This is a genomic window from Candidatus Thiothrix sulfatifontis, from assembly GCA_022828425.1.
GTDB lineage: Bacteria > Pseudomonadota > Gammaproteobacteria > Thiotrichales > Thiotrichaceae > Thiothrix > Thiothrix sulfatifontis.
In genome coordinates this window covers 3,618,929-3,676,599 of sequence record CP094685.1, presented here as the reverse complement: position 1 = coordinate 3,676,599, position 57,671 = coordinate 3,618,929, and the positions used below count along the sequence as shown (strand labels likewise).

At 52.1% G+C, this 57,671-nt stretch carries 53 protein-coding genes and 2 pseudogenes (2 of these 55 running past the window's edge); 21 read left to right on the top strand and 34 right to left on the bottom strand.

What is annotated here, in order from left to right:
- The 3 genes in view from L3K52_18385 to L3K52_18375 are tightly spaced (at most 13 nt apart) and all read left to right on the top strand, a layout consistent with a single transcriptional unit that may run on beyond the window.
- Positions 1-2,965 carry the 3' portion of a cellulose binding domain-containing protein gene (locus L3K52_18385; protein ID UOG92128.1) on the top strand. It extends 1,457 nt beyond the left edge of the window, so 2,965 of the gene's 4,422 nt are visible here — the last part of the coding sequence; its start codon lies beyond the left edge, outside the window; the stop codon is at positions 2,963-2,965.
- A 12-nt stretch (positions 2,966-2,977) separates the two neighbouring features.
- Positions 2,978-4,264, top strand: a complete 1,287-nt coding sequence (locus L3K52_18380) for a DUF1552 domain-containing protein (protein ID UOG92127.1) — start codon at positions 2,978-2,980, stop codon at positions 4,262-4,264.
- A 13-nt stretch (positions 4,265-4,277) separates the two neighbouring features.
- Complete coding sequence (locus L3K52_18375) at positions 4,278-5,576, top strand: NAD(P)/FAD-dependent oxidoreductase (GenBank protein UOG92126.1); 1,299 nt, start codon at positions 4,278-4,280, stop codon at positions 5,574-5,576.
- A 4-nt stretch (positions 5,577-5,580) separates the two neighbouring features.
- Here L3K52_18375 and L3K52_18370 read toward each other — a convergent pair whose 3' ends face one another.
- Genes L3K52_18370 through L3K52_18360 form a run of 3 tightly spaced genes read right to left on the bottom strand, consistent with a single transcriptional unit; the run spans position 5,581 to position 7,414 of the window.
- Positions 5,581-5,778, bottom strand: coding sequence for a CPXCG motif-containing cysteine-rich protein (locus L3K52_18370; GenBank protein ID UOG92125.1), 198 nt, complete (start codon positions 5,776-5,778; stop codon positions 5,581-5,583).
- Positions 5,779-5,783: 5 nt separating this feature from the next.
- Entirely contained in the window at positions 5,784-6,932 is a 1,149-nt protein-coding gene (hemW, locus tag L3K52_18365) for a radical SAM family heme chaperone HemW (GenBank protein ID UOG92124.1), read from the bottom strand.
- A gap of 29 nt (positions 6,933-6,961) precedes the next feature.
- Complete coding sequence (locus tag L3K52_18360) at positions 6,962-7,414, bottom strand: Uma2 family endonuclease (protein ID UOG92123.1); 453 nt, start codon at positions 7,412-7,414, stop codon at positions 6,962-6,964.
- A 115-nt stretch (positions 7,415-7,529) separates the two neighbouring features.
- Here L3K52_18360 and crcB point away from each other — a divergent pair, with 115 nt between their 5' ends.
- The 3 genes from crcB to recQ all read left to right on the top strand — a co-directional run bounded on the left by crcB (position 7,530) and on the right by recQ (position 11,188).
- Positions 7,530-7,910, top strand: a complete 381-nt coding sequence (crcB, locus tag L3K52_18355) for a fluoride efflux transporter CrcB (protein ID UOG92122.1) — start codon at positions 7,530-7,532, stop codon at positions 7,908-7,910.
- A gap of 77 nt (positions 7,911-7,987) precedes the next feature.
- On the top strand, positions 7,988-9,337 hold the full coding sequence (yjjJ, locus tag L3K52_18350; GenBank protein ID UOG92121.1) for a type II toxin-antitoxin system HipA family toxin YjjJ: 1,350 nt from the start codon (positions 7,988-7,990) through the stop codon (positions 9,335-9,337).
- Between the two features lie 9 nt (positions 9,338-9,346).
- Complete coding sequence (gene recQ, locus L3K52_18345; protein ID UOG92120.1) at positions 9,347-11,188, top strand: DNA helicase RecQ; 1,842 nt, start codon at positions 9,347-9,349, stop codon at positions 11,186-11,188.
- Here recQ and rsmA read toward each other — a convergent pair.
- The 3 genes from rsmA to L3K52_18330 are packed head-to-tail and all read right to left on the bottom strand — an operon-like array spanning position 11,133 to position 13,835.
- Positions 11,133-11,948, bottom strand: a complete 816-nt coding sequence (rsmA, locus tag L3K52_18340) for a 16S rRNA (adenine(1518)-N(6)/adenine(1519)-N(6))-dimethyltransferase RsmA (GenBank protein UOG92119.1) — start codon at positions 11,946-11,948, stop codon at positions 11,133-11,135. The genes recQ and rsmA overlap by 56 nt on opposite strands.
- A complete protein-coding gene (locus L3K52_18335; protein ID UOG92118.1) occupies positions 11,948-13,378 on the bottom strand; it encodes an OmpA family protein in 1,431 nt (476 codons plus the stop codon). The genes rsmA and L3K52_18335 overlap by 1 nt, the downstream gene beginning before the upstream one ends.
- A gap of 46 nt (positions 13,379-13,424) precedes the next feature.
- A complete protein-coding gene (locus tag L3K52_18330; protein UOG92117.1) occupies positions 13,425-13,835 on the bottom strand; it encodes a hypothetical protein in 411 nt (136 codons plus the stop codon).
- A gap of 301 nt (positions 13,836-14,136) precedes the next feature.
- Between L3K52_18330 and L3K52_18325 the strand changes: the two genes are divergently transcribed.
- Entirely contained in the window at positions 14,137-17,424 is a 3,288-nt protein-coding gene (locus tag L3K52_18325) for an Ig-like domain-containing protein (protein UOG92116.1), read from the top strand.
- Positions 17,425-17,480: 56 nt separating this feature from the next.
- On the opposite strand, the gene ubiB is transcribed toward L3K52_18325, so the two are convergent.
- The 5 genes from ubiB to L3K52_18300 all read right to left on the bottom strand — a co-directional run bounded on the left by ubiB (position 17,481) and on the right by L3K52_18300 (position 21,528).
- Positions 17,481-19,052, bottom strand: coding sequence for a ubiquinone biosynthesis regulatory protein kinase UbiB (gene ubiB, locus L3K52_18320; GenBank protein UOG92115.1), 1,572 nt, complete (start codon positions 19,050-19,052; stop codon positions 17,481-17,483).
- On the bottom strand, positions 19,049-20,197 hold the full coding sequence (locus tag L3K52_18315) for an ATP-binding protein (GenBank protein ID UOG92114.1): 1,149 nt from the start codon (positions 20,195-20,197) through the stop codon (positions 19,049-19,051). The genes ubiB and L3K52_18315 overlap by 4 nt, the downstream gene beginning before the upstream one ends.
- Before the next feature lie 69 nt (positions 20,198-20,266).
- On the bottom strand, positions 20,267-20,830 hold the full coding sequence (locus L3K52_18310) for a DUF2058 domain-containing protein (protein ID UOG92113.1): 564 nt from the start codon (positions 20,828-20,830) through the stop codon (positions 20,267-20,269).
- A 92-nt stretch (positions 20,831-20,922) separates the two neighbouring features.
- On the bottom strand, positions 20,923-21,186 hold the full coding sequence (locus L3K52_18305) for an RNA-binding protein (protein ID UOG92112.1): 264 nt from the start codon (positions 21,184-21,186) through the stop codon (positions 20,923-20,925).
- Positions 21,187-21,324: 138 nt separating this feature from the next.
- The gene (locus L3K52_18300) at positions 21,325-21,528 is read right to left on the bottom strand and encodes a cold-shock protein (protein ID UOG92111.1); all 204 of its coding nucleotides are present in this window, start codon (positions 21,526-21,528) and stop codon (positions 21,325-21,327) included.
- A 212-nt stretch (positions 21,529-21,740) separates the two neighbouring features.
- Between L3K52_18300 and L3K52_18295 the strand changes: the two genes are divergently transcribed.
- Positions 21,741-22,421 (top strand): cytochrome b/b6 domain-containing protein, encoded by a 681-nt coding sequence (locus L3K52_18295; protein ID UOG92110.1) that lies wholly within the window; start codon positions 21,741-21,743, stop codon positions 22,419-22,421.
- On the opposite strand, the gene L3K52_18290 is transcribed toward L3K52_18295, so the two are convergent.
- Positions 22,411-23,028, bottom strand: coding sequence for an SCP2 sterol-binding domain-containing protein (locus L3K52_18290; GenBank protein UOG92109.1), 618 nt, complete (start codon positions 23,026-23,028; stop codon positions 22,411-22,413). The genes L3K52_18295 and L3K52_18290 overlap by 11 nt on opposite strands.
- 104 nt (positions 23,029-23,132) lie before the next feature.
- On the opposite strand from L3K52_18290, the gene msrP reads away from it, so the two are divergent.
- Together msrP and L3K52_18280 are read left to right on the top strand one after the other, a co-directional pair.
- Positions 23,133-24,047: a protein-methionine-sulfoxide reductase catalytic subunit MsrP gene (msrP, locus tag L3K52_18285; protein ID UOG92108.1), complete on the top strand. Its 915-nt coding sequence runs from the start codon at positions 23,133-23,135 to the stop codon at positions 24,045-24,047.
- Positions 24,047-24,691: a sulfoxide reductase heme-binding subunit YedZ gene (locus L3K52_18280; protein ID UOG92107.1), complete on the top strand. Its 645-nt coding sequence runs from the start codon at positions 24,047-24,049 to the stop codon at positions 24,689-24,691. Before msrP ends, L3K52_18280 begins: the two co-directional genes overlap by 1 nt.
- On the opposite strand, the gene L3K52_18275 is transcribed toward L3K52_18280, so the two are convergent.
- The 4 genes from L3K52_18275 to L3K52_18260 are packed head-to-tail and all read right to left on the bottom strand — an operon-like array spanning position 24,666 to position 28,228.
- Positions 24,666-25,718 carry an HD domain-containing protein gene (locus L3K52_18275; protein UOG92106.1) on the bottom strand — a complete coding sequence of 351 codons (1,053 nt, stop codon included), beginning with the start codon at positions 25,716-25,718 and terminating at the stop codon, positions 24,666-24,668. The genes L3K52_18280 and L3K52_18275 overlap by 26 nt on opposite strands.
- The gene (locus tag L3K52_18270; protein UOG92105.1) at positions 25,711-26,214 is read right to left on the bottom strand and encodes a GTP-binding protein; all 504 of its coding nucleotides are present in this window, start codon (positions 26,212-26,214) and stop codon (positions 25,711-25,713) included. The genes L3K52_18275 and L3K52_18270 overlap by 8 nt, the downstream gene beginning before the upstream one ends.
- Positions 26,215-26,230: 16 nt before the next feature.
- Positions 26,231-27,706 (bottom strand): OmpA family protein, encoded by a 1,476-nt coding sequence (locus L3K52_18265; protein ID UOG92104.1) that lies wholly within the window; start codon positions 27,704-27,706, stop codon positions 26,231-26,233.
- A 3-nt stretch (positions 27,707-27,709) separates the two neighbouring features.
- Positions 27,710-28,228 carry a hypothetical protein gene (locus L3K52_18260; protein ID UOG92103.1) on the bottom strand — a complete coding sequence of 173 codons (519 nt, stop codon included), beginning with the start codon at positions 28,226-28,228 and terminating at the stop codon, positions 27,710-27,712.
- A gap of 242 nt (positions 28,229-28,470) precedes the next feature.
- Between L3K52_18260 and L3K52_18255 the strand changes: the two genes are divergently transcribed.
- Both L3K52_18255 and L3K52_18250 read left to right on the top strand, forming a co-directional pair.
- On the top strand, positions 28,471-29,247 hold the full coding sequence (locus tag L3K52_18255; GenBank protein ID UOG94037.1) for a CbbQ/NirQ/NorQ/GpvN family protein: 777 nt from the start codon (positions 28,471-28,473) through the stop codon (positions 29,245-29,247).
- 9 nt (positions 29,248-29,256) lie between these two features.
- Positions 29,257-31,428, top strand: a complete 2,172-nt coding sequence (locus L3K52_18250; protein ID UOG92102.1) for a nitric oxide reductase activation protein — start codon at positions 29,257-29,259, stop codon at positions 31,426-31,428.
- Between the two features lie 63 nt (positions 31,429-31,491).
- Here L3K52_18250 and mdoH read toward each other — a convergent pair whose 3' ends face one another.
- From mdoH to L3K52_18235, 3 genes are all read right to left on the bottom strand, one after another.
- Positions 31,492-33,522 carry a glucans biosynthesis glucosyltransferase MdoH gene (mdoH, locus tag L3K52_18245; protein UOG92101.1) on the bottom strand — a complete coding sequence of 677 codons (2,031 nt, stop codon included), beginning with the start codon at positions 33,520-33,522 and terminating at the stop codon, positions 31,492-31,494.
- Positions 33,519-33,890 carry a hypothetical protein gene (locus tag L3K52_18240; GenBank protein UOG92100.1) on the bottom strand — a complete coding sequence of 124 codons (372 nt, stop codon included), beginning with the start codon at positions 33,888-33,890 and terminating at the stop codon, positions 33,519-33,521. The genes mdoH and L3K52_18240 overlap by 4 nt, the downstream gene beginning before the upstream one ends.
- A 66-nt stretch (positions 33,891-33,956) precedes the next feature.
- A complete protein-coding gene (locus L3K52_18235) occupies positions 33,957-35,471 on the bottom strand; it encodes a glucan biosynthesis protein (GenBank protein UOG92099.1) in 1,515 nt (504 codons plus the stop codon).
- 202 nt (positions 35,472-35,673) lie between these two features.
- Between L3K52_18235 and L3K52_18230 the strand changes: the two genes are divergently transcribed.
- The gene (locus L3K52_18230; protein ID UOG92098.1) at positions 35,674-36,855 is read left to right on the top strand and encodes an OpgC domain-containing protein; all 1,182 of its coding nucleotides are present in this window, start codon (positions 35,674-35,676) and stop codon (positions 36,853-36,855) included.
- On the opposite strand, the gene ubiE is transcribed toward L3K52_18230, so the two are convergent.
- The gene (ubiE, locus tag L3K52_18225) at positions 36,801-37,553 is read right to left on the bottom strand and encodes a bifunctional demethylmenaquinone methyltransferase/2-methoxy-6-polyprenyl-1,4-benzoquinol methylase UbiE (protein ID UOG92097.1); all 753 of its coding nucleotides are present in this window, start codon (positions 37,551-37,553) and stop codon (positions 36,801-36,803) included. The two genes, L3K52_18230 and ubiE, sit on opposite strands and share 55 nt — an antisense overlap.
- 74 nt (positions 37,554-37,627) lie before the next feature.
- Here ubiE and L3K52_18220 point away from each other — a divergent pair, with 74 nt between their 5' ends.
- On the top strand, positions 37,628-37,999 hold the full coding sequence (locus tag L3K52_18220) for a hypothetical protein (protein UOG92096.1): 372 nt from the start codon (positions 37,628-37,630) through the stop codon (positions 37,997-37,999).
- A 4-nt stretch (positions 38,000-38,003) separates the two neighbouring features.
- Here L3K52_18220 and L3K52_18215 read toward each other — a convergent pair whose 3' ends face one another.
- The 4 genes from L3K52_18215 to L3K52_18200 form a co-directional block, all read right to left on the bottom strand.
- Positions 38,004-38,879 (bottom strand): A24 family peptidase, encoded by an 876-nt coding sequence (locus tag L3K52_18215; protein ID UOG92095.1) that lies wholly within the window; start codon positions 38,877-38,879, stop codon positions 38,004-38,006.
- Between the two features lie 14 nt (positions 38,880-38,893).
- Positions 38,894-40,144: a type II secretion system F family protein gene (locus tag L3K52_18210; protein ID UOG92094.1), complete on the bottom strand. Its 1,251-nt coding sequence runs from the start codon at positions 40,142-40,144 to the stop codon at positions 38,894-38,896.
- A 93-nt stretch (positions 40,145-40,237) separates the two neighbouring features.
- Entirely contained in the window at positions 40,238-41,959 is a 1,722-nt protein-coding gene (gene pilB / locus L3K52_18205) for a type IV-A pilus assembly ATPase PilB (protein UOG92093.1), read from the bottom strand.
- A 138-nt stretch (positions 41,960-42,097) separates the two neighbouring features.
- The gene (locus L3K52_18200) at positions 42,098-43,222 is read right to left on the bottom strand and encodes an AAA family ATPase (protein UOG92092.1); all 1,125 of its coding nucleotides are present in this window, start codon (positions 43,220-43,222) and stop codon (positions 42,098-42,100) included.
- A gap of 98 nt (positions 43,223-43,320) precedes the next feature.
- Between L3K52_18200 and L3K52_18195 the strand changes: the two genes are divergently transcribed.
- Positions 43,321-44,550, top strand: a complete 1,230-nt coding sequence (locus tag L3K52_18195) for a putative DNA binding domain-containing protein (GenBank protein UOG92091.1) — start codon at positions 43,321-43,323, stop codon at positions 44,548-44,550.
- 50 nt (positions 44,551-44,600) lie between these two features.
- Here the strand turns inward: L3K52_18195 and L3K52_18190 are convergent, their stop codons facing one another.
- The 5 genes and pseudogenes from L3K52_18190 to L3K52_18170 form a co-directional block, all read right to left on the bottom strand.
- Positions 44,601-44,978: a MarR family transcriptional regulator gene (locus L3K52_18190; protein UOG92090.1), complete on the bottom strand. Its 378-nt coding sequence runs from the start codon at positions 44,976-44,978 to the stop codon at positions 44,601-44,603.
- Between the two features lie 2 nt (positions 44,979-44,980).
- Positions 44,981-45,343, bottom strand: coding sequence for a DUF6516 family protein (locus L3K52_18185; protein ID UOG92089.1), 363 nt, complete (start codon positions 45,341-45,343; stop codon positions 44,981-44,983).
- A gap of 478 nt (positions 45,344-45,821) precedes the next feature.
- A complete protein-coding gene (locus tag L3K52_18180) occupies positions 45,822-46,106 on the bottom strand; it encodes a pilin (protein ID UOG94036.1) in 285 nt (94 codons plus the stop codon).
- Positions 46,107-46,154: 48 nt separating this feature from the next.
- Positions 46,155-46,268: pseudogene (locus L3K52_18175) on the bottom strand (prepilin-type N-terminal cleavage/methylation domain-containing protein).
- A 105-nt stretch (positions 46,269-46,373) separates the two neighbouring features.
- Positions 46,374-46,836: pseudogene (locus L3K52_18170) on the bottom strand (pilin).
- Between the two features lie 247 nt (positions 46,837-47,083).
- On the opposite strand from L3K52_18170, the gene L3K52_18165 reads away from it, so the two are divergent.
- Positions 47,084-47,380, top strand: coding sequence for a BrnT family toxin (locus tag L3K52_18165; GenBank protein ID UOG92088.1), 297 nt, complete (start codon positions 47,084-47,086; stop codon positions 47,378-47,380).
- Positions 47,381-47,560: 180 nt separating this feature from the next.
- Positions 47,561-47,665, top strand: coding sequence for a BrnA antitoxin family protein (locus tag L3K52_18160; protein ID UOG94035.1), 105 nt, complete (start codon positions 47,561-47,563; stop codon positions 47,663-47,665).
- Here the strand turns inward: L3K52_18160 and L3K52_18155 are convergent.
- Genes L3K52_18155 through L3K52_18145 form a run of 3 tightly spaced genes read right to left on the bottom strand, consistent with a single transcriptional unit; the run spans position 47,662 to position 51,401 of the window.
- Positions 47,662-48,240, bottom strand: coding sequence for a Uma2 family endonuclease (locus L3K52_18155; GenBank protein UOG92087.1), 579 nt, complete (start codon positions 48,238-48,240; stop codon positions 47,662-47,664). The two genes, L3K52_18160 and L3K52_18155, sit on opposite strands and share 4 nt — an antisense overlap.
- 58 nt (positions 48,241-48,298) lie before the next feature.
- Entirely contained in the window at positions 48,299-49,753 is a 1,455-nt protein-coding gene (locus tag L3K52_18150; protein ID UOG92086.1) for a sigma-54 dependent transcriptional regulator, read from the bottom strand.
- 19 nt (positions 49,754-49,772) lie between these two features.
- Positions 49,773-51,401 (bottom strand): ATP-binding protein, encoded by a 1,629-nt coding sequence (locus L3K52_18145; protein UOG92085.1) that lies wholly within the window; start codon positions 51,399-51,401, stop codon positions 49,773-49,775.
- A 262-nt stretch (positions 51,402-51,663) separates the two neighbouring features.
- Here L3K52_18145 and L3K52_18140 point away from each other — a divergent pair, with 262 nt between their 5' ends.
- The 4 genes from L3K52_18140 to L3K52_18125 are packed head-to-tail and all read left to right on the top strand — an operon-like array spanning position 51,664 to position 56,283.
- Complete coding sequence (locus L3K52_18140; protein ID UOG92084.1) at positions 51,664-53,310, top strand: NAD+ synthase; 1,647 nt, start codon at positions 51,664-51,666, stop codon at positions 53,308-53,310.
- A 2-nt stretch (positions 53,311-53,312) separates the two neighbouring features.
- Positions 53,313-53,651 (top strand): P-II family nitrogen regulator, encoded by a 339-nt coding sequence (locus L3K52_18135; GenBank protein ID UOG92083.1) that lies wholly within the window; start codon positions 53,313-53,315, stop codon positions 53,649-53,651.
- A gap of 59 nt (positions 53,652-53,710) precedes the next feature.
- The gene (locus tag L3K52_18130) at positions 53,711-55,225 is read left to right on the top strand and encodes a GNAT family N-acetyltransferase (GenBank protein UOG94034.1); all 1,515 of its coding nucleotides are present in this window, start codon (positions 53,711-53,713) and stop codon (positions 55,223-55,225) included.
- Between the two features lie 2 nt (positions 55,226-55,227).
- Entirely contained in the window at positions 55,228-56,283 is a 1,056-nt protein-coding gene (locus L3K52_18125) for an acyltransferase (GenBank protein ID UOG92082.1), read from the top strand.
- Here the strand turns inward: L3K52_18125 and L3K52_18120 are convergent.
- Positions 56,280-57,107 (bottom strand): undecaprenyl-diphosphate phosphatase, encoded by an 828-nt coding sequence (locus tag L3K52_18120; protein ID UOG92081.1) that lies wholly within the window; start codon positions 57,105-57,107, stop codon positions 56,280-56,282. The genes L3K52_18125 and L3K52_18120 overlap by 4 nt on opposite strands.
- A gap of 32 nt (positions 57,108-57,139) precedes the next feature.
- Positions 57,140-57,671, bottom strand: the end of a protein-coding gene (locus tag L3K52_18115) for an SAM-dependent methyltransferase (GenBank protein UOG92080.1). Its footprint extends 587 nt past the window's final position; only the last 532 of its 1,119 coding nucleotides appear in the window; its start codon lies off the right edge, out of view; the stop codon is at positions 57,140-57,142.

Below are 57,671 nucleotides of genomic sequence, written 5' to 3'. Positions count from 1 at the left end.
TCTGCACTGGACAGACAACAATACCGAAGAAGACAAAGTGGTGGTGGAACGGCGCGAAAGCGGCGGCAATTGGTCAATGTTGGCAACGCTGGCGGCTGACAGCACGGTTTACCAAGACAAGTCATTGGTGATCGGTAAGGTTTATGAGTACCGCATCAAGGCTGGCAATGCAACAGGGTTCTCCGCCTACAGCGCGGTCTCGGCTTTTTCCCGGCAAGACCGCACCAATATCCGTGCCGCGATGCTGGTGAATAACTGTGCTGCCTGTCACGGCTCTGACGGTAAAAGTGTCGGTCTTGGCATCCCCTCGATCAATGGTTTAGACCGCAGCTATTTTATCCGCACAATGCAGGCTTACCGCACCGGAACGCGGGCTTCCAGCGTCATGGGGCGCATCGCTAAAGGTTACACCGATACACAAATCGAACGCATGGCAGATTATTTCGGCAACATCCCGTTCGTAGCGGCGACGCAAGTCACCGACCAGACATTGGTTAATCGGGGTAAAGGCATCCATACCACGCATTGTATGTTCTGCCACAGTGCGGTAGACAACGGCATTGATCAGACCAAAGCCCGTCTGAATGGGCAATGGTCAACTTATCTTCATGCGACCTTGGAAGATTATTTCGCGGGTCGCAGCAGCAATGTGCCGGGTGAAATGGCCAGCCAAATGCAGCACCTGAAAACCTCGTATGGTGATGATGCGCTATTGGCATTGGCGCAGTATTACGCCGCCGATGCGCAGGCTAAAGCCGCTGGTGATAATGACAATGATGGCAATACGGGTGACGACGGTAATACGGGTGACGACGGTAATACGGGTGACACGGGTGATAATGGCAATACGGGTGACACAGGTGACAACGGTAACACGGGTGGTGGTTCATCCAGTTTACCTGTAGCCCCCAGTAACCTCGTTTCCAACACAGTGGACAACGCCAAGATAAGCATCGGCTGGAAAGACCAAAGCAATAACGAATCTGGTTTCCGCATGGAGCGCCGTCCGGCAGGTGGCGTTGACAGCGATTGGCGGGTGCTGGCAGATATTGGTGGTAACACCGAAAGCTTCACCGATGCCACCGCTGCCTTGGGCAACCGCTACGAATACCGGGTATTGGCAGTCAACGCAGCAGGTAGCACACCGAGTGAGGCGATCAGTGCTGAATTATTGACATTGCTGAAATACGGTGAGTTGCAATACCAGCGGCAGAGTTGCGCCAGTTGCCACGGCGTGGACGGTAAGGGCGGGTTTACGAAAGTATCCCTTACCCAGTTTACCCCGACCGATTTAACGCAGTTGAGTCATAACATCCGTGACACCATGCCGCCTGCGAACCCTGCCGTGTGCGTGGGTAACTGTGCGCTGGGCATTGCTCATTATATCACAGAGGTGTTAGCTCCGGCGGCAGTTGGCGAGAATGACAGTGAGCAGGCGTGTGAAGACTCCCCTCCTCCCGGTAAGCGCAGCCTGCGCTTACTGACCCGCCAAGAATACCAAAATACAGTCAATGACCTGCTCGGTTTGTCGCTCAGTTTGGTGCATGAGTTGCCGGAAGAAAACCGCGTGGAAGGCTTCGACAACAATGCCGAAAGCAATCTGGTTACTGGGTTGCGTATGGAAAGCTACTTAAACCAAGCGGAAAAATTGGCAGGGCAAGCGGTGCAGCAAAATTGGGGCAAGATTATGCCTTGCAATACGTATGATGCCACTTGTGCGCAACGCTTCATCAAGGAATTCGGTAAGCGTGCCTTCCGCCGCCCATTGACGACGGAAGAAGTTAGTGGTTTTTACGCCAACTTCACCTACTTCAACGAAGCCAACTTCAGGAATGCCGTGGAAGACATTGTGATGCGCATGTTGTCATCCGCTCACTTCCTGTACCGTTCGGAACTGGGTGAATTGCAGGCGGATGGTACTTACCAACTTACCCCGTATGAAGTGGCAGGCAGCTTGTCTTACCTGTTCTTGGGGTCGATGCCGGATACTGAGTTGTTCCTTGCCGCCGATAATAATCAGTTGGCGACGGCGCAGCAGCGTATTACCCAAGCATCGCGCCTACTCGCTTTGCCGCGTAGCCGCCAGCAAGTGGGTAATTTCGTGGGGCAGTGGTTGTTAAGTTCTAGCCCTTACTTACTGCCAGATAAAGACCCCAGTGTCTACCCGCAGTACACGTCGGCGGTACGGGAAGCGATGTCGCAAGAACTGATCACTTTCTTTAACCATGTGGCTTTCGATTCCACCCAGACTTTCAACGAGTTGCTGACGGCGGATTACGTGTTCGCGAACAAGGCATTGGCGGATTTCTACCATCTGAGTGGTCCAACGGGGACTGCTTTGGAAAAAACGCCAGTAACCGATGGCACCCGCACGGGTCTGTTAACCTTGGGAGCAGTATTAGCACGTTATGCCAACAGTGCGGAATCACACCCATTCAAGCGCGGTGCTTTCTTCTTTGAACGGATGTTGTGCCACGATTTGGCACCACCAGAAAATGCCGGGGTTGTCATACCGCCCAAGCAAGACCCGAACGCGACCACCCGTGAGCGTTTTGACTTCCACAGTAAGTCGATGCCATCTTGTTACAGTTGCCATCAGTATATTGATGGCCCGGGCTTCAGCTTTGAAACCTATGATGGCTCAGGTCAATTCCGCATGATGGAAAACAATAAAGTCATTGAAGTCAGCGGTTTTGTCCGTGGCATGGAAACTTATACTCCAGATGAGGAAATCAGCTTTAGCGATCTGATGACTCTGAGTCAATTGACCTCAACCAGTGATACAGCAGCGCAATGTGCGGCACGCCAATACTACCGTTACACCACGGGGCGTATAGAGACGTCCGCCGACGAATGTGCGCTGGATAGTTACCTCAAGACTTATGCCGATAGTGGCTATAACTTGCAAACCATGTTGTTGAGCATTGTCAACGCGCCCAGTTTTACGGTGCGCAGTGCGGAATAAGGGGAAATGTACATGAACACATCAGCACAGCGCCGCTCATTCTTAAAGCTCGTCGGGGCTGCCGGTCTGGGTGCGCTTACCTTGCCATTTGCCCGTACAGTGCTGGCAGAAGGCAGTCGCCCCCGTCGCGCCATCTTTGTGTTTTTCCCGGATGGCATGGTGTACGAAGATTGGCACGCACAGGGAACAGGCACGAACTTTACCCTGCCGGGCATGACCAAACCGCTAGATCGGGTGCGGGAACACTGCATCTTCCTCAACGGTGTGGATATGTACGGGCCTGGCAGCACCCATGAAGGCGGCATCACCAAGTTACTAACAGGTGGTCCCGGTGGTGGGCAATACTTGTTCGGTGGCAATCAGGTCTCGCTGGATTATTATCTGGGGCAACAGTTTAAGAATCAAACCATCCGCCCACACCTCAACTTGGGAATTGTGCCAATTTACCGTGATAAGCCTATTACCTACGACTTAACAGGCATACCTGTGATGCCGGAAATGAACCCGATGGCGGCGTTTTCCTCGCTGTTCGGGGCTGAAAATAACAATAATTATGTGAACCAGCGCCGTCAAAATACAGTGGGGGCACTGGCAACGGAATTGTCAGCCTTGCGTTCCCGTTTAGGAAATCACGAAAAGACCAAGTTGGATATGCACTTGGATTCTTTGCGCGAACTGGAGAAAAAGCTAGGTGCAGCCACCACAGGTGGATGCCCTGCATGGAACTTCAACCCGACCAACTTCAAGGTGACTCGTACCCAAATATGGTTACAACCGGAATACCTTGATGGCAACAACGTGAGTGTGGTGAGCGACCTGCAAATGGATATTGCCGTCCACGCTTTGGCTTGTGATCTTACCCGCGTCGTGACCTTGGTATGGAACAACTCGGTCAATGATTTGGTGATTAAGGAAGCCGGTGTTTACAAGACATGCCACCATGCCTCCCACGAAGGCGGGGCTGATTTCGTCAAGATCAAGGCATGGTACACCAACAAGCTGGCGCAACTGATTGAGCATTTGCGCAACACTCCAGACGGTAACGGTACATTATTGGACAACACCGCGATTTTTGTTGGCAGCGATTTGGCGCATGGAGCATGGCACAACCATGCCAGTATGCCGTTCATTTTGGCGGGCGGTGCAGCGGGCGGTTGGGTTGGTGGGCGCAGTCTGAAATTCAACAATGTGGCGCATAATAAGATTCTGGTTTCCATCGCCCAATTCATGGGCTTGAACATCAACAAGTTCGGGACAGAAGATACCACACCTGGCTCCTTGCCTGGCCTAATGGGATAAGAGGATGACAAGCATGAAACCTTTTGACCGCAGAACTTTCTTGAAAACCTTGATGGCAGGTGCAGCCATCGGTAGCGTGGGTTTCCCGATGGTGGGGAAAGCTGCCAGCCAGCGCATTGTAGTAATTGGCGGGGGAACCGGCGGGGCAACCGTCGCCAAATACCTGCGTCGCCTCGATAACACATTGGATGTGACCCTGATCGAAAAAAATGCGATTTACACGACTTGTTACATGAGCAATGAGGTGCTGAGCGGCGAGCGTACCTTGGAATCGTTGCAATTCAATTACGATGGCTTGAAAGCTCATGGGGTGAAAATCGTTATTGATGAAGTCACCGGAATTGATTACGCCGGGCAATTGGTGTTAACCAAAGGTGGCAGCTACCCGTATGACCGCTGCGTGGTATCGCCGGGGATTGACTTCCGTTACGATCAAATTGCTGGGTACAGTGAAGCAGCGATTGCAACCATTCCTCATGCGTGGAAAGCCGGGCCGCAAACGCTGGTGTTGCGTGACCAGTTACACGCGATGCCCAATGGCGGCACGGTGGTCATTGCTGCCCCGCCCAACCCCTATCGTTGCCCTCCTGCGCCGTATGAACGCGCCAGCCAGATTGCCTATTACCTGAAACAGCACAAGCCCAATTCCAAGGTGATTATCCTTGACCCGAAACCCAGCTTTACCAAACAAGCCCTGTTTGAACAGGCATGGACTGAACTTTACGGTTACGGCACGGACAATGCCTTGCTCGAATGGTGGTCTGGCGATACTAAAGCCGCTGGCGTGGTGGAAGTGGACGTGGCTTCCAGAACAGCGATCACGGAATTTGGTGAGAGGGTGCAAGCCAGTGTATTGAACCTGATTCCACCGCAAAAAGCAGGCAAGCTGGCCTTTGATACGGATCTGGTTGATGGCACGGGCTGGTGTCCGGTTAATAAGCTGACTTTTGAATCGACCCGTCATGCGAATGTGCATGTGATTGGCGATGCGTGTATGGCCGATTCTTTGCCTAAATCCGGTTTCGCAGCGAATTCCGAAGCCAAAGTTTGCGCGTCTGCCATTCACGCGCTGTTGAATGGGGGGGAACTGGAAAGCCCGTCATTCTCCAACGGTTGTTACAGTCTGGTTGGCAAGGATTACGCGATTTCAGTAGTTGGTGTGTATCGGCTGTCGGATGATGGCAAGTTGGTGGAGAACATTCCGGGCAGTGGTGGCGTGTCTTCCGCCACAGCGACTGCCCAAGACCGTTTGTTTGATGCCAGTTATGCGTATAGCTGGTATAACAATTTTACGCAGGATGTATTCCGCTAAGGATTTAACTGTTCCCCGGCTGCACGTCGATGCGGGTGATTTCACCGTCGGCGTCGATGTGGATGAATAACTGAATCGGGTTGCAGCATACTTGGCAATCTTCGTAATAATCCTGACTGCCTGCGGTGATGTCGATCTCAATGCCAAAATCCGAATGGCAGTAAGGGCAGGTGATGTCGGCATAGGTGATAGCCTGCGACATGGTAATTAATCCTCCAAAAACAATTGCATAACCGCATTCAAGAATTGCCAGCCGGTCGCTGTTGGGCGGATGTGGTCGCCGTTAAATTCCAGCAAACCGCGCTGCAATGCCTGCTCCAGCCCCGCCTTGAGGTGATCGGTCGCCAGCCCCGTGCGCTCGGTAAACAGGCTTAGGGGAAACCCTTCCCGCAACCGCAATGCATTCAGCATGAATTCAAAGCTTAAGTCCGCCGGGGTAAGCGTTTGCTCGCCGCTGCGTGATTTGCCCTGCATGGCTTGCTGCATGTAGTCGGCGGGTTGGCGGTGGTTGTGGTAGCGGGTAATCGTGCCGTGCGCGGGGTAGGTTATTTTCCCGTGTGCGCCTGCACCGATTGCTAGGTAATCACCGAATTCCCAGTAGTTTCTGTTGTGCCGACATTCAAAGCCCGGCCTGGCGTAGGCGGAAACTTCGTATTGAGTATACCATGACGATTTGATGAATTGTTGCCCCGCCTCCTGAATTTCCGCGACCGAATCATCGTCCGGCAAGGGCGGCGGTTGTTGGTAAAATAAGGTGTTGGGTTCGAGCGTCAGTTGATACCACGACAAATGCGTGGGTTGCAGGGCAATGGCTTGTTGTAAGTCGTCGAGTGCTTCTGCTACGGTTTGTTGAGGCAAGCCGAACATTAAATCCAGATTGAAATTGTCGAAACCGGCGGTACGCGCAATGTCGGCAGCGCGTAAGGCTTCGTCACGGTTGTGGACGCGCCCTAGGGCTTGCAAATGTTGGGCGTTGAAGCTTTGGATGCCGACCGAAAGGCGATTAATGCCAGCTTCCCGAAATCCACGGAATTTTTCTTGCTCAAATGTGCTGGGGTTGGCTTCCAGCGTGACTTCGATATTGGGGCGAAACGGGAGCAGGGCGCGAATGCCACATAATAATTCGTCGATACTTTCCGCTGAAAATAGGCTGGGTGTGCCGCCGCCGATGAAGATGGATTCGAGCTTGCGTCCCCAGATGTGGGGGAGTTCGTTGGCAAGGTTGGTGAGCAGGGCTTGGACGTAGGCTTTTTCGGGCAAGCCGCTGGGGGCGGCGTGGGAATTGAAGTCGCAGTACGGGCATTTGCGAATGCACCAGGGGATGTGGATGTAGAGGGATAGGGGGATGTGGGTCATAGGTTATCTTGTTTGGGACGTTGCGTAATCTAACTGTAAATATCGCTGACAGTGAGTGTAAAACCGGGCAAGAACGCAATATCCGGCAAACGCTCCTCACCCCGCAACAACACCGAGTCGGTCACAGAGGTGAACACTTGCAAGGTTTTGTTACGCGGGTTGGCGAACCACACTTGCAAGACACTGATAGAAAAATACTCTTCCAACTTTTCAGCCATATCGACCCACGAATCACGCGGTGACAAGACTTCCACAACCAGTTCCGGTGCAACATCCAGATACGATTTGGATTGCACTTGCTGTAAACGTTCGTGCGAAATGAACAGCACATCAGCCGCGCGGATGCTATCAGGGTTATGACGTATGAATATACCGACCTCGCCCGTCATGACTTTGCCCAGTTTGTGCTGGCGCAAAAAGCTTTTGAGGTGAAAGGCAATGTCGCTTTCAGTTTCGCCGTGTTCATGTGTCGCGGTAGACATGGTATCAACTCGCAGTAGTGGTGTGCTTTGATTGTAGCGGATACTGTCCGCTTTGACACGCCAACCCGAACCCCGCAGAATCTACCGCCAAGATTCATCACGAAAAGGTCGCCTTATGTGGAAAACTTTCCTCGCCATCGCCATTGGTGCAGCACTCGGCGCATGGTTACGCTGGTTGCTGGGCTTGAAGCTCAACACGTTGTTGCCGCATCTGGCGGTGGGTACGCTGACTGCGAATCTGTTGGGGGCGTATATCATCGGCTTGGCGATTGCGTTTTTCTCTAGCATGAATCTGTCACCGGAATGGAAGCTGCTGATCATCACCGGCTTTTGCGGCAGTTTAACGACGTTTTCGACGTTTTCGGCGGAGGTGGTGGTACTATTTGAGCATGGACGTTTGGGTTGGGCAGCGGGGGTGATCAGTGCGCATCTTGCTGGTTCATTGTTCATGACCTTGGCGGGTATGCTGACATGGCAGTGGTTCAAGTTCCATTGAAAATCCATTCACTTTTATGCAAAAAATTAGTGTTAGTTATTGAATTAATTTGATTTTAACTATGCTAGTATCCATTCATGAATCATGCAATATTACAGCTTTTACAGAATGCGCCGTTATCCGCGAGTGAATTGCTACGTCGTCTGAATATCAGTCAGTCCACTTTGTCACGGCGAGTGGTAGAAGCGGGTCATGCTGTATTGCGCTATGGTCAAGCGCGGAAGTCATCCTACGCATTGCGTCGCACAGTCGCTGGGCAAGCCGCCTTTCCTCTCTATCACATCAGCGAATCCGGGCAGGTGCAGTCACTCGGCAAAATCATTCCCGTTGAACCTCAAGGCTATGTGGTTAAGTGGCAAGCAGGTGCGGGGCTATTTACTAACAGTGATACCTATTTTGCAGGTCTACCCTGGTGGTTGGAGGATATGCGCCCACAAGGTTTCCTTGGTAGAGCGTTAGTTCACCAGCAAGCGCCGCGCCTCGGTTTGCCGCCCAATTTAGCTTTGTGGGGTGATGATCATGTGCTGATTGCACTGGCGGCTGTCGGGGAGGATGGCATCGGTAATCTGATCGTTGGGGATGCAGCATTATCCCGCTGGCTGGCGCATTCGGCAACGACTGTCCTATTTCGGGAAAAACGTTGCCAACACTACCCGCGATTAGCGCAACAAGCCTTAGGCGGTGAATTGGTCGGTTCGTCGGCGGGTGGTGAGCAACCTAAATTTCTGGCGACGCTTGCGACGGCTGAAACGGCTGCGCCTTTGCCCGTATTGGTTAAATTCACTGCTCCCGAAGACAATGCCGTGACACGCCGCTGGGGTAGCCTATTGCAAGCCGAACACTTGGCGTTGCAAACCCTCGCCGACGCAGGCTTGCCCGCTGTGGCTTCTGAGTGGCTAACCATTGGGCAACAATACTTTTTGGAGGTGCGTCGTTTCGACCGCATGGCTAACGGTGGACGGCGCGGGGTTGTGTCACTGGCGGCGCTGGATAATGCGTTCGTCGGGCAGGCGGATGCCAGTTGGTCTGTCATTGCGGCACAATTACTGCGTCAGGGTTATCTCAGTGCGGAAACGGAAGCGACTATCCAGCGTTTGTATGCCTTCGGTCGTTTGATCGGCAATAGCGATATGCACGGTGGTAATCTGTCCTTTTTCCATACTGGACAGAAACCCCTGACGTTAGCCCCGATCTATGACATGTTGCCGATGGCGTTTGCCCCGCGTGCTTCGGGATTGATTCCGCAAGCATGGTCGGAATGGCAGATGACAACACCGCCTGCGTTAGCGTATTGGCAGGAAATGTTGCCGTTGGCGCAGCGTTATTGGCAGCAAGTGGCGGATGCGCCGCAGCCTGATGCCAGTTTCACGCCCATCGCGGAACAAGGCTGGCAACACTTGAATGCTATTCGGCAGCGTTTGGGGTAGGATTCAACCATGCAACGTGCCTACCACATTCTCAACAATACCTACGGCTATGCCGATTTTCGCCTGAACCAGCGCGATATTATCGGCTCATTGCTGCAAGATCATGATGTCCTCGCGCTGATGCCTACGGGCGGCGGCAAATCGCTGTGTTACCAGATTCCGGCGTTGGTGCGCGATGGTGTGGGCATTATCGTGTCGCCGCTGATTGCCTTGATGCAGGATCAGGTCGATGCGCTGCTGCAACTCGGTATCCGCGCCGCTTACCTCAATTCCATGCTGAACTACGGTGCGGTGCAGCGGGTGGAACGCGAATTGCTGGCGGGTGAAATCGACCTGCTCTACGTTGCGCCCGAACGTTTGCTCAGCGAAAAAATGCTGCCTTTGCTGGAACGTTTGCACACCACCATCGGTATCAGCCTGTTCGCCATCGACGAAGCGCATTGTGTGTCGCAATGGGGGCATGATTTCCGCCCGGAATATCAGCAACTGTCGATGCTGGCGGAACGTTTCCCCGGTGTGCCGCGCATTGCGTTGACCGCTACCGCTGATCAACGTACCCGTCAGGAAATCATTGAGCAGTTGCGCTTGCAACGCGCTGATATTTACGTCAACAGTTTTGACCGCCCCAATATTCACTACACTATCCAGCAGGGGCAAAACGCACGGCAACAATTGTGGCAGTTTATCGACGCGAACCATTCGCAGGATGCGGGGATTGTGTACTGCCTGTCGCGCAAAAAGGTGGAAGACACTGCCGCATGGCTGGCACAACAGGGGCGCACCGCGTTGCCGTATCATGCGGGGATGGATGCGGATACGCGCCGTAACCATCAGCAACGTTTCCTGCGCGAAGACGGGGTAATCATTGTTGCTACCATCGCGTTCGGCATGGGGATTGACAAGCCGGATGTGCGTTTTGTGGCGCATTTGAGCTTGCCGAAAAGCATCGAAGCCTATTATCAGGAAACCGGGCGGGCGGGGCGCGACGGTTTGCCCGCGAATGCGTGGATGGCGTATGGCCTGCAAGATGTCATCACCTTGCGCCAGATGATGCTGGAATCCACCGCCAGCGAGCAGCAAAAGCGCATCGAACACCACAAGCTGCAAGCGATGTTGGGCTTGTGCGAAATGACCACCTGCCGTCGCCAAGCGTTGCTGAGCTATTTTGGTGAACCTACACCGCAACCGTGTGGGAATTGCGATAATTGCCGGAATACGCCGGAGGTGTGGGAGGCAGCGGTGGCGGCGCAAAAAGCCTTGTCGTGCGTGTATCGCACTGGGCAGCGTTTCGGGGTGAATTACATTATCGAGGTGTTGCTGGGCAAGGATGATGAGCGCATTCGCCAGTTTCGCCACGAGCAGCTTTCCACCTTTGGGATTGGGCGGGAACATTCGGAGGCGGAATGGCGCAATATTTTCCGCCAATTGATTGCGTTGGGGTATTTGACGGTGGATGTGGACGGGCATGGCGGCTTGCGCTTGACCGATAACGCCCGCCCGTTGTTGCGTGGGGAAATCGAGCTGCATTTGCGCAAGGAACAGAAGCGCGAACGGGTGCGGCGTGATCGAGTGCCGGGTGATCCTGTCGCTAAACCACGGTTTAACCGCGATACCATGCCCATTGAGGTGGAAGCCTTGTGGGAAGCCTTGCGTGCGCTGCGACTGCGCTTGGCACAGGAACAGGGTGTGCCGCCGTATGTCATTTTCCACGATTCCACCTTGCTGCAAATGGCGGATGAACGCCCGCAAACGCTGGAGGCGATGCGGGGTATTGCGGGGATTGGGGAGCGTAAACTTACGCAGTATGGGCAGGCGTTTTTGGATGTGGTGTTAGCAAATTCGCCAAATTAACGAAATCCTCTACCGCCAACGTTTCTGCGCGGCGGGTCGGGTCGATTCCCGCACGCTCAATTTGTTCCGCTGTCAGCAAGTCTTTGAGCGTATTGCGCAAGGTTTTGCGCCGCTGTGCAAAGGCTTGTTTCACTAGCTTTTCAAACTGTTCCGTATCGTTGGCAATAAAAGGCTGCGTTGCCCACGGTTTCAAATACACCACCGCCGAATCCACTTTAGGCGGCGGGGTAAACGCACCGGGGCCAATTTTCAGCAAATAATGCGGTTCGCAATAGTATTGCACCATCACCGACAGCCGCCCGTAATCGGAACTGTCCGGCTCGGCAGTCAGACGATCCACCACTTCCTTTTGCAGCATGAACAGCATGTCGCGGATGTGCGCCCGATGTTCCAGAAAGTGGAAAATCAGCGGTGTGGAAATGTTGTACGGCAAGTTGCCGATAATCCGCAGTGTGTCACCGTCGCCGCGCAACGCCGGAATATCCAGCTTGAGCGCGTCTTGGGCGTGGATGTGCAATTTACCTTCGGCTTGTGGCTGTTGTTGCCACCAGGCAATCACGTCGCGGTCGATTTCGACCACATCCAAACGCGGCAGCAATTCCAGCAGCGGGAAGGTGAGTGCGCCGGGGCCGGGGCCGATTTCGACGACGTGATCCGTGGGTTGCAAATTAACAGCGCGGAGCATGTTGTCGATCACGTTGCGGTCGTGCAAGAAGTGTTGCCCGAAACGTTTTTTGGCGTGTTGTTGGTATTGGCTCACTATTGTCCTAATATTTTCAGTTCGACGCGGCGGTTTTGCGCTTTGCCATCGGGCGTGGCGTTGTCCGCCAACGGGGTGCTGGAGCCGTAGCCTTTCGCACTGAGGAGTTCGGCTTTCGCGCCTTTTTCTACCAAGTATTTCATCACCGCTTCGGCACGGGATTGAGACAGTTTTTCATTGGCTGCCTTGTCGCCGCTGCTATCGGTGTGCCCGCCGACTTCGATTTTCAGATCGGGGTGTTTTTTCAGGGTAACGGCGGCGTCATCGAGAATTGGGAAGGAGGTGGTCGTTAATACCGCAGACCCTTTTTCAAAGGTGACGCCCTTAAGGTTGATGTTTTCGGTTTTGGCGCAACCGGCTGGGTTGACTGCTGTATCAGCGGCGGTATCGGTGCATAGATCGATGCCATCCGCAATGCCGTCTTTATCGCCATCAGCAGGTGCTGGTGGTATTGGTGCTGGCGTTGGTGCTGGCGGCGGTAAGTCGCAGCCGTTTTTATCAACGCTTGCCTTGGATGCACTGACCGGGCAGCGGTCTTTGCTATCCGCAATCCCGTCTTGATCAGCGTCTTTGAATGGTTCGCAGCCGCTGGCATCCACGGTAATGCCGAGAGCGCTGTCAAGGCATTTGTCGAGTTTGTCGGGAACACCGTCAGCGTCAATGTCTTTGGTTTCGTGTTCCAGCGCACTGACCAGTTGCCGCTTTTCGGTTTCTAGCGAGGTAAATTGTTGGCGCAATTGGGTGAGTTGTTGGGATGTTTCGTTAGCTGCTGCGACTTGTTGCGTCATGCCGGTGAGTTTGCCTGCTAATGCGTCTTTTTCGGCTTGGCAACTTTCCAGATCGGCTTTTTTGACACTATCGGCTGATTCGTTGTTGAGGGCAGTTAATTGGTTTTGAAGCTGGCTTTTGTCGCGGTTGGCGGCTTCGAGTTGCTTGCGCAGCTCGGCAATGCTGCGTTCTTGGGTGTATAAATCTTGCTGCGTTTTGTTTTGCAGGTCAGCGTATTCTTGGCGCAGATTGTTAAGGCTTTGGTTGAGTGCTTCCAATTGTTGGGTATTGGGCGCGGGAGTCGGTGCAGTTTGTGGCAGTGCCAGTTGCGGCGTATTAGCGGTATTGCCGGTCAAACTGCCATAACCCGCATTAGGCCACGTAAAGTTAGGAATTGATGGCATCACCATTGGCGGTGCTGCCGGTGGGTTGGGCATCGGGCTGGGCAAAAAATATTGCGAGTTGTTGTAGTTAAACGGCTGCGAGCCGCTTGGCGGGTAGGTATAACCTTGCGCATTGCTGGGGCTGGTCGCAGTGCCGCTATCTGTATCCATACTGACACCGGGGGGCAGCATACTGGCATCAGGAAATTGGGGAACGTCGGCATAAGCACTGAGTGACAGAGCCGCAAGCACCGTCAAGCGAGCAATAAATGTGTGCATGAACGCTTCTCTCTTAAAAATACTGGCTGCATTATGGCTTAAATGTTTACCTGCCACCAATGGCCAGATCACGGCGTGCGGCTGAAATGGTGATGGTGAAACCGGCAATCACATCCAAAAATGTCATCCCGGTCAAAATCAGGAAAACTGAATTGCCTGCCCAAGGGTAAATTAACCAAGCCGTCAGGTAAAAAATCAGCACAAACGTGGAGAGCAAATGATCGACGATAGTCGTTTCCGAGGTGCGAGTGGCTTTGAATAATTCAACGTACAGGCAAGCAACCCCTAACAACACCATGAAATCGCCCCATGTGGGTTTCCACAAAGCCTTGGAGGGCAGGCGCAAGTGGAATAACACATGATTTAAGCCGTCAGGAAACAAACTGGTTTTTACTGCCAGCCAATAGATGAGCAGTACAATCCCAAAAAATGGGACAATCTGTATTATTTTTAACATAATATTACGAATGCTCCCGCTTTATTTTTACTTAAAAAAACATTCATTCTTTAACCTTTATAAGCACTCGGTATGGGTGCGTGGTTGGTGACACTTCAGATAGCAAAGAGTATAAACGATGGACTTCCCAGCGTCAGGTATAAAACACAAAATCATGCCACGTCAGGCAATTGGCTAGGGATGCAGCATGACGCCACGTTCGTCGGAATATATTGTGGCGGGTTCGTCATACAGAATACTATGGCTGCGATCATGTGACCCAATAGCAATAATAAAGGCACGCAGGCAAAGAGATATAACGATGAACGACAAAAAAACATTTTTCACTCAATGGGCTATCCTGCCACTACTATTTTGTTCTGCCACTGTTCTCGCAGGAGACGGCGGTTACGACGGGTCGTATGGTCAGCTTCAGCCATCCCCTTACGATCCATTAACCTTAGAAGGCAGTGCAGCACCAGCAGGCAATCCCGCACCTGTGACGCCTGATGCGATGCGCCAAGCCGAAGATTTAGGCCAAGAGGCTGACGGATTTTTAGAAGATTCCACCGAAACGTCCAGTGCAAACACCGGCTACGTGGGCGGTAATACTCGCATCGGGGTCGGCATTGACACTGAGCTCAAAGGCAAAGTCGAAGCCAGTCAAGTGTTTGGCAATACCGAAAGCAGCGCGACAATCGGTCAAGGCTATTTGGGTGTCAACCCCGGTGCTGATGACGCTGCTGGTGAGGAAATGTTAACAGGTGCGGGCGCAAAACTCAGTCACCATTGGGCGTCCGGTGATGCGAATAACCCTTCGCGGGTTAATAAAGTGTTTGGTGCGTATGACCAAAATGAACTCAAGGATAAAAAGGCTACCGTTGGCTACGGTCAAGAAAATGCCAATTTGTTCTGGTCGGGTCATGTCAGCAAAGGGTTGTCGGATGGTCGTGTGACGACTACCCCTGGCGTGACTGAAAAAGCCTACGATTTGGGCGTGGGCGGTCGCGTGGGTACGTTTCTGCCGCAACAAAGTATGCGTGTGCAAGGCGGCTTGGATTACGAATGGGCTGAAGACACTGCCGCAAACGAAGAAAGTGCAAGTCAAACCACCGTTACCGGCGGCGTTGAAAAGTTTTTTCCCGATACCCCGCATAGCGTGGGCGCAGAATTAGAAGTTTTCCAAAAATCCGGCGGCACGATGACTGCTGACGATGCGGAAGCACGCGGCGGGGTTTCTTACCGCTATGACATCGGCAGTGAAGCCGGTGTCTGGCAACCAGACCAGCGCTACCGCCGAATTCGTACCGAGATTCCCGGCGAACAAGTCAAGCAGCCGCCCAAAATTGAGCGCAAACTGATCAAAAACACCATGGAGCTGGAGTCTGATACTTTCTTTAAGCTCGACAGCGCTAAATTGACCCCGGAAGCCCAAGAACGCATGAAAGCGGTTATCGGGCAAATTCGGGGTTCGGGTTACGATGGCAACATTCGCATTACCGGCAACACCTGTGACAAAGGCGCAGACACGTACAACCAAAAGTTGTCTGAAAACCGCGCTAATGCGGTGCGTGATTTCATGATCAAAAACGGTTTCAGCGCGAATGAGTTGCTGTCACAAGGTTTGGGCGAAAGTCAGCCGAAATACCCGAACACGGAAGCTGAGCGTCACAGAAACCGCCGCGTTGACATTGAATACGTCACTTACCAAAACGAATACAAAGACGAAGTGATTGAAGCCGGTGGTACTAGCACGACCGATCCTAAAGTTGTCTGGCGCAAAGAATTGATTCCTGAGCCGCCTCTGTGGGTGCGTCAAGCATTGCGCAATACTGCCGATCACAAGCAGACCGTGGATACCTATAAAACGGCTGGCGGTAATGGCAGCAATGGCGTGCTCACGCCAAGCTCACCTGTAGCGGTTAATGACAACGCGCTAACCACCAGCGGTACGCCAGTGATGATCAATGTGTTGGCGAACGATTCGGATCCGAATGGCGATGCATTGACTGTCACGAGCTTCAACCAAGGGGCAAACGGCGAGGTTAAAACCGAAGGTCAGAATTTAGTTTACACGCCGGTAGCAGGTTTCACGGGGACGGATACATTCACTTACGTTGTTAAAGACCCTGCGGGCAACCAAAGCACCGCAACGGTCACGGTAGTAGTTAATCCGAATGATGGCACCTCTAAGACGCCGGTGACGGTTGCTGACACTGCCTTCACCGCGTCTGGTGAGGCTGTCGGTATTAACGTATTGGCGAATGATCGTTCGCCAATAGAAGCGGTTTTGACGGTTGGCGATTACACAGTGCCTGCGAATGGCTCCATCACTCAAAATGGTAATGTGTTGACGTACATACCAAATCCGGGTTTTACGGGCACTGACACCTTTACTTATATTGCTGAAGACGCAGCGGGTAATGCTAGCGGTCAAACCACGGTCACAGTCACTGTCACACCGTCAGTACCCGTTGTCGACATGCAGGCAAACGCTGACGTGGCGGAAACCACCCAAGGCACGCCGGTTGCTATCGACGTGTTGATCAATGATAAAAATGTGAACGGCATTGCCAGTTTCAATCAGGCGGGGAATGGGGTTGTTACCGAAGCGCAAGGCAAACTGGTCTACACGCCCAATGCCGGGTTCACAGGTATTGATACCTTTACTTATATCGCCACTGACGGTGCTGGCAATAACAGCGGTCAAGCAACAGTCACCGTTACTGTCAAGCCAGCACCTGTGCCTGACCCCAAGGCAAATGCTGATGTGGCTAACACCATGCAAGACACGCCGGTAACGGTTGATGTGCTGAGCAACGATGCTAACGTGAACAGCATTGCCAGTTTCACCCAGCCCGCCCACGGTGCCGTGACCGAAAAAGATGGCAAATTGGTTTACACGCCAAATGCTGATTTCATTGGCACTGATACCTTCACCTACATTGCCAAAGACGCGGCGGGCAATCTCAGCCCTGCGGCAACCGTGACAGTAACGGTAGAAGACAGTAATGCGCCACCCGTGGCAACACCGGATGCCCGCGAAACGTCTAAAGGAACCGCAATACCGATTGAGGTATTGGCTAACGATACCGACACCGATGGTGATACCTTAAGCATTGTAAGCTTCACCCAAGCCGCTCACGGTAAAGTAACGCAAGCAGGCAATACGCTAACGTATACCCCTGATGCCAATTTTACCGGCACGGATAGCTTTAAATACGTGATCACCGACACGGCAAACCATCAAGCAACGGGCACTGTTACCATCACCGTGACTCCGCCAAGTATTGTTGCGGTGGACGATCCTGCTACCAAAGAACCGTTGGCACTCAACGACTTGGTGCCACGGCGCGTGGATGTGTTGGCTAATGATACCGGCGAAGCGTTGGAAATCGTTGCGGTGGGTAAGCCTGACTACGGCACGGCTGAAATCATTACGTGGAAAGGCAAGCAAATGGTTCTTTACACTTTACGTAGCGGGTACTGCCTTGACCACAGCTTCACTTACACCATACGTGATAAATACGGTAAAGAAGCGACGGCCAGCGTACTGGTTGATGCTGAACCAGCCGGTTACACGCCAGCAGACAGCATCCCGAAACCTTAAGCCAACGGCTTATTGATAGGCGGAAAGCCGCTCTGAACAGAGCGGCTTTTTTGCGTCTAACGGTAAGCGTTAAAGACTTGTGTGGCTAAAAAAACCAGTATGCCGGTGACAATCAGGGTTTGATTGATGCGCTGCGAACGGCGCATTTCCTTGCGTAAGGCGTCTAGCTGTTCGGATTCCCACTGCATTTTGAGTTTGTGCTGGGTGGTTTGCTGCATAATATCGTGCAACATATTTGGCATATACGGCAGGTTTTCGAGGAATTTTGGCAGGTTGATTTTTGCGCCGTTTAGCAAGGCGCGTACCCCGACTTGCTCATCCATCCAGCGTTCAATAAACGGTTTAGCCGTTGACCACAGATCCAGATCGGGGTAAAGCTGGCGGCCTAGCCCTTCGATATTCAGCAAGGTTTTTTGCAGCAAGACCAGTTGCGGCTGCACTTCCATATTGAAACGCCGTGCCGTCTGAAACAGGCGCAACAAAAATTGTCCAAAAGAGATGTCTTTAATCGGCAGGTTGAAAATCGGTTCACATACCGAACGAATCGCGGATTCAAATTCATCCACGCGGGTAGACGGCGGAACCCAACCCGACTCCACGTGCAATTCCGCGACCCGCTTGTAATCACGCTGGAAAAAGGCATAGAAGTTTTCCGCCAAATAACGCTTATCCGCCGGAGACAGCGTGCCAACGATACCGAAATCCACCGCGATGTATTGCGGGTCATCGGGGTTGCTGGGGTCGATGAAAATATTGCCGGGGTGCATATCCGCATGGAAAAAATTGTGGCGGAACACTTGGGTGAAAAATATTTCTACGCCCATTTCGCCCAAGCGTTTGAAATTCACCCCCAGTTCGCGCAAGCGTGGAATGTCGCCCACGGGTACGCCGTAAATGCGTTCCATCACAATCACATTGGGGTGGGTGTAATCCCAGTAAATTTCCGGTACATACAGGGCAGGGTTTTTTTCAAAATTGCGGCGAATTTGGCTGGCATTCGCGGCTTCGCGCATCATATCGAGTTCGTCGAAAATGGTTTTTTCGTATTCGGCAACCACGTCCAGCGGGCGCAGGCGGCGGGCTTCTTTCCAGTAGCGTTGCAGCAAATTCGCCATCAAATACATCAGTTCCACGTCTTGGCTGATGGTTTTTTCAATGCCGGGGCGCAGCACTTTGACCACAACTTCTTTGCCATTCCACAATTGCGCGGCATGAACTTGCGCCATTGACGCGGAAGCCATCGGGTCAGTTTCAAAGCGTTGGAAGACCTCGGTAACGGATTTGCCGTAAGCTTTTTCAATGGTTTTGCGGGCTTCGAGGCTGGAAAACGGCGGCACACGGTCTTGCAGGCGCGTTAATTCGGTGGCGATGTCGTCGGGCAATAAGTCACGGCGAGTGGAAAGCATTTGCCCGAATTTGATGAAAATCGGCCCCAAATCTTCCAAGGCGCGGCGAATGCGCTCTCCACGTGGACGGGTTTCTTGCTTGCCCCAATTCCAGGGCAACAGGTGATAAATGAACGCCACGGGGCGCATGAAGGGAATGCGGAACACGAGTTCGTCTAAACCGTGGCGAATAAAGACACGGTTGATCGTCCACAGGCGGAGAATGCGGGTGAAGGGTTTCATGCAGTTGTTAGCCCAATAAATGCTTCAAAGTTTTCGGGATCGACACGCATGGTTACACAGTCTGGGTAAGCATTCGTGAATGTGACAGGGAACTTCGCCTTGGCTTTGGGATTCCACTTGAATTCCCAAGCGTGGAGTTTGCCGCCGCTGTCTTCGAGGTAGTCGATTTCTTGCTGTTGGGTGGTGCGCCAAAAGTAACGCCGCGTGAAAAAAAGATTTTGTTGGTATGACAGGTATTTCATGCGTTCACTGATCAGGAAGTTTTCCCAGAGTGCGCCTACGTCAGTGCGTGATTCCAGCGGGTTGAAGTTATTGATCAGCGCGTTACGAATGCCATTGTCGAAAAAGTAGATTTTGCGCCCTTTTTTAATTTCATTGCGATGGTTGCCACTGTAAGCGGGCAAGCGAAACAGCACATAAGCTTTTTCTAGCAAGTCGATATATTTCTCAACCGTATGAACGTTGGTATCGGTGAGTTGTGCCAATTCGTTGAAAGAAACTTCTGAGCCGACTTGTAGGGCAATGGCTTTGACCAATTTATCCAGCAGTTGGGGTTTGCGAACACCTTCCAAATTGAGTAAGTCTTTGTAGAGGTAGCTACTCGTAAGTGATTTCAATACTTGTTCGCTATTACCTTCACTGAGTGCATTGATAACATCGGGGTAATAACCGTAAATCAGGCGGTGTGGCAGCAAGCGTTTTTCAGCAAACCAGCCATGATGTTCCACCATTTCGACAAATGATAGCGGGTACAGTTCGTATTCAAATTTACGCCCCGTGAGTGGTTCATTAATTTTGCTGGCAAGCTCAAACGCTGATGAACCTGTTGCAATGACTTGAATATGAGGTAATTGATCGGTAAATAATTTCAGGGTTAAACCGATATTTTCGATGCGCTGTGCTTCGTCAATAAAAACAATTTTGTGATTGCCGATCAAGGCGGCGAGGCGTGTAGAGGTGGTGTTTGCGAGTATTTCCCGCATATCAGGCTCATCACCATTGAACTTCATGACAGGTATGGCGAGATTTGCCAGCAACGTTTGTACTAGCGTGGTTTTGCCGACTTGTCGTGACCCCATGAGCAAGATGGCTTTGCCTTTGAACAGCTTGCTTTGTATTTCCGCGAGGAGTTGCCGGTTGATCATGCGGTACTTCTTGAATCGTAATTCATGAATAATATGATATTTTTGAATTACGATTCAAGAAAAAAGCGCTTACCACATCAAATCGTCGGGGATTTTGAAATCAGCGTAAGGGTCGTCTTCCACAGCGGCGGTTTCGGTGCTGCCCGCATTTTGTACCAATATACAGGTGGCATCGCGTTGCGCAATTTTCTCTGCAATTTGACGTGGCACGAGTTCGTAGCCGTCGCCGAATTTGACCAGCACAATAATGCCGTAAGCCAGTTGGTCTTGCAGGGTATGAGTGAGGTAAATCTTTTTGATTTTGTTGCCATCAGCGAATTGGTAGGCAAGGTCGCCGCGTTTGCGGTCAATGCTATTGAGGGTGATCAATTGCTTGATTTGCGCTTGAATCGCTTTTTTCTCAGCTTGTTCGCGTTGTTGGCGGTTGAGTTCTTTGGAGCGTTCGGCTTTTTCCTGCAAGACTTTTTCCGCCAGCAATTTGGCTTCGTCTACCAAGACTTCGCCGGTTTTTTTGGCTTGTTTCTGTGCTTTGGCGGTTTTTTGGTGGGCTTGCTTGCGTTGATCTTGTTCGGCTTTTTGTGCCTTGGACTGGTCGATTAAGCCAGCCTTGAGGAGTTGGTCTTTGAGTGACATAAGATGTCCGTCCAATTGCTATGATATGCGGAGTATACCATTTGTCGCTAGGCACAAAATCGGGGTGAAACCCCGAATGGGTGAAATATTGCTTAGCGGCGACCGCGACCTTTGGCTTTGGGCTTGTCGTCAGTGACTTTGAGCGGGTTATCGAGGAAGGTTTTGCCGTTTAAACCTGCCATGACTGCGCGCGCTTCGTGGCCTTCCATGTCGATCAGGGCGAAACCTTTGCATTTGCCGCTGAAAATATCGCGGGGCATTTCCAGTTTGCGGATCGTGCCGTATTCGGCGAGGAGTTCGCGCAGTTCTTTTTCTGTCGCCTGTGGCGCAATGTTGCCAATGAAGAGTGTTTTCATAGTGATGTTCCCGAATGCTGGGGTGAATGGGCGGGTTGAGTAAGGCTAATACTCAATGGAAAAACGGGCTGATGTCCAGATGCCGCAGTGCGGTAGGGAAATCAGCCCGGTTGCTGAATGAGCGCTAGGCTTGAAAGCTTATTGGGGAACGACGTTGGTAGCTTGCGGGCCTTTGTTGCCTTTTTCTACGTTGAAGCTGACGGGCTGACCTTCTGCTAAGGTTTTGAAGCCTGAGCTTTGGATTGCGCTGACGTGAACGAATACGTCTGGGCCGCCATCGTCTTGAGAAATAAAGCCGAAACCTTTCGTGTCGTTAAACCATTTTACTTTGCCTGTAGCCATGATGAATTTCCTTTAAAAAACAGGTGTATGAGAGTGTTGTGCTTACAGGTAACAGGGGAGATATTCGTGAAGTAACCGAGAGGAACTGTTGAAACTGCCAGGGTAATCGCTGTAGCTTTTGCGAGGGTAGGCTAATCGCCCGCTGAATGCCACTATTATTTTGGATTCCTGCTAGACTTGGCATTTATGATTGAGCTGTCAGTGAGGCTGAAATGCAACAAGAAACGATACGCTATGTGTTGGTGTGGTCGGGTTGGGTGCGCCTAATCCATGGTCTGATTGCCGCCGGAGTGCTGTTTTTATTGGCAAGCGCTTGGGCATTGCAACAGGGTGTGGTGGATCCTGACTTTTGGCGCGATTGGCACATGATTGTGGGGCAATTGGTGTTGGTTGCTGTGGTGGGGCGGGTGATTTTGATGTTTTTATTACCCGGTACTGCCAATTGGCGTGCATTTCTGCCGGATAAGGCACAATGGGTCGGTATGAAGCAGATGGCGTTGTTTTACCTGAGCTTTGCGCGGTTTCCATTACCGAATTGGTATGGGCATAACCCGTTTTGGCGCGTGATCTACCCGCTGTTTTGGGTGGTGTTGCTGGTGTGTGCGGTAACGGGCTTATTTTATAACGCACCGTATCAATTCTTGGGAATGTCGATGTTTGGGCTGCACGGCGGTTTGGCGAGTCTGATTCTGGGGTTTACCGTGGCGCATGTGGTGGCTGTGATATTGCATGACCTGAAAGGCAAGGGTGCGAGTATTTCCGGCATTATCAGTGGCTACCGTTATTTTCATGTGGAAACGCCCGCCGCGAGTGTGAAACCGCCACCTGCTACTGGCAAAGCTTCGATCACGCATGTTTCCATTGCGAGCATTCAAAAGCCGCCTAAGCCTTAAGTTCCAGCCGTTTGAGTCGCGCTTCTAAACGATCGGCGTCCATCCGCAGCGTATCGACTTCATCCAGATAGCTGCGGATTTCGGCTTCGGCGGGCAATAAGCGTACTTCTTCCTGCAAATATTCTTGGGTATTCAAACGCATCGCGTGCGCAGAATCCTCCAGCCAGCCTTTGCTATCACGTGCCAATTGCCCCATTTGGTGTGCAAGCACATCACCGACTGCGCGGGAGAGCAATTCTTCCCAATCCACGTCAATTTCACGCAAGATGGCGCTGAAACGGTTGCCCAAGCCCATATCACCGTCGATTTTAATGCCGTTGGCTAACATGGCTTTGCCGGTATCTTCCGCAGCGGATAAGCGCATTAACGCCAGTGCCGAGCCATGAATGGTGACATCGGGTTCGGCTGCATACGCAGTGGTCACACGCACGGTGTCAGCAGTGGGCATAAAATACAGTTGGAGATCAGGGTTGCTGATGTGTAGGCAAATCAGCTTGCCTTGCAAGCTTTGCAACCGTGCCAAGGCGTTACCGTGGCTGGCTTTATCCAGTTGCAACCAAGCATTGAAGGCGGTTTCGAGCGTGGCGGTGAGGGCGGCGAATAACATGGCGAATTCCTCTCAGTAGACGGTTTAGCATAACGTATCTGCACGGTTATTTGCATCCAAACCCGGTGTTGATGCGTAATAGCATAAACCAAGGAGGTATTAATATGTTAATCAAACGCCCATTCGATCTGACCGACAACGACGTGACCGACTACGCGCTTTACCAGCGGCGTCGCGATTTTCTCAAAACACTGGGGGGTATCGCTTTAATCGGGGCAAGCGGTTTGCCCTTGAGTGCAGCGGCGAAATCAACGTTTTCGACCGATGAAGAACAAACACCTTTCGACGACATTACCACCTACAACAATTTCTACGAATTTGGCACGGATAAAAGCGACCCTGCCCAATACGCCAGCATTATGAAAACCTCACCTTGGAGCGTTACCGTCGATGGCGAATGCGCCAAACCCGGCAAACTTAACCTAGAAGACATTCTCAAACCGCACAGCAAGGAAGAGCGTATTTACCGCCTGCGCTGCGTGGAAGGTTGGTCGATGGTCATTCCTTGGCTCGGCTTTCCATTAGCGGATTTGCTGAAACGCTTTGAGCCAACCTCAAAAGCCAAATACGTGAGTTTTGAAACCCTGTTTGACCCGGAACAAATGCCGGGGCAAAAACGCAATGTGCTCGACTGGCCTTACGCGGAAGGTTTGCGCATGGATGAAGCGATGCATCCCTTGAGCTTCATCGCAACGGGTTTGTACGGCAAAGATTTGCTGAATCAAAACGGTGCACCGTTACGCTTGGTGGTACCGTGGAAATACGGTTTCAAAAGCATTAAATCGATTGTCAAAATCAGTTTTGTGGAAGAACAACCGAATACCAGTTGGGGGCGTTCGGCGCCCGGTGAATACGGGTTTTATTCCAATGTGAACCCTGAAGTTGATCACCCGCGCTGGAGTCAGCGTAAAGAGCGCCGTATCGGTGAATTCCGCAAGCGCGACACGCTAATGTTCAACGGTTATGCCGAACAGGTGGCGAGTTTGTACAGCGGCTTGGATTTACGGAAGAACTACTGATGCGTGCGCAAACTTCTGTTCAGATTCGTGAGCCGTATTTCACCAAAGTCTTCAAGCCGGTCGTGTTTGCATTGGCATTGTTGCCGTTGGCATTGTTAGGCTGGGGCGTATGGCAAGACACCTTGGGGGCGAACCCCATTGAAACGATTACGCGCAGTTTGGGGGAGTGGACGTTGCGGTTTTTGCTGCTGACGTTATTGCTCTCGACACTGCGACAGGCAACAGGCTGGGTTCAAGGGATACGCTTGCGGCGTATGCTTGGTCTGTTTGCCTTTTTTTATGGCGTGTTGCATTTACTGAGTTATTTGTGGCTTGACCAGTTTTTCGATTGGGCAGAAATCTGGTATGACATTGTGGAACGCCCTTTCATTACGGTAGGAATGTTGGCGTTTGTGTTGATGACGCCGTTGGCGCTAACCTCGTTTAAAGCCGCGATCCGCAAGCTGGGGCGCAACTGGCAACGGCTGCACACCCTAATCTACCCCTTGGCGGTATTAGGAGTATTGCATTTTTGGTGGCTGGCAGACAGCAAGGCACGCACGGAGGTGCCGCTGATTTACGCGGTATTATTGGCAGTGTTGCTGGGTGAACGGCTGTGGCGTTGGTCTGTTCCACGCTTTAGTAAGATACCAGTAACTCGTTAATTTCGTTCACTTCCTGGCGAATCCGGCGCATCACCGGCAGTAAGCCTAAAAATACCTCGAACAGTTTGGCATCCAAATGAGAGCCGGTCATGCTGCCCATGAGTTCCAGCGCTTCCGCTTCACTCATGGCTTTTTTGTAGACGCGCTCGTGTACGAGGGCATCGTAAATATCGACGATGGCGGTAATGCGGGCGGAAACAGGGATTTCTTCGCCCATCAGCCCGCGTGGGTAGCCGGAGCCGTCCCATTTTTCGTGGTGGCACAGCGCAATATCGGCTGCCATGTCGAGCACGGGGATGTGGGAGTCTTGCAGCATTTTTGCGCCAATTTCGGTATGGCGTTTCATAATGGCGAATTCGGTATCGGTGAGTTTGCCTTTTTTCAGCAAGATACGGTCGGGAATGCCGATTTTGCCAATGTCGTGCATGGGGGCGGCAATGCGAATATCGTCAATCTGTTGGGTTTCCCAGCCCAAGGCTTTGCCCATGGCGGCGGCGTATAAGCCGATGCGTTTGACGTGTGCGCCGGTTTCTTCGTCGCGGTAACTGGTGAGGCTGACCAGTTTGATGGCGATTTCTTCTTCGCGCTGTTTGATTTTGAGGGTGCGCTTTTGGACTTCGTTTTCGAGTTTTTCTTGGGTGAGCAAGCCTTCGCGGAGTTGTTGCAGGTGGCTGACTTCTTTGCGGTATTTTTCACCTAGGTTGTTGAGCAGCAATACGGCTTGCCCGTCGACCCACAAGGCGTTGGCTTCGATGGCGATTTCATTGCCGAGTTCGTCGATTTCGACCCAAACACCGGACGATAACGGGGTGGCGTTGCGTGCTTGCCAGTGTTGTTCGGCATCGTCGATGAAACAGGTGAGATAGGGAAAGGTGTGAGTAAGTGCACATTCGGTTGAGACGGATTGACCTAGGAAAAACACCAGCCAGTCGGGGGTAGGGGAAAGTAGCTGAAATTCACCATTGGCGCGTTGGCAGAATACCGCAATGTTCAGCGAAGCACAGATATTGGCGAGCAACTTATCCATGTTGGCCTCCTAATTTTTCGACCAGTTTCAGGAACACGGTTTCAACGCCGACGTTTTGTTTGGCGCTGGTTTCGACGATGGGGTGTCCCAGTTGTTGCAGGTGTTGGTGTTGCGGGGCTTCGAGTTGCCAGGTGGGTTTTAGGTCGGCTTTGTTGAGGGCAAACACGGCTGGCAAGTTGCCGACCGTGGTTTTCACCATGTCATGAATGGACAATGCGGTTTCATACGAGTGCGGGCGGGTGGGGTCGATGACGATAATGTAGCCGGACATGCCGCGTAAATAAGCGGTGCGGATGCTGGTGAAATCGTCTTCGCCCGCAATGTCCCAAATCATTAGGGAATGCGTGTTGCCGTTGAATTCAAACTGCTTTTTGTCGATTTTGACGCCAACAGTGGTGAGGTATTTGTCACTGAATAGGCTGTCAACGTAACGGCGGATCAGGCTGGTTTTGCCTACCGAGAAGGAACCTAACAGGCATATTTTTTGCTGAATCATGATTCTCTCGCTGGTATTAGTAAAGGCTGACGCGGTAGTGGGTACTGCGTTCGTTTTTTTGCAAATGGCTGGGCAGCCCCGGATGTTGTGCGCCATAGGCCACCAATGCGAACGCCGGTACACCGGAGGTTATCAGCGCAGTGCGTAAGTTGTCAGCCCGTTGTTGCGCCAATTCACGATTAAAGGTGTCCTTGCCGCTGTCATCCGCATTGCCGACAATCATGACTTGCACGGTTTTATCCATGCGTTGCGCGGTTTGCAGCAGTTCGCCGATGTGTTTGCCCAGGGCAATAATGGCGGGGTGTTGCGGGTGAACGTCTGCCTTGGCTGTTTCAAACGGGTAGTTGGCGGCTTCGATTTGCTGGGTGAGTGTTGCCAGTGCAGCGGTGTCGGCAGCGATTTGTTGTGCGCTGCGCTGCTGTTGGTGATTTTGCTGGTCGAGCAAGGTTTGTATCGAGGCTTGCAAGGAAGCCTGTTGTGTTTGTTGTTGTGCCAACTGTTCGCGCAATGCTTGTACTGCGGCTTGTTGCGCCAGTTCTGCCTGCCGCTGTTGGTACAATTCTGCGGCTTGGGCTTGTTGGTATTGGTATATCCACCAGCCCAGTGCACCCGCCACGGTCGCCAGTAATAAGTACGCTAACCATGGCGGGCGTTTTTCGCATTGCTGTTGTTTTTTAATCAGGCAGTCGCGGAGCAAGGGTTCAATGCTGGTAAAAACGCTGGCATCACCCTGATAAGCTTGCAGTGGTTGGCGGTATTGCTGGTGAATATTTTCCACCGTTTCAGCAAGCAGGGCGCGTAATTCGGCGGGAACTGTGCCGCGTATCACCAGGGCAAGCACCGCCAGCGGGCCGTGTTCGACCAAGACGGTGAGTTCGCCCAAGCGCAGGGTGTCGAGCATGTCGTCGCCGGTGGTGGCGAAGGAATCTTTAATGAAGTCCTGAATCGCGGTCAACATGCCGGAGATGATTTCCGGGTCTTTGCTGGCCACGTTTTCCGAAGCGACATGCTGCAATAGCAAGCCGCTGTCACGGTGGATCAAGAAGACTTGTTCCACCTGATACACCAAGGTGCGCAGCATCGCGATTTGCGCATACGATTGCCCGGTGCGCCATGCATCCCAACGCCAGCGCCACGAATTTACCGAGAGGCTTTGCTCAAGCAGGCGGTTGAAATTTTCCAGCGCTTCGTTCAACGCTTGCTGGATGGATTTGCGGATAGCAGGCCCCATCACCGGGTACAGCACATCGGCAAAGCGTTTCGGGTCTTGCTTAATCGCGTGGGTGAGCGCTTGCTCGACGGTCGGCGCTAACGCGGCGGAGATGCTACCGTCACGGGTTTCGCGTTGCTGAATGGCTTCGGCAATGATATTGGCAACACTGCTCGTGTAGCGCTCGGAGCTTTCAAACTGCGCTTTTAATGCCAATAAAGCATCGTAATCCTTGCCGAACAGCAGGTGGCGTAGCTGTGAAATATCGGGCGTGCCTTGCATGGCTTATGCCTTGTCACCTGCCAGTTGATGGCTGACGTTTTCTAACAGGGAAGCCAACATTTTGCGGTCAATTTTGTCTTGGCGTAATTGTTCTGTCGCCTGTTTGAGTTGGTTGAGCAAATCGTTACGTTGCTCTTCCATGATTTGGCTGAGCAGTTTGGATTCGGCGGTAATGCGTTCGTTGAGTATGGTTTCGCTGCTTTGCAATTGGCGTTGCAGGTTTTCGATGCCTTTGCTGCTGTGCTCGAAATGTTTGCGGGCAGTCGCGGTATCTGCCATGCGCGCTTTGGCTTCTTGATCCAGCAAGTCTTGCAGCATGTGGATTTCGTGGTTGAGACTGTCCATGTTTTTGCGCATTTCGTCGCGCACGGAGTTTGTCCAGACTTTGACGAAACGTTCCAGATTGGCGAGGCGCTTGTCGTTTTCACGCGTTTGTTCGCCGAAAAGGATATTGCGCACCATGTCGAGATTTTTGTCTTGGACAGGGGGGGCAAAGTCGAGGTCTGCTTCTGTTGTACTCATGGTGATAGCCGTTATTGTTGTTATTAGGAATGCTTCTGACTCTAGCATTGCGTCGCTGCGCTTGCCAGTTTTCCTGATGGTTGGTTAACTGCGTTAGGTTCTGTCACAGAATACCCTTACAGCCTTTGGTACTGCTATGATTATGACATCTTGATGTCAAATAACCACAGGAGTTCGTCGCAGTGGAGAATGCCGCTACCGCCAGCCATCACGCCATCATCCATGACCCTTCCACTTATCTCATTGAAAAAGAGCCGTATTACGTGCCAGTAAACAATGAGATCACGCTGTTTGAAGCCGCTTACGCCAACCATTTGCCCTTGCTCTTGAAAGGCCCGACGGGGTGCGGCAAAACCCGTTTCATGGAATACATGGCTTGGCGGTTGCGCCGTCCGATGATTACGGTGTCGTGCCACGACGATTTGACGACTTCCGATTTGGTGGGGCGTTATTTGGTGAAGAACGGCGAAACGGTGTGGGTCGACGGCCCGTTAACGCGGGCGGTGCGTTCCGGCGGCATTTGTTACCTCGATGAAATTGTCGAGGCGCGGAAGGATACGATGGTGGTGATTCACCCACTGGCGGATGATCGGCGCATTATGCCGATTGAAAAGCTGGGGCAATTGTTGGAAGCACCGGACAGTTTTTGTCTGGCAATTTCTTACAACCCAGGCTACCAAAGCGTGTTGAAGGAATTGAAGCAATCCACCCGCCAGCGTTTCGTCGCCATTGAATTCGACTACCCGAAACCGGCGCTGGAACGTGAAATTATTATGCACGAGACTGGGTTAGCCCCCGCCGTGACCGATAAATTGCTGAAACTTGCCGAAATGACCCGCAATTTGAAAGACAACGGTTTGGAAGAAGGCGCATCCACCCGCTTGTTGGTACACGCGGGCAAGCTGATTTCCAAAGGTGTCGAGCCGCGTGCGGCGTGTCAGGGGGCGATTGCGCTGGCGTTGACGGATGACAGCGACATGATTGCGGCGATTAATGAACTGATTGGCGCACTATTCTAGGAGACGGGTTTGAAAGCAACGGAGCAACCCTATGCTTACGCCACTTTGTTGGAGCGGCTTGAGGAACTGTATGAAGTTGAATTTACTTGGCTGAAAGTCGAGCAATTGGTGCAAGGCTTGGTCAATTTGGATCGGAATACGCAAGATTTCATCCTCGGTTGGGCGGAGCGTTTGCTAACCACCAATGTTTACATTAGCCACGAATTCATTATTCGCGTGGTGGAGGCGTTGGATCGCTTGGAACGGCGCGTGATCGAGGCGTGGGCAGTTCACGCGGCAGATACTTTTGACCAGCAGGGGTTGCGTCCGGCCTTGGCGGTGATTCAACAGGTCGATAGCTTTCTGGAAAGCGCTCATGCCCACGCGGAAGGGGTTGCTTTTGATGAAGTGGAGTCGATTTTGTCGACTTTCGTGTGTGGTTTGTCGGGGCGGCGGCTGAAATTGGCGCAAGGCGAGTCGGTGTATACCGACAGTGAAACGCTGTATTTGCCGAACATTACTGCTAAATTGGTCAAATCCAAGGATAATTTCCTGTTGTGCAAGGCGCAGGTGGCGTTCATGTGGGCGCAGACGCGTTTTGGCAGTTTTCGGGTGGATTTTGCGACGGCGTTTGCTGATTACCCTGATCGGGAACAGGCGTTGGCGGCGTTTCATGCGCTCGATACCTTGCGCTTGGAAGCGTATATGGAGCGTGAATTGCCGGGGTTGTGGCGTGATATGCAGCGGATTGAGCGCTTGCGGCTGGATGAAATGCGGGAAGAGGGCGTATGCAATACGCCCCTACATGGGATGTGGGAGACGTGTCGGGGGGTGTTGCATACGCCCTCTGCTACGATTGAGGATGTGTTGGCGTTAGTGCCGCAGGTGTTGGGGTTGCCGATTCCGCAGCCGGTGTATCAGACTAGGTTGAATCCTGATGCTGTTACTGCTTGCATGTTGGCGCGGATGGAGCGGGAAAAGATTTTATTGCGGGTGAAGTTGGCGGAGTTGGTGAAGGAGATGGGCTTCGACTCCGCTCAGCCACCGGAAGACGTAGAAGAGGGTGAGGAAGAGAAGAAGGAGGTTACGCCGCCGGAATTTGAGATGCGCGAGGTGCAAGAGGGGCAGGGCATGGAGTTGGTGCTGGATGACAAGCCGATTGCGCCGCCGGAAGACGTGAAGCAGTTGCTGACTTCGATTATGTTGGATTGGGGGGATGTGCCGCCGGAATTTTTAGTGCCTGCGGGGGATGGGGAATACGATCCGTCCTTGTACCAAAAAGAAGAAAAAGACATTGAGGATGTGTGGAAAGGGATTTACCACGAAGAGGGGGCGTTTTTGTACCGCGAGTGGGATTTCGCCCGCCAGCATTACCGCAAGAACTGGTGCGTATTGCGTGAATTGGAATTGCCCCCCGGCGACCCGGCGTATGTCGATAAGGTGCTGGATAAGTATCAGGGCATGATCAAGCATTTGCGGCGCACCTTCGAGGCGATGCGCGATGAAAACCGTTTGCTGAAACGCCAGTCGCAAGGCGATGACGTGGACATTGATGCGCTGGTGGAAGCACTGGCGGATAGCCGCGACGGTAGCGAAATGAGCGATAAGCTGTTTCAGCACATGCACCGGGCGGATCGCAGCATGGCGGTGATGTTCATGGTCGATATGAGCGGCAGCACCAAAGGGTGGATCAACGATGCCGAGCGTGAAGCCTTGGTGATGTTGTGTGAAGTGTTGGAAAAACTGGGCGACCGTTACGCGATTTACGGCTTTTCGGGGATTGGGCGTAAGCGTTGCGAAATTTACCGCATTAAAGCGTTTGACGATTTGTATAACAGCGCCACCAAAGCGCGGATTGCGGGGATTGTGCCGAAAGATTACACCCGTTTGGGGGTGGCAATTCGCCATTTGACCGAGAAGCTGAATACGGTGGAAGCGAAAACCCGCTTGCTGATTACGCTGTCGGATGGCAAGCCGGAAGACTATTTCGACATCTACAATACGCAGTATGGGATTGAGGATACGCGGCAAGCCTTGTTTGAGGCGCGGCGGACGGGGATTCATCCGTTTTGCATTACGATTGATCAGCGCGGCAAGGATTATTTGCCGCACATGTACGGTCACGCCAATTGGGTGGAGATTGATGATGTGAAGAAATTGCCGTTGAAGGTGGCGGATATTTATCGGCGGTTGACGTCTTGAGCTTGCATACCAGACAAATCCTAAGGCAGCGCTAGGATTTGTCTGGTGCAACCGTGTCCTGCGTTACAGCTTCGACATCCAGTGTTCGTGGAACCGTGCTTCCGGCAATTGCCACACTTGCGTATGCAGTTGCGTGAGCATGTCGTCGTCTTCCAGAATAATCAGGCGTTCACTATTAGAAATCGCGCCGGGGCCTTGTTCCAACAAACGTTTGACCTGTTCTTCACGTTGCTGGCGCGTGCCTTCGGGGACGTGCTGGCGGTGTGGGATGTAGGTCATGTGCTGGCGGAAGGCGAGCGGATCGACCACCACGCGGATAAACAAATCGCGGGTGGAGATACACGGGTTCGCCAACATTTCAGCGTAATTTTTCTCAAAGGCTTGCAGGATATAATCCGGTGCAACCTCATCCGGGGTGCGGAATAAGTTGGTTTGCAAGCTAGTTTGCACGCTGGTCAACATGGCCAACGGCACCGAGAGCACCAAGCCTGCGATAACCGGCGACATCCACAAAAAAGTCATGGGGTTGAAAATCAGCAGCAAAACGCCCCACGCAACCCCGGTTTTGCTGACCCAGCCGAATTCCTGCCAAGCATCGGCCCAAGTCGAACCACCGCCAGTGCGTTGCTGCGTTCCCCACACGGCACGTTTGCCTTGCAGGATTTGCACCACGAATTTGCTGTAATACATCATGCGCACGGGGGCGGTGAGCATCGACAGCAGTGTTTCTGTCACCACACTGGCGCTTAGTCCGGTGATGCCGCCAAACAAGTGTGCAGTGCCTTTGCGCACCGTTTCGGCTATGCCAAACGTTTTGTAGAAAAATAATAAAATGAGCGTTAGCACCAAAAGAGCGCTGTTGCCGTCAGTTAGCGGAATCAAGGTGAGTGTGGGATAAAATACCGCAATCGCGGTTAATACAACCAGCCAGCCCAGCCAAATGAGGGAACTGACGTAAGACATAATCCCGCCCAACAACAAGAAGCGATGCAGGTGCGGAATGCCGTGCGCCCAAATAATCAGCCAGTGTTGCAAGTTGCCCTGACACCAGCGGCGGTCGCGTTTGAGCGCATCGGTCATGGTCGGTGGGGGGCGCTCGAAGCTGCCTTCCATGTCATAAGCCAGCCAAGTTTCCCAACCGGCGCGGTTGAGCAAAGCCGCTTCCACAAAGTCGTGGCTGAGGATTTCACCGCCCAAGGTATTGCCTTCCTCCAACTTGGGTAGGTGGCAATGCCCCATAAACGCTTGGGTGCGAATGATGACATTGTGCCCCCAATATTGGCTTTCACCCAGCCACCACCAATGCAAACCCGCAAAAAATATCGGCCCGTACAAGCGATTGACGAATTGTTGCCCGCGAGCGTACAGCGTATCCAAGCCGATGGTGTACAACGGGGTTTGAATCAAGCCGACGCGCTCATTGCGGTCGATGGCATCGACCAAACGCACCAACGCTTCGCCGGTCATCAAGCTATCAGCATCCAGCACCACCATGTAGGGGTGACGTTTACCCCAACGGCGGCAGAAATCCATCACATTGCCGCTTTTCTTTTTGGTACGGTGTTTACGGCGGCGGTAATGGATGCGGTCAGATGAACCCACGGTGCGGCACAACGCCGACCACGCAGCTTCTTCGCGCAGCCAATTGCTGGCATCGTCGGAATCCGAGAGGATATAAAACTCGAAATGGTGCAACTGCCCGGTTTTTTCCAGCGACTGGTAAATGCTTTGCAGCCCGGCGTAAACGTAGGCGATGTCTTCGTTATAGATCGGCAGCAAAATCGCGGTAGTGTCGCGAGTTTGCAACTGCGGTAGCGGCGACGTCGGTGCGCTGGCAATACGGTTTTGCCCCCCGAAATTCAACACCCATAGCCCCGTCACGGCGGTCATAAACCCCAAGGCTAACCACAAAAACAGCACCGCAAACGGAATTAGCACCAATACCTGCAACACCAAAGGCAGTGCAGCGGGCAAGTTGGCTCCCAGCCAGAACGTCGCCAAGCCAGTCAATAGGGCAATAGTAGAGAAAAATACCACACGCCGCTGTCTGGCGGTTGCTTGCCAAGGTATTTGCTCGTCGGGTTGTTGACTCATTTCAGCAGTAAACGCGAACGCGGGCGCGATGAAGGCAGCAAGGTGATTGCTTGCAAGGGCGCAACCCGAATGCTGCTACGCTCAAACAATGGCCCGGTGGGGGTGCGATTGTCGCTTTCTTTCGCTTGCAACAGCGCCAGTTCTTCTTGCGCGGTGCTGATGAACAAATGAATCAATTCCTGCTCGGAAAACAGCCCAGCGCGTGCGAGTTTTTTAGTGATTTGTGCTAACAGGCGTTCCCGTTCGGAATCCAGTAAGCGGTGCAGTTTCAGGTAATCATTGGCGCGTTTTTGGGCAATTAACCACGCATTGCTGGGGGTGTTTGTCTCGGTTTTTGCTACGTCAGTTTGTGCTAGTTGTTCAGTCATTTGTTTGTCAATCCACTCAAGGGTTATTAACAGTAATACCGTTATTATTGTTGTTAAGACTGCTGGTCAAGGTGCAAGGCACAGTGACTCAGGAATAGGGTAAGACCACGTTTCGCTCACAGGGTTGCTACCGTCTGTCAGGCGGATGGTAACGGTCATGGGTTTGTCACACGTTTCCGGGAATACCGCCGCAATCACCCGCCAGCCTTTTACGTAAGGGTTCTCTTGGATGACCGCCGGTTTGGTTTGGCCTGCGCCGTTGAATACTAACTCTACTTGCGGCATTTTATCCCGTTTCGGCACATCATTGAAATCGACAATAAAACGAATACGGCCTTTGTGACCGGGCAAGCCATCCACGGCTTTATTGGTTGCGCGTGTTGCCACAACTTTGCCCAAAGTATGCGCGGGTGGTTCATCCGAACGCCAGGACATGCGGTAGTGCAGGTGGCGGAAAGCGTTGCCTGCATCACTTTTCCAGTATGCCACGATGTTATCCACAATGTCGGATTCGGTGTGTAAACGTAAAAGCTGCACGCTGCCTTTGCCCCAATCTTCCAGCGGCTCTATCCAGACGCTGGGGCGGGCGTGATACCAAGCTTCCAGATCCTGATAATTGTTGAAGTCACGATCACGTTGCAGCAAGCCAAACCCGTTAAGTTTTTCGACAGGGGTGGATTGGAAGTTGAAATAAGGCACTTCCCACAGCGGTTGCCATACCCATTCGTCACCTTTCTGAATCATGAGGCCGTCAGAATCGTGCACTTCGGGGCGGTAATCGCCGTAATGTTGCTGGGAGTTTTCACCGTGGAAAAACATGCTGGTCAGCGGCGCAATGCCGATTTCTGTGATGTCTTGGCGCGGGTAAAGCTGGGTTTCGACTTCCATCTCAGTGCTGTTGCCGGGGGTCAACACGAAACGGGTCGCACCCGTGGTCGCGGGGGAGTCGAGCAGGGCGCAAAAGACCAAGGTGTCTGCGTTTTTCGCCGGTTTTTCCAGCCAGAATTTGGTGTAATCGGGGAATTCTTCTTTGCCTTCCAGCGAGGTGTTGATGGCAAGCCCGCGTGCCGACAGGCCGTATTTTTGATCCAGCCCCAGTGCACGGAAGTAACTTGCCCCTTGAAACACCAGTGCTTCGGTGTAACTGGAATGTTTGCCACCAAGTTTGGCGAGAATGCGAAAGCCAGTAAACCCCATATTGGGTTCATCGTTTTCGAGGTTTAAGCCTTTGACTTCGGTGTAGTCATAATACTTGCGCGAAAATTTGATGGGGGTGGCGGCGCCGTCTTCCCAAGCAAACAGTTCGATGGGGTGAATGTAGTGCATCCCCGGATGCATAAATTCGAGTTGAAACGGTAGCTTTTCGTCGCGCCAAAAGGTTTGGTTGCCTTTGAACTTGATGTGCTGGTAGTGGTCATAGGTGATCCGCCCCGTATCCACTTTCATCATGGGCGTTTTGCTGAATGGCTGGCGGGAGAGTTGCTCCGCCACCTGTTTGACGTGTGCGAAGCAGCCGTCAGCGGCATAAGTGTTGACACTATTCAGGGTTAGCAGCACAAATGATAAGAGCCAGATAGACAAATTAGATTTCATAGTGGTGAGGATACCGAAGAGGGCTATGTTGCTCAGTGGGTTGCCGAGATTGACTAGGGAATTTCCGTGAGAAATAGTAGAGCAGAATTTAAGTGACGTCTAGCGGTATATGATTGGCAGAATCCGCGCGTGCTCGTATAGTTGCGCCCCGTAGCCCTAACAACGCCGTAAGGCAAGGAATTCGTCGTCGATGAAGCGTGATATTTCGCTGGATATACTCAGAGGCTTGATGTTGATCATTATGGCCGCTGACCATTTTGGTGAGCCGATTTTCCAGCATTTGTATGAGTTTGCGGGGTATGTCAGCGCGGCGGAAGGCTTTGTGTTTCTGTCCGGCATGTTGGTGGCGTTGGTGTACAGCCGTTATCACACCGCTGGTGGGCAAGTGCTGGAACAGCGCGTGTGGCAGCGTGCCGGGGTGATTTACCTTTACCATTTAATGGTATTGCTGGCGGTGTTTGTGTTCACGGTGGCAACGCAATGGTCGGGAGCACCGTGGACGAGTTTTGCCAATGAAATGCAGGTGGAGCCAGCACGGGCTTTGCTGTCGGGACTGTTATTGGTGTACCAGCCGCCGATGCTCGATGTGTTGCCGCTTTACGTGGTGTTGATGTTAGCTGCACCGTTCGGGTTGCGTTTGATGCTGCAATACCAAGCGATTGGGGTGGCAATGGTACTGCTGGGCAGTGGCGGTTTTTGGCTGGCAGCGCAATATGGCTGGGGGCGCGATCTGTGGGCTTTGTTGCCGCAAGGCTTGTTATTGCGGGGCGGTGCGTTTGATTTCATGGCTTGGCAATTTTTGTTTGTGCTGGGCATGGTGTTGGGTTTCTTGCGTTTTAACAGCAAGGGCGCGTTACCGCGTGTGAATGGCTGGTTGTGGTCGGCTGGTTTGCTGGTCATTGTGGGATTGTATTTGCAACGGCATGGCTACGTGTCGCGTGATCTGTCTCCGATTGCGGCGTGGTTTCAGGAATACCGCCACATTGGGCGGGACAGTTTGGCGTGGCTGCGCTTGACAAATTTCTTGGCGTTTGTGTACGTGATTGCGGGGGTAATTGCGTGGCAGCGGCGTTATAACGTGTTGAAGCTGTTGGCTTTACCGGCGCGTTGGTTAGGCTTTTTGGGGCAGCATTCTTTGCAGGTTTTTGCCTACCATTTGGTGGTGATGTATTGCTACATTCCGTTCCGCTGGGGGGAGTGGGCGTTTACGGATCAGCAGAAGTGGTTGGTGTTGGTGGCGTTTTTGGCAAGTTTGAGCTTGCCTGCGCTGGGGCATAAAGCCTATTTACAGCGCAAGAAACAAGCAGCGCAACAGGCTCAGAATTTGAAGCCTTTGTGTAATGCGACAATCCCGCCGGTCATATTGGTGTAAGTGACACGCTCAAACCCGGCAGATTCCAGCATGGCTTTGAGGGTCGCCTGATCGGGGTGCATACGGATAGATTCCGCCAAATAGCGATAGCTTTCGGCATCATTTGCGATCAATTTGCCCATCATCGGCAGGAATTTGAACGAATATTGGTCGTAGATCGGTGCTAAACCGGGTACGACTGGCTTGGAGAATTCCAGCACCAGCAAGCGTCCGCCCGGTTTCAACACGCGGTACATCGAGCGCAGTGCCGCGTCTTTATCGGTGACATTCCGCAACCCAAACGCAATGGTGATAATGTCGAAATGGTTATCAGCAAATGGCAGGCATTCCGCATTGGCTTGCACATAGCGCACATTGCCGCCAATGCCTTTATCCGTCAGACGTTCCCGCCCGTTTTCCAGCATTGACGCATTAATGTCGGAAAGAATCACTTCACCGTCATCGCCCACGATCCGTGCAAACTTGGCAGCCAAGTCGCCGGTACCGCCTGCCAAGTCCAGCACGCGGTTGCCGCGTTTCGCGCCTGCCGCATCAATCGTGTAACGTTTCCACAGCCGATGCACGCCAAATGACATTACGTCGTTCATTACGTCGTACTTGTCGGCTACTGAATGAAATACGCCCGCAACCCGACTAGCTTTCTCCGTAACGGGTACTTGTTGAAAACCGAAATGGGTAGTTTGTTCCTGTTCTGTCATGCGACATGTTTCCGTGTGGTTCAAGTTCCCCAACATTGTAACAGGCAAACGCCGTTTCTACATGGAGTCTGATGATGAAAAAGTTAATAGCAGGTTTGGGTTTGACGGTGTTAGCCGTGCCTTCCGCGCAAGCCTGGACGATGGATGATTCACGCACCGTGCGTGCCAACCAAAGCCAGCCGATCGTCCGCGTTGTTAAGCGCTATCAAACGGCTACGTTGCAGCAAGCACCGCTGCAACGCCATCCACACCAAGCCACTGGCTGGCAACGCTCAGCGCGGGTAACGCCCCAGCGTATGCAACGTTCACGTCAAGCAGCCCATGCGCCAGTGCGCCCGGTGCAAATGCACGCCTACTACATGCCGCAACGCTCGGCAGGGAAACAACCGTTGCGTGTCCACCGCATTGTCGGGCAAGCGCAACCAAGATGCCGTTACATCGGTTAATGCATCAGAATGGCACGAAAATCTGGCTCATCCGAGCCAAGATTTCTTCACGCCATACGATTGCCGCAAAGCCTGCCATTGCCAGCCATGGGCCAAATGGCATGGGCAAGCTTTCGCGCTGACCTTTCACCAACATCCACGCAATTCCGAAAAATGCACCAAACGCAGATGACGCAAAAATCACAAACGGTAGAATTTGCCAGCCACCCCACGCGCCGAGTGCTGCCAGCAATTTGAAATCGCCATGTCCCATGCCTTCCTTGCCCGTCAACAGTCGGAACAGGTGAAACACTGACCACAACGCCAAATAGCCAAAAGCTGCGCCCACCACCGCATCCGGCAAACTCACCAAGGTGCCGCTGATATTGAGCAGCAAACCCGCCCACAGCAGTGGATATGTCAGAATGTCAGGCAGCAGCATGGTTTGCGCATCAATCATAAACAGCGCGACCAAGACCCAGGTAAAGCCGAGCAACGCCACCAGTTCAACGCCATAACCGACGCGCCAAGCGACCAACATGGACAGCAATGCCGTTGCCAATTCTACCAACGGGTATTGGCTGGAAATCGGCGTCTTGCAACCGGCACATTTGCCGCGCAGAAATACGTAGCTGATCACGGGAATGTTTTCCAGTGCCGTGATTTTGTGACCACAGGTCGGGCATTGTGAGCGTGGCACGACCAGATTGAAATCGCCGGTATCCAGCTTATCGGGCGGCTGATCCAGCCATTCGTGACAATCCTGTTTCCACTGGCGTTCCAGCATGATGGGCAGGCGGTAGATCACCACGTTCAGAAAACTGCCTATCAGTAGCGAAAATAGCCCGACGATACTTATCAGCCAAACAGGGCTGGTTTTGAGTAAAAAAATCAGTTCCATGCGAGTATGCGTTCCTAAACAACAGCCCCAAGTTTAAAGATGGGCAGGTACATGGCGATGACCAAACTGCCCACAATGCCGCCCAATACCGCCATGATCAGCGGTTCAATTTGTTTTGCCAAGGTGTCGACCAAGCCGTCAACCTGTGCTTCGTAATAATCGGCTACTTTTGCCAACATTTCTTCCAAACGCCCGGATTCTTCGCCGATACGCGTCATTTGTACCATCATATTCGGGAATAATTGCGTGGTTTGCATGGAGGTATTCAATTGCACCCCGCGAGCGGTGTCGTCTTGAATCCGCCGTGACGCTTCTTCATACACGGCATTGCCGGTCGCGCCCGCCACCGAATCCATCGCTTCCACCAACGGCACACCCGCCGCAAACATGGTGGCTAGGGTACGTGCAAACCGGGCGACCGCCGACAAGTTCAGGATATTACCCATAATCGGGATTTTTAACGACGCTTTATCCACGAAACGGTCAAAGGCTGGCGAGCGTTGCCGCGCTTGGGTGAAGCCGGTTCCCACTGCAACAAATATCAGAATCGGTTGCCACCAGTTGGCGACCAGCCAATCTGAAAACGAAATGACCAATAGCGTGAAAGCGGGCAAGTCTGCGCCAAAGCTGCTAAACACTTCCTTAAACTGCGGAATAACCCAGATCAGCAAAATGGCCGATACCACCACGGCAGCAACCACGACGATAATCGGGTACATCATCGCGCTTTTGACTTTGGCTTTGAGCGCTTCGCTTTTTTCTTTGTAGGTGGCGACTTTTTCCAGCATGGTTTCCAGCGTACCGGCCTGTTCACCCGCTTTCACCAAGTTGACGAAAAGTTTGTCGAAATACTTGGGGTGTTTGGCTAACGCTGAACCTAAACTGGCACCGCCTTCAATGTCTGCACGTAATTTGTTCACCAATTCGCGTACCGAGGCGTTATCGCCCCCGGAAGCCATCAGTTCCAAGGATTGCACCATGGGCACGCCGGAACGCATCATGGTGGTCAATTGGCGGGCAAATTGCGCAATATCCCCCGGTTTGATCGCGGCTTTGAACAGCGGTTTGGGTTTGCGGTAGATGCGCCCCGGATTAATGCCTTTGCGTCGCAGTTCAGCACGTAACCAGTTGGGATTCACAGCTTCGGTTTCACCGCGCATTTTTACGCCATTGCGGTTCACGCCTTCCCACTTGTAAATGGCTTGTGCTTCGCTGGGGGTGGGTTTTTTGCCTGCTACTGGCTTTTTCAAAGTGTTGCTTTGCATATCCGTGGCTCTGCGTTATTTTTGTGATTATTGCCAGTCTAACACGCACGGGTGGTGGAACTGCATCCGGTGGGATAAGTGGTCGTTACGGGCTTAGTCTGAAGTGACGCGCTCCAATTCGGCCAATGAGGTGACGCCTTGGCGCACTTTGTTGAGCGCGGAACGGCGTAAATCCGCAATGCCTTCTTTGAGGGATTGTTCAGCGATTTCCAGCGAGTTGCTGCCATTCATAATCATGCGCCCCATTTCGGCGGAAATCGGCATGACTTGGTAAATACCTACCCGCCCTTTGTAACCGCGTGAACATTCCGAACAACCGCATGGCTCGTACAGCTTGAGGGCTGGAATTTCCTCTTGGTGGAAACCCATTTGCAGCAAAACGTCGCGGGGTACATCCGAGGGTTTTTTGCAATTTTCACACAAGCGCCGTGCAAGGCGTTGGGCAATAATTAAGTGAATGGAGGAGGCGATATTAAACGTCGGCACGCCCATGTTCATCAAACGGGTCAAGGTTTCCGGGGCGCTATTGGTGTGCAAGGTGGATAACACCAAGTGTCCGGTTTGTGCCGCTTTGATGGCAATTTCAGCGGTTTCAAGGTCGCGGATTTCCCCCACCATGATGATGTCCGGGTCTTGACGCAAAAAAGAGCGCAGAGCTTCGGCAAAGGTCAGCCCGACTTTGGCGTTGACGTTGACTTGATTCACGCCGGGCATATTGATTTCGGCGGGGTCTTCGGCAGTGGAAATGTTTTTTTCCGGGGTGTTGAGGATGCCTAAGCCGGTGTACAGCGTCACGGTTTTACCGCTACCCGTCGGACCTGTGACCAGAATCATGCCATCGGGTTTTTCCAGCGCTTTCATGAAATCGTGTTGTTGCTTGGGTTCAAAACCGAGCTTTTCTACCCCTAGGGTGGCGTTGGATGAGTCAAGTATCCGCATAACCACTTTTTCACCGAACAGGGTGGGGAGGGTGTTGACACGAAAGTCGATTTTTTGCTTGTCGCTGACCGTAAAGCGGATGCGCCCGTCTTGAGGGACGCGGCGTTCGGAAATATTCATCCGTGCCAGTACTTTGATGCGCGAAATTAATTGTTGGGCGGAATCGTTGGGCGGGGTGGCAACGACTTGCAAAATGCCGTCGATCCGGTAGCGGATGCGCATGTTTTTTTCAAAGATTTCAATGTGAATATCCGACGCTTTGGATTTAATGCCGTGGGCTAACAGCTTATCGACGAATTCAATGACGGCGGGATCTTCGTCATCTTTGGTTTTGAGATCGCGGACGTCTAGGGATATTTCTTTGGCAGCGGCTACCGGCGCGGCAGTGGGAGAGGCTTTGCCGCTGTGAGGTTGGGCGGCGTGCCCGCTCATGCCGTCGTCGCTGCTGATGTAGCGTTGCAGCTTGTCGAATTCGACAAAAACGGGTTCGGGGATTAAGCCGGTGGCGAATTTAACATCATCCAAATTGGTCAAATACGTGGGGTCAGCCAAGCCCACCATGAGATTTTTGCCGCGCTGATAGAGGGGAATCAGGTTGAGTTTGCGCATCTGCTCTGGGCTGAGCAAGGCTGCAATCGGCGGTGGAATGCTGATTTGGTCGAGGTCGACCATGCTGAGGCCGTATTCGAGGCTGGCGGCGTAGGCGACGTCTTTGGTGGATACGATGCGTGAGCGGATCATCCATTCCACCAGCGAGACTTTTTCCGCACGCGCTTTCTGCACGGCTTGTGTCGCCGACTCTTTGTCGAGCAAGTCTTGCACAACTAATTGTCTGGCTAACCCCGGTAAGGGGATGGAAGAAGTCAGCGGAATCATGGATAAAAACTATCTTGTCATTATTAGAATAAATAGAACTACATGATAGCGCGTTGAAAGTGTCTATAACATGAATTTCTTTAGGCGCTGCTGGCTGCCAGTTCCGTGACCCAATCATCTACCGTTTTGGCTTTGCTGCTAAAGTTGATGCCTAACAACATCTGCCAGTAATATGGACATGGAGGCTTGTACTTCGCGGTTGGGGTAATCGAGGTGGTATAAACCGTATTCATCGCGGCTTTTTAGGGTCAGATACCCCGTTTGGAATAATACGGGTGCGAGTTGCGAGCATTCAAGGTCGTAGTGACCGAGTGCGAGTTCATTGACTTCCATTTCATTGACTTGGTATACCCCGTCGCGGCGCATCAGTTTTGGCAAAAAAGTGGGCGTGCCGGATTCAAACCAGAAGTTGCGAAACGCATTGGCGCTGAAAAAACTGAGGATGGAATACGGGTTGTAGACGAAATGTTCGTTATCCCACGAGTAGCCGTTGTACCAGCGGCGTAAGGTTGCCAGCAGTTCTTCACGGCTGAGTTTCAGGCGTTGTTCGGCGGCGGGGAAGTAGGGGGCGAAATAATGTTCCAGTTCGGTTTGGGTGTAGCCGACCAAGGTGGCGGCTTTGTGGTCTAGCGTCAGGTCGTAGAGATTGTTCAGGTCGGAAAAGACGGAGACTTTGCTGAATTTGGATACGCCGGTGATCAGAAAAAATTCCAGATAGGGGTCGCTGTCTTTGATCACCGAGTAAAAAGTTTTCATCACCTGCTGGTTGATCTTGGCTTGTGGAATGTTGTCAAGGTAGTCAATCAACGGCTTGTCGTATTCGTCGATGAGGAGTACGACATTGCCCGATTTTTCTGCCAATGCTTTCAATAGCTTGGCAAAGACATCTTTGAGCATGATGTCAGGGGGAAAGGATATGCCGTGTTCTGTGGCTATGTCAAGTAAGGCTTGGCGTAACACTTCCTCCAAGCCGCGCCCTTGGTAGTTCAATTTGTTCATGGAGAGGTGGATAACGGGGTGGATGTCGCTCCAATCCCGTTGGTTTTCAATCCACAAGCCTTTGAACAGTTCACGTTTGCCGCTGAAAATGGCGTTGAGGGTGGAGAGTGTCAGCGATTTTCCGAAGCGGCGCGGGCGCGAGAGGAAGTAGTATTTGCCGCTGGCAATCAGGCGGTGGATGGCTTCGGTTTTGTCGATGTACAGGTAGTCTTTGCCGATGATTTCTTCAAAGGTTTGGATGCCGACGGGGAGTTTTTGCAACATGGGAAGTCCGCTGTGGAAAGTGCATGGGGGAAGCATAGCACAGTTCTTGCGGTGCGGTTTTGGGGTAGACTTAGAGCCTTAGTGAAAGGAGCAACGGTATGCGTCAGGATGAGTTGTTAGAGCTATTAGCCAATGGTGAAAATTCTGGTGTGGAGTTTAAGCGCGATGATATTCGCCCAGAACAATTGGCTCGGGAGGTGGTCGCGTTAGCCAATTTTCAGGGTGGGCGCATTTTACTGGGAGTGGAGGATGATGGCTCAATTTCGGGTATCCAGCGTGAAGGGTTGGAAGAATGGGTCATGAACGTGTTTCGGGACAAAATTCATCCGATGATGCTGCCATTCTATGAGGAAGTGCAGTTGCAGGATGGTAAGCGGGTGGCGGTGATCAGTTTTACGCAGGGTATTTCTAAGCCTTATGTGTTGCGGCATACAGGACGTGAGGATATTTATCTGCGGGTCGGTAGTACGTCGCAGTTGGCAACACGCGAGCAACAAGCGCGGTTATATGCCTTGGGTGGAATGCTGCATACCGAAGTTATGCCCGTGCCGGGAACATCCATCGAGGCGTTGGATCAGGCGAAATTGCAAAACTACATTCAAACCGTGATCAATGACCCTGATGTGCCGCAAACACCGGCAGATTGGCAGGCACGTTTATTGGGGTTGGGGTTTTTGGTGCAGGCATCGACGGGTGAGGTGATGTGTACCATTGCTGGTTTGGTGTTGTTTGGTATTAAGCCGCGTCGTTATTTGCGGCAGGCGGGTATTCGGGTGATGGTGTTTGATGGGGAGGAAAAGACGTATCAATCGCGGTTGGATGAAACCTTGGATATTGCTTTGCTGGGGCGTATTCAATATGAAAAATCGGGTGGTCGTACCATTCTTGAGGATGGCTTGGTTGAAAAGCTGTTGTCGGTGTTGCGTCCTTTTATTTTTTACGAAAGTGATGTGTTGGATGCGAATAGCTTGCGGCGTGATCGGGGGTGGGTGTATCCGTTGAATGCGTTGCGCGAATTGGTGATTAATGCGTGTGCGCACCGTGATTGGACGCGCTTTGTGGATATTGAGGTTGGGGTGTATGCGAATCGCTTGGAAATCATTAGCCCCGGTGCGTTACAGAATTCCATGACGGTTGAGAAAATGAAGGCGGGGCAGCGTTCGCCACGTAATCCGATTATTGTGGAAATATTGCGGGACTATGGGTATGTGGATGCGCGGGGGATGGGCATCCGTACCAAGGTGATTCCGCAGATGCGGGAGTTTAATGGTACGGAGCCGATGTTTGAGGCGACGGAGGATTATTTGAAAACGACGTTGTGGCGTTGAATGCCTAGTGCAATTGTCTACTTGTGTCAGCATGTCTTTTGTCTCATGTCTTAGGCAGCGTTGCCGTGATGCAAACCAAACTGGACACGAAAATCGGTTGCCTTGACGGTTGGGGCAAGTTTTCCGGCTTGCTTGTGCAACTCGACCACGCCGTAACGTTCCAGGGTTTTCAATGTGCGTGATAGGTTGGGTTTTTTGCGGTGTGAAAGCTGTTCAAGTTCGCTTAGGGACTGGGGTTGATGGCGTATGATTAAATCCAGCAATGCTTGGTTTTCATCGCTCAATACTTGCGCCATGGATTTTACAGATTCAAACCATATTTTAGGTTCGTCGGATAGCGGTTGATAGTCACCTTTGGCGATGGCGATAGTACGTTGGATGTAATCCAGTCGTGACATAATGCCGATATTGAGAATTTTGTTTGCCATGTTTATGCCTCGCTCATCATCTTGTTGACATCTTGCCAAAAATCTTCCAAAAGTTGCCCGGCTGTTTCAAACTCATAGGGTTCAACACTTTTACGCTGGTGTTTATGATCCCATACCAAGCGCTTTGCACCGTATTTTTTGCGTTGTGGCTTGATAGCATGAGCATTATCGTAGCCTAATATTCGCACATTATGGCGGTCATGCAGCGTTAAGGAGTAACGGATGCCGTGCGGGATATGTTCATTTGGTGTTACGCGATAGGCTTCAATTTTTGTCCAATAGCCGTTGTCCATTGGAAATATCTCACCATTCAGCAAGAGCAAGGTTTCTAAACCTTTATCCTCATTGTGTTGCTGTGTGGGCATGGCGAGTCGTCCTTGGGTTATGATTGGATGATAACAGTATAAGCGTACAGATCGCAATTTTTAGTGCTTGAGCAGCAGATTGGCGAGGTCGGCTGCCATGCGTTTGAGGAGTTGCTTGCTGGTGATGTCTTTGATTTGCATAGGGCGATTTTAGCAGCAGGACATAGGCATTCTAGCCTTGCCCTGCTGAGCGGTTGGTATTAGCTGTTGGCTGCTACTTCGGGTAATTGATCTAGCCCAGCAATCCCAGACATCCTAAGAAGTGAATGCACTATACTAGACACTTGAGGGCGGGGCAGCGTTCGCCGCATAATCCGATTATTGTGGAAATATTGCGAGACTATGGGTATGTGGATGCGCGGGGGATGGGTATCCATTACCAAGGTAATTTCGCAGAAGTGGGTATTCAATGGCACGGAACCTGAGTTTGAGGTCACAGAAGATTATTTGAAAACGACGTTGTGGCGTAAAACTTGAATCAGGGAATAACTACACAGGCTTTCGGTGCAAACTCATCTTTCCATCCACTGTTGCTAGATTTCTTAACAGTACAAGCCCATTTGCCATTAGCATCGCGTGCCACTTTTACTTTTACGCCCAATGCTACGGAATTTACCCGACCATCCAGTGTTGCCTCAATAGAGGATTCCCCCGTTGTTGGGTCAACTGATACTACCGGATTATTTTGCATCAAAGGAGAACTACCTGTTACCCAGCCAAGATCAGTAGCGTCGGCTGTACCACTGTTATCAATCAACATCAGATCAGCCGGTACTTTTAAGTTGGAAATTTCTTGATAAACAATATTAACCTGAGTTTTTGATGTGTAGTCTTGATAGGCAGGCAATGCCATCGCCGCCAATATGCCAACGATACTGACAACAGTCATCAATTCCAGCAAACTGAATCCTCGTTGTATCTGAATCATGGCTTTGCACCTACGTTTTTGTAATTTTTGATTTATTAAGCGTTCTATCACACGAAAAGCCCCAAAAGGGGCTTTTCATCTATTCACTCGGAAAGTGTTAGATTAGTTACAGCCTTTTGGTTTGAAGCTGTCTTTCCAACCAGCCGCAGTACTTGTAATAGTGCAACTCCATTTACCAGAAGCTATACGATTCAGCGTGACAGTTGTCCCAAGGACAGATGAAGCGACAGAGCCGTCCATTATACCAGTGATTGATGCTGTGCTGGTTGCCGGAGCTACAGCAACAGTGAGTTCATCACCAGAACCAGCAGTTGTAGATTTCAGTAGAGTTGAGTTATCTGCAATCCACCCTAGCAGCGAGAGGATCAGTGGTAGCAACGTTTTCTTGCAGGTTGGTTTCAACCGCTGTTTTCAGATTGGAGAGTTCGCCGAATACACGGTTAACCTGGGTTTTTGCCATGTAATCTTGGTAAGCAGGCAGTGCAATCGCAGCCAAAATGCCGATGATGGCAACTACGATCATCAATTCGATCAAAGTGAAACCCGCTTGTGCTTTAGATTTCATTGTTTTCATACTCATTTGAGTCATTCCTTATTGTTAGGATTAGTTAGGAGCTTTGTTAATGTCCTCAGACGCAAGGAGTAATGCAGGAGACGTGCCAACCGCCATTGCGGTGTTAGCGGTAGGTTTTCGAGGATGATCGGTGGTTTTGCGGAGGGGGTTGTCAAAATGTGACAGGCAGGTAGGAGGAATGTGACAGCGTAGAGGGTGTATGCTATAATGTAGTTACAGTTTTATAAGTGAGATATGTATGGATTTTGAGTGGGATGATGCTAAAAACCATAAAAACATCCGTAAGCATAAAATTAGTTTCGAGACGGCTGCCTTTGCGTTTGTTGATCCTAAGCATGTTTCTATACAAGATCGCATTGTAGACGGGGAAGAGCGTTGGCAGACTATTGGCATGGTACAAGGGCGGCTGTTATTGCTAGTTGCTCATACCCTGTGGGATGCAGACAATGGCTCAACCGTTGTGCGCATCATTTCAGCGAGAAGGGCAGAACCTAAAGAAAGGAAACGTTATGAACAAGCAAACCAAAACTGTTAAATTCTCATTAGATGCCTCCAACTTACCCGCTTTGACCGCTAAGCAGGAAGAGGAGTTGAAGATATTAGCAGCGATGCCAGACGAAGAAATTGACTTCAGCGATATTCCCGAAACCACTGATGATGCTGGAAAAATGCCGTGGTGGGTAAATTTTACCGTCCGATCAAGAAACAAGTCACGGTGCGGATTGATGCAGACATTCTGGCATGGTTACAATCCAGCGGCGCAGGCTACCAAACGCGGCTAAACCAACTGCTCCGCGAGGCGATGCAGCAGGCAGCTTAGTCAAACCGCACGTCATCATAAAAATCCGCCAAACAACACGTCAACCCAATGCTATTCAAGGTCAAGGTTGCTTCCGCCCCGCTGCGCGTCATGAGTACCCATTCATCCTCATTCTGGCGGCGGAACAGTTCCACATAATATTTGCGCGGATCAATCAGCAAATATTCCTGCAAACTCGCCAGTTTGCGGTAGCTGATGAATTTACTGCCCCGGTCTTTGTCCTCGGTTGAAGGAGAAAGCACCTCGATAATCAGCTTGGGGTGATGTTTGGCATAATCCCGTTCCGCCAACTGATCGGAAGGCTCGCACGTTACCATCACATCCGGGTAGAAAAAGGTATCATCTGCCGCAATGCGTACCTTCATATCCGCAATATACGTGCTGCACCCAGAGCCGCGCAGGTGCATTTTGATTAGTGCGTAAGCGTTGCCGCTGACTTTAACATGCCGGTCAGAAGCCCCCGCCATCGCGTAAACTTCGCCGCGAACGTATTCTGATTTCTCAATGGCAAATTGCTCACCTTCCAAATATTCTTCAGGCGTGAGGTAATTGTCTTGCAGTAGTGCGTAACCCATGTGCGAATCTCCTGTGCCGATGCCATTGATAATAGCGTATCTGAACACGCAGCGTCAGTTAGCCCTCATCCAACCCATATTTCTGAATCCGATAACGCAACTGCCGGAACGACATCCCCAACACTTCCGCCGCCTTGGTGCGATTCCAGCGCGTCTGCTCCAATGCCCGCAAAATCAAATCACGCTCCGCCTCCTCATCCACCGGATTCCAAGCCGGTAACGCCTCCACTTCTCCCTTTGCCACCTTCTTCTCTTCTATCCCACCATCGTTCCCTGAGCGCGTTCCCTGAGCGAAGTCGAAGGGAAGTCGAAGGGAAGAAGAGTCCGCAGGGTGAGGGGTAACAACTGCCACCGGCAACTGCAAATCATCCGGCTGAATCGTATTGTTATCACACAACGTACTCGCCCGCTCCAACACGTTTTCCAGCTCGCGCACATTCCCCGGAAACCCATACGCCCCCAACTCCTGCCGCGCCGCAGGCGACAACCGTATCGGTGGCATCTGCCAACGTTCCGCAATTTTCTGCAAGAAAAAGTCCGCCAACAGCAAAATATCTTCCTGGCGTTCCCTCAGCGGCGGCACTTTCAACTTGATCACATTCAGGCGGTAATACAAATCCTGTCGGAAATGCCCCGCCGCGACTTCGTGTTCCAAACTCTTGTGGGTAGCACTGAGAATTCGCACATCCACCGGGATTTCTTCCAAGCCCCCCACGGGTTTGACCGCGCCTTCCTGAATCGCCCGCAGCAATTTGACCTGCATGGTCAGCGGCAAATCCGCGACTTCATCCAGAAACAACGTGCCTTTGTGCGCCGCTTGAAACAGCCCCTGCTTATCCGCCATTGCGCCGGTAAAGCTGCCTTTTTTGTGCCCGAAAAATTCGCTTTCCATCAGATTTTCAGGAATCGCCCCGCAGTTGACCGGCACAAACGGCGCTTTGACCCGCGAACCTTGCTGGTGAATCTGGTGCGCGACCAATTCCTTACCGCTGCCCGATTCGCCGTGGATGTACACTGGCGCTTGGCTACGCGCCAGTTTGTGGATGGTCGCTTTGAGTTGCTGCATCGCCGGAGAATTGCCCAAAATGCTGCTGCTGTGGGTGTCGCTATCGTCATCGGCTGGCGTGGGTTGTTTGCCTTTACCAGCGGAAAGTTTGAGCGCGGTTTGAATCAATTCGCGCAGTTTCGGCAAATCCACGGGTTTGGACACGAAATCGTAAGCGCCCGCTTTGAGTGATTCTACGGCCGTATCCATGCTGCCAAAGGCCGTAATCACGGCAACCGGAATGTGTGGGTGATTTTTTTGCAGGTAACGCACTATGTCGATGCCGCTGCCATCCGGCAATTTCATATCGGTCAGGCACAACTGCGGATGGTAATTTTCGATCTGGTTGAGAGCGCTTTCCACGTCGCCAGCCGTAATGGTATCCAGCCCCATGCGTAACAGGGTGATTTCCAACAGTTCACGGATGTCAGGTTCATCATCAATGATGAGTACGGTTTGTTCAGTCATTTATAATTATCTTATGGTGTTAACGATGATGCGCAAACACAAGGCGGAAACAGCTTCCACCCGACGCTAACGCAACATAGTCCAAGGTTGCGCCATTGGTCAAGCACAGTTCGCGCGACATGAATAAGCCTAAGCCCGTGCCTTGGGTGCTGGTGGTGAAAAACGGTTCAAACAGGCGCTGGCGTTGCGCTTCGGTCATGCCACGCCCGTTATCCATGACGTTGAGCATAATGTCGCGGGTATGCGTCGGGTTGCCGCCGTGAATGTCGATTTGTAAATACTTGGGGTCATCGTGTGCGTATTTGTAGGCGTTGCTGCACAAATTCCAAATGATTTGGTGCAAGTGCGCCGGGTCGAATTCAATCACGGTATCCGCCGGTTCGATGAATAAGTTCATCTGATCAATGCGCAATTTGTTTTGCAGCAGAAAATCTTTGCGGAATTCGTGTAACCACAATTTGAGCGCGAGGCGTTCGCGGTTAGGCGTTTTTTTGCGGGAGAGGTTGAGCACGCTTTCGATGGTCAGATTCATGCGGCGGGCATTGGATTGGATGATTTGCAGCAAGCGTACATCGGCTTTATCCAGATTCTGGGATTCGCTCATGAGTTGCGCGGCGTGGCTGATTGCGCCTAAGGGGTTGCGGATTTCATGCGCAATGCTGGCAGTGAGCTGACCGAGGGAGGCGAGTTTGGCACTTTGCAATTTTTCGCGTTGTTCGGTGGTATCTTCCAGATTGATCATGGTAGCGCGGCGCGATTGATTCCCCAGTTGGGAAAATCGCGCCCGCATTTCGGTGGTGTTTTGGTGGCGCACGTCAAAGCTGGCAATGCGTGGGCAAATCGTGTGCAGCCAGTGTTGCAAGTGGTGATCGAGTTCGGGGGCGAATTGCTGCAAAGGTTTGCTGCGCCAGTTGCCGGGTTGCCCTAGCATGTCCCACGCGGATTCGTTCATGTGGCGGATGGCGCCGGAACCTTCTACCACCACAATGCCGGATTCGAGTTTGTCGAGAATCGACTGGTTGAGTTGCGAGAGATTGGCAAGATCAACGCCGCGCCGTTGGGCTAAGGAGGCAACCGCGCTGGCCTTGCGAATCCAGCGATTGCTGGCGAGGCTGATCAACAGGATGAACAAGGCAATCAAGCCGCTGTGCATCACGCCGCCGCTGTCGGATTCCCCTTTGCTTTGCAGCCATATTTGCATGGCTACTAATGACACCCCGGTTATTGTTGCCAATAGCAATGAGACATGACCGGGGTTGCCAAGGTGAGGAATCAGGACGGGAATCAGCAATAAAATGCCAAAACCCGCGCCAATGCCACCGCTGGAATACAACAAACCTAGCAAGATGGCAATGTCGAGGATGACAAACAGCACGGTTTGCACCGGCAAATCCGGCCATTGAAAATACGAGGCGAGATTGCTGAAAACGGCCACTAACAGGTAGGTGCCAGTGAGCCACACAAAGAGGCCGGGGTCGTGTTGCCCCAGTTTGACATTGCCGTAGTCCAGCACCAACGAGACTAATAATGCGCCCGCCAATGTGAAGCGGTAGACATGGTAGAGGCGTAGTAAATTCCAAGGGTCTTCGTGTAAAAAGACCGGGATTAGCTTTTCGTCAAGTGTTGTTGCGCGTGTTCCAGGCTGCAAAAGTGTTTCCCTCCTTGGGAAATCGCTTCAGGCTCCGGGACATGCAGGCCGCAGTGTTCGCAGCGTACCATGCGGGTGTTTGTTGTAATTTTCCCGGACGATTGTTGGTGTTTTTGTTTCAGGCTTTGCCTACGTTGCCACGATTTTAACAGAAGGAAACCGACTACCAGCAAAACAAGGATAAAAATAATGCGGGACATGATGTGTTACAGCCTTTTCAGGTATAGTCTTTGACTTAACTACCTTAACGTTTTATGACACCGTGCAAAAGAAAAATCAGACATTACGCATCGCGTTAGCCCAATTAAATGTGTGTGTGGGCGATGTGCAAAATAATCTTAGTCAGGTACGCGCTGCTATCGGTCAAGCGCGGGAACAGCAGGCTGACTTGATTGTATTCCCGGAACTGGTCTTGGCGGGGTATCCACCCGAAGATTTATTGTTTCGCCCCGACTTTTTGACGCAAATGCAGGCAGGCGTGGAAACGCTGGCAGCAGAAGCCGATGGGATGACGGTAATCGTGGGAGCGCCGTTGCGTCGCGGTGCGGCGTTGCAAAACATGGCGTGCGTGCTGCGCGATGGGCAGATTCTGGCGGAATACAGCAAGCAATGTTTGCCCAATTACCGCGTCTTTGATGAAAAACGCTATTTTACGCCGGGTGCGCAATCGCTGGTGGTGGAGTTAGCGGGCGTTAAAGTTGGTATCCTGATTTGCGAGGATATTTGGGAGGATGCGCCTGCTCAAGCGGCGGTGGCAGCGGGGGCGGACGTACTGTGTGTGTTGAATGCGTCGCCGTTTAGTTACGACAAGCAAGCGCAACGGGCGGCTTTGTTGCAACGGCAGGCCGCGAGCAACCACTGCCCGCTGGCGTATGTGAATCTGGTTGGCGGGCAAGATGAACTGGTGTTCGATGGCGATTCGATGCTGGTGGATGCGGCGGGAAATATCGTGTTTCGGGCAGAGGCGTTTGCGGCAGGGGTGTTTGTTCAAGAGTGGGAGATAGGGCGCAGTTGTAGGGGCGTATTGCATACGCCCTCCGATCTTACCCCTCTTATCTACCAAGCCCTGACCACGGGTATCCGCGATTATGTCCACAAAAACGGTTTTTCCAGCGTATTGCTGGGCTTGTCGGGTGGGATTGATTCCGCCTTGGTGTTGGCGTTAGCCGTCGATGCGCTGGGGGCGGAAAATGTCGAGGCAGTGATGATGCCGTTTCATTACACGTCTGGCATGAGTCTGGAGGATGCGCAACAGCAAGCGGCTTGGCTGGGGGTGCGTTACCGCAATATACCGATTGCATCCATTTACGACAGTTTCACGGCTTCGTTAGCGCCGGAGTTTGGGGAGCGCCCGGTGGATGTGACCGAGCAGAATTTGCAGGCGCGGATTCGCGGGGTGTTGCTCATGTCGTTGTCCAATAAGTTGGGCAGTTTGTTGCTGTCTACCAGCAATAAGAGCGAGAGCGCGGTGGGTTATGCCACGCTGTATGGCGATATGGCGGGGGCGTTTTCACCGCTGAAAGATGTGTACAAAATGCAGGTGTATGCATTGGCGGAATACCGCAATACCTTGGGGCAGGCGATTCCGCAGCGGGTGATTGAGCGCCCGCCTTCCGCTGAACTGGCGCCGGGGCAAGTGGATCAGGATTCGTTGCCACCGTATGCGGTGTTGGATGCGATTTTGCGGCGTTTCATCGAGGGTGATGAGGTGCTTGAGGATATTATCGCCAGTGGATTCGATGCGGCAACCGTGCGCCGCGTGGTGAATCTGGTACTATTGAGCGAATACAAACGGCGGCAGGCAGCACCGGGCGTGCGCATTAGCGGGCGTGGCTTTGGCAAGGATTGGCGTTACCCGATTACTTCTGCTTGGCGTAAAAATTTACCTTTCAACCTCCCACAGGAGTGAATATGAAACTGATTCAGGCGATTATTAAACCGTTCAAACTGGACGATGTGCGCGAAGCCTTAACCGAAATCGGTGTGACCGGGATGACGGCCACTGAGGTGAAGGGTTTCGGGCGGCAAAAAGGCCATACCGAGTTATACCGTGGCGCGGAATACGTGGTGGATTTTCTGCCCAAAGTGAAGCTGGAAATCGTGGTCAAGGAAGAAGACGTGGACTTGGCGATTGAAGCGATTCAGAAAGCGGCGCATACCGGCAAGATTGGCGATGGTAAGATTTTCGTGCTTGCTGTTGAGCAATCTATCCGTATCCGTACCGGCGAAAGTGGGCGGGATGCGGTATAAATAACCTGCCGCGTCGTCTGGAACTGATCGAGGGTTCGCAGACGCAATGCTTGCAGCGGGTGCAATGCCTGCTGCCTGCGGAAAACGAGGTGTTTTGGCTGACGGGGAGTGCGATTAAAAAAGCGCATACGCTGTTGGGGCAAGAGTGTGATGCGTTGGTATTTGATGCGCATAGTGGCTTTGATGTGAATGCGTTTGCGGCGGTCAGCGGCACGTTGCGCGGTGGCGGGACGTTGTTTTTGCTGATACCACCGTTGGATGCGTGGGCGGATTTTCCTGACCCCGATTATCGGCGGTTTATTCCTTATCCTTATCAGCCGGAAGACGTGCGGGGGCGGTTTTTGCAGCGCTTGGTGCGGTTGTTGCGGGAAGAGGGCGTATGCAATACGCCCCTACGAAGACCCTCCCTTGTAGGGGCGTATTGCATACGCCCTCTTCAAAGCAAACAATCAATAGCCATACAAACCATTATCCAAGCCAATGCGCCGGTGGTACTGACGGCTGATCGCGGGCGCGGGAAATCGGCAGCGTTGGGCATGGCGGCGAGTCAGTTGCAGGCGGCGGGAAAGCGAGTGTTGTTAACTGCACCGTCACGGGCGACGGTGGCAACTGTTTTCAAACATGCCGAAAATCCCCCTTCATTTTTTGCTCCCGATGATTTGCTGCAAACCTTGCCACAAGGCGATGTGTTGTTGGTGGATGAGGCAGCGGCGATTCCTGTGCCGATATTGTTGAAAATGCTGGAACATTACCCGCGTTGCGTGTTTTCCACTACCTTGCACGGGTATGAGGGGAGCGGACGTGGGTTTGCATTACGTTTTCAGAAAGAACTGGATGCGCGTGTTGCGGGTTGGCAGGCAGTGCGGTTACACACGCCGATCCGTTGGGCGGAAAACGACCCACTGGAGGGCTTCATCAATCAGGCGTTATTGTTGGATGCGGATGTGGAAGAGGGCGTATGCAATACGCCCCTACATTTTTTGTACCGTCAATTAAACCGAGACGAACTTGCCCACAACGAACCTTTACTTCGCCAACTCTTCGGCTTGCTGATCACCGCTCACTACCAAACGCGCCCTTCCGATCTGCGCCAGATGTTGGATGCACCCGACATTTCCATTCACATCCTTGAACAGCACGGCGTGATCCTGGCAGTCGCCTTACTGTCCCGTGAAGGCGGTTTGGATGCGGAACTGACTGCTGCGATTCACGCCGGAATGCGCCGCCCCCACGGACACCCCATCCCGCAAACCCTCACCTTTCACGCGAAAATCCCCGGTGCGGCAACCTTGATTTGCGAGCGGGTGATGCGGATTGCGGTGCATCCTGACTGGCAAAATCACGGTCTGGGTGCGCACTTGTTGCAACATCTGTTAGGATTCGCCACCCACAGCGGGGCAGATTACATGGGGGTTAGTTACGCCATGACTCCGCCATTGCTGCGCTTTTGGGAACGTGCGGGGTTTGTATTGGCACGGGTCGGGTTTCGCAAAGATACTGCCAGCGGTAGCCGTTCGGTGGTGCAAGTGAAAGCCTTGAGTGCGGCGGCAGCGTTATTGTTCAAAGGGTTATGAGCGTGGAAAAAGTTTTAGTGAGTGGGCAGCGGTTTCTTGCCCTCGATGCGCTGCGCGGTTTGGCAGCATTGTCGGTGGTGTATTTTCATGTCTACGGTGGCTTGGGTTATCTGGCGGTGGATTTCTTTTTGGTGTTGAGTGGTTTTATCCTCGCGCACCGTTATTTATACAGTGATAAGCCCACTAGCGCGGCGGTGTTTATTAGCCATCGGCTTGCGCGTTTGTATCCGTTGCATCTTTACACGCTGCTGGTGTTTGTGTTGGTGCATTGGTTGATGTATTGGACGATGCCGAGCTTTCCTGATGGTGCATTGTTTACGTTTGTGCAGCATCTGACCCTGACGCATAACATTGGTCTGAGTCCACACGGGCTGACGTGGAATTACCCCAGTTGGTCGGTATCGGTGGAGTTTTGGGTCAATATTCTGTTTATTTTTCTGATTTCCCGCAAAACCTCCAGTGGCTGGTTATTTTTATTGAGCACGTTTGGCTTGGTAAGTTTGCTGAAGTTGCACGGTAATTTGAATGCGCAGGCGGAGACGTACCTCAGTATTATTAATGCGGGGATGTTGCGGGGAATGGCATCGTTTTTATTGGGTATTTTGGCTTATCGTGTGTACCTGTTTTACCGGGATGATTGGCGGGTGGCGCGGTATGCGGTTTGGTTGGAAGGGGCTTGTGTATTGGCGGTCGTCGGCATTCTCTGGAGTCGCACCGGGGATTCAGTGGGGATGGATGTTTTCGTGCCATATTTGGCGCTGTTGATGGTGGCAATTTTCGCCTTTGAACAAGGCTGGTTGTCGCGTGGTTTGCGTAAATTGGCGTATTTGGGGGAGATTTCCTATTCGGTTTACCTGAATCATTTGGTCGTTATCATGATTTTCCGCCACCTAGCTCCGCAATACGGTTGGGATAAGCCGATGATTTTGGGCTTAACGTTGGTGACAGTGTTGGTGTATTCGCACTTTACTTACCGTTATTTGGAAATTCCGTTGGGTAAAAAAATGCGGCGCGGGTTGGAGGCGTTGGTAGCCAAGCCCGCGCCGCCGCCCGTTTAGTGGACTGTCCACTCCACCAATCCGGTGTAAGCGGTAATAATAACAATGATGCCAAAGGCAATTCGGTACCACGCGAATACCGTGAAATCGTTGTTGCTAACGTAACGAATCAACGCCCGTACCGCAATCATGGCGCTGATGAAGGCAAACACAAAACCGACTGCCCATGCGCCCATGTCATCCATGCTCAACAACGCGCGTTCTTTGTACATGGAATAGACCGAGGCTATCCCCAAGGTTGGTACGGCAAGAAAGAATGAAAATTCCGCCGCTGCTTTACGTGACAGCCCAAAAAACAGCCCACCGATAATGGTTGAGCCTGAACGCGACATCCCCGGAATCAGGGCAACTGCTTGCGCTAAACCGAGCTTCAACGCATCTTGGGGGCGAATATCATCCACGGTTGCAATGGTAACGTTATGCTGGCGTTTTTCCGCCCACAAAATGATAAACCCCCCGACGATGAATGCAATCGCCACGGGCACCGGGTTAAACAAAACGGCTTTGATCATGTCACCAAACATCAAGCCCAATACCGCTAACGGCAAAAACGCAATCGCTAAGTTAATCAGTAGGCGGTTGGCAACGGGGTCACGCCCAATGCCCGCGAAGGTGCTGATGAAACGGGTGCGGTATTCCCAAATTACCGCGAGAATAGCGCCTAATTGAATGGCAATTTCAAACACGCCGCGTTTGTCGTGATCCATAAAGTTCATCAAGTCACCGGCGAGAATCAGGTGTCCGGTACTGGAAACCGGCAAAAATTCGGTTGCGCCTTCCACTAGCCCCATGACAGCGGCTTTCAGCAGTAAAAGAAAATCCATAAATGTCCTTTGGTGTGTATTTAGTCGCGAGATTATAAGCGATGTTGCTGGCTGCCCAATCGAAAACCTTGCAGTTCTGGCATAAACCCCCGACTAAATGCCATGACCTTGAAACGTTCGCCCATTTCGGCGGGCAGGCTTAAGGTGCGTACTTGTTGGGCGAGTGGGTATTGCTTATTCGGATTGGCTTCCAGTGCTTGCATGAATACGGTTTCCAAGCCGCTGTTGGCGAGGAACATCGCTTGGGTGGTGTAGCCTGCCAATTCCAAACCCGCATCCAGCCCCGCATTTGCCACCGCAGTGAAGTCGACGCTGGCGGTAATGTCTTGCAAACCGGGGTAAATCAGTGGGTTGGCGTGTACACGGTGTTGGTAATGGCATAGCAATGTGCCTGCGGTGCGTTCCGGTCGGTAATAATCGGCGTGTTCGTAACCGTAGTCGATTAGCAGCAAGACGCCTGCGGCGAGGGTGTCTGCCATGCTGCGCATCCAGGCGGGCAGGGCAGGGTTGAATTCAGAGGTGTAGTTGCCCTCTACGGCGACTAATGCAAAATCTTGAGCTTGT

Excerpts from the sequence above, each read along its gene's own strand:
- L3K52_18380 (UOG92127.1), top strand. The coding sequence starts at position 2,978 with ATGAACACATCAGCACAGCGCCGCTCATTCTTAAAGCTCGTCGGGGCT.
- L3K52_18375 (UOG92126.1), top strand. The coding sequence starts at position 4,278 with ATGAAACCTTTTGACCGCAGAACTTTCTTGAAAACCTTGATGGCAGGT.
- L3K52_18370 (UOG92125.1), bottom strand. The coding sequence starts at position 5,778 with ATGTCGCAGGCTATCACCTATGCCGACATCACCTGCCCTTACTGCCAT.
- hemW (UOG92124.1), bottom strand. The coding sequence starts at position 6,932 with ATGACCCACATCCCCCTATCCCTCTACATCCACATCCCCTGGTGCATT.
- L3K52_18360 (UOG92123.1), bottom strand. The coding sequence starts at position 7,414 with ATGTCTACCGCGACACATGAACACGGCGAAACTGAAAGCGACATTGCC.
- crcB (UOG92122.1), top strand. The coding sequence starts at position 7,530 with ATGTGGAAAACTTTCCTCGCCATCGCCATTGGTGCAGCACTCGGCGCA.
- yjjJ (UOG92121.1), top strand. The coding sequence starts at position 7,988 with ATGAATCATGCAATATTACAGCTTTTACAGAATGCGCCGTTATCCGCG.
- recQ (UOG92120.1), top strand. The coding sequence starts at position 9,347 with ATGCAACGTGCCTACCACATTCTCAACAATACCTACGGCTATGCCGAT.
- L3K52_18335 (UOG92118.1), bottom strand. The coding sequence starts at position 13,378 with ATGCACACATTTATTGCTCGCTTGACGGTGCTTGCGGCTCTGTCACTC.
- L3K52_18330 (UOG92117.1), bottom strand. The coding sequence starts at position 13,835 with ATGTTAAAAATAATACAGATTGTCCCATTTTTTGGGATTGTACTGCTC.
- L3K52_18325 (UOG92116.1), top strand. The coding sequence starts at position 14,137 with ATGAACGACAAAAAAACATTTTTCACTCAATGGGCTATCCTGCCACTA.
- ubiB (UOG92115.1), bottom strand. The coding sequence starts at position 19,052 with ATGAAACCCTTCACCCGCATTCTCCGCCTGTGGACGATCAACCGTGTC.
- L3K52_18315 (UOG92114.1), bottom strand. The coding sequence starts at position 20,197 with ATGATCAACCGGCAACTCCTCGCGGAAATACAAAGCAAGCTGTTCAAA.
- L3K52_18310 (UOG92113.1), bottom strand. The coding sequence starts at position 20,830 with ATGTCACTCAAAGACCAACTCCTCAAGGCTGGCTTAATCGACCAGTCC.
- L3K52_18305 (UOG92112.1), bottom strand. The coding sequence starts at position 21,186 with ATGAAAACACTCTTCATTGGCAACATTGCGCCACAGGCGACAGAAAAA.
- L3K52_18300 (UOG92111.1), bottom strand. The coding sequence starts at position 21,528 with ATGGCTACAGGCAAAGTAAAATGGTTTAACGACACGAAAGGTTTCGGC.
- L3K52_18295 (UOG92110.1), top strand. The coding sequence starts at position 21,741 with ATGCAACAAGAAACGATACGCTATGTGTTGGTGTGGTCGGGTTGGGTG.
- L3K52_18290 (UOG92109.1), bottom strand. The coding sequence starts at position 23,028 with ATGTTATTCGCCGCCCTCACCGCCACGCTCGAAACCGCCTTCAATGCT.
- msrP (UOG92108.1), top strand. The coding sequence starts at position 23,133 with ATGTTAATCAAACGCCCATTCGATCTGACCGACAACGACGTGACCGAC.
- L3K52_18280 (UOG92107.1), top strand. The coding sequence starts at position 24,047 with ATGCGTGCGCAAACTTCTGTTCAGATTCGTGAGCCGTATTTCACCAAA.
- L3K52_18275 (UOG92106.1), bottom strand. The coding sequence starts at position 25,718 with ATGGATAAGTTGCTCGCCAATATCTGTGCTTCGCTGAACATTGCGGTA.
- L3K52_18270 (UOG92105.1), bottom strand. The coding sequence starts at position 26,214 with ATGATTCAGCAAAAAATATGCCTGTTAGGTTCCTTCTCGGTAGGCAAA.
- L3K52_18265 (UOG92104.1), bottom strand. The coding sequence starts at position 27,706 with ATGCAAGGCACGCCCGATATTTCACAGCTACGCCACCTGCTGTTCGGC.
- L3K52_18260 (UOG92103.1), bottom strand. The coding sequence starts at position 28,228 with ATGAGTACAACAGAAGCAGACCTCGACTTTGCCCCCCCTGTCCAAGAC.
- mdoH (UOG92101.1), bottom strand. The coding sequence starts at position 33,522 with ATGAGTCAACAACCCGACGAGCAAATACCTTGGCAAGCAACCGCCAGA.
- L3K52_18240 (UOG92100.1), bottom strand. The coding sequence starts at position 33,890 with ATGACTGAACAACTAGCACAAACTGACGTAGCAAAAACCGAGACAAAC.
- L3K52_18230 (UOG92098.1), top strand. The coding sequence starts at position 35,674 with ATGAAGCGTGATATTTCGCTGGATATACTCAGAGGCTTGATGTTGATC.
- ubiE (UOG92097.1), bottom strand. The coding sequence starts at position 37,553 with ATGACAGAACAGGAACAAACTACCCATTTCGGTTTTCAACAAGTACCC.
- L3K52_18220 (UOG92096.1), top strand. The coding sequence starts at position 37,628 with ATGAAAAAGTTAATAGCAGGTTTGGGTTTGACGGTGTTAGCCGTGCCT.
- L3K52_18215 (UOG92095.1), bottom strand. The coding sequence starts at position 38,879 with ATGGAACTGATTTTTTTACTCAAAACCAGCCCTGTTTGGCTGATAAGT.
- L3K52_18210 (UOG92094.1), bottom strand. The coding sequence starts at position 40,144 with ATGCAAAGCAACACTTTGAAAAAGCCAGTAGCAGGCAAAAAACCCACC.
- pilB (UOG92093.1), bottom strand. The coding sequence starts at position 41,959 with ATGATTCCGCTGACTTCTTCCATCCCCTTACCGGGGTTAGCCAGACAA.
- L3K52_18200 (UOG92092.1), bottom strand. The coding sequence starts at position 43,222 with ATGTTGCAAAAACTCCCCGTCGGCATCCAAACCTTTGAAGAAATCATC.
- L3K52_18195 (UOG92091.1), top strand. The coding sequence starts at position 43,321 with ATGCGTCAGGATGAGTTGTTAGAGCTATTAGCCAATGGTGAAAATTCT.
- L3K52_18190 (UOG92090.1), bottom strand. The coding sequence starts at position 44,978 with ATGGCAAACAAAATTCTCAATATCGGCATTATGTCACGACTGGATTAC.
- L3K52_18185 (UOG92089.1), bottom strand. The coding sequence starts at position 45,343 with ATGCCCACACAGCAACACAATGAGGATAAAGGTTTAGAAACCTTGCTC.
- L3K52_18165 (UOG92088.1), top strand. The coding sequence starts at position 47,084 with ATGGATTTTGAGTGGGATGATGCTAAAAACCATAAAAACATCCGTAAG.
- L3K52_18155 (UOG92087.1), bottom strand. The coding sequence starts at position 48,240 with ATGGGTTACGCACTACTGCAAGACAATTACCTCACGCCTGAAGAATAT.
- L3K52_18150 (UOG92086.1), bottom strand. The coding sequence starts at position 49,753 with ATGACTGAACAAACCGTACTCATCATTGATGATGAACCTGACATCCGT.
- L3K52_18135 (UOG92083.1), top strand. The coding sequence starts at position 53,313 with ATGAAACTGATTCAGGCGATTATTAAACCGTTCAAACTGGACGATGTG.
- L3K52_18120 (UOG92081.1), bottom strand. The coding sequence starts at position 57,107 with ATGGATTTTCTTTTACTGCTGAAAGCCGCTGTCATGGGGCTAGTGGAA.